42 protein-coding genes, 4 tRNA genes and 1 pseudogene are annotated in these 48351 nt (G+C 45.2%); 35 read left to right on the top strand and 12 right to left on the bottom strand.

The window, feature by feature from the left end; genetic code table 11:
* From OH461_RS19365 to rpoC, 9 genes and pseudogenes are all read left to right on the top strand, one after another.
* Nucleotides 1-112: pseudogene (locus tag OH461_RS19365) on the top strand (elongation factor Tu); the annotation flags it as partial.
* Nucleotides 113-388: 276 nt separating this feature from the next.
* Complete coding sequence (gene secE, locus OH461_RS19360; protein ID WP_260261283.1) at nucleotides 389-769, top strand: preprotein translocase subunit SecE; 381 nt, start codon at nucleotides 389-391, stop codon at nucleotides 767-769.
* A 13-nt stretch (nucleotides 770-782) separates the two neighbouring features.
* Entirely contained in the window at nucleotides 783-1331 is a 549-nt protein-coding gene (gene nusG / locus OH461_RS19355; protein WP_260261284.1) for a transcription termination/antitermination protein NusG, read from the top strand.
* Nucleotides 1332-1495: 164 nt separating this feature from the next.
* Nucleotides 1496-1924, top strand: a complete 429-nt coding sequence (gene rplK, locus OH461_RS19350) for a 50S ribosomal protein L11 (RefSeq protein ID WP_006957115.1) — start codon at nucleotides 1496-1498, stop codon at nucleotides 1922-1924.
* Nucleotides 1925-1928: 4 nt separating this feature from the next.
* On the top strand, nucleotides 1929-2630 hold the full coding sequence (gene rplA / locus OH461_RS19345) for a 50S ribosomal protein L1 (RefSeq protein ID WP_237319038.1): 702 nt from the start codon (nucleotides 1929-1931) through the stop codon (nucleotides 2628-2630).
* 295 nt (nucleotides 2631-2925) lie between these two features.
* On the top strand, nucleotides 2926-3420 hold the full coding sequence (gene rplJ, locus OH461_RS19340; protein ID WP_270022176.1) for a 50S ribosomal protein L10: 495 nt from the start codon (nucleotides 2926-2928) through the stop codon (nucleotides 3418-3420).
* 57 nt (nucleotides 3421-3477) lie between these two features.
* Nucleotides 3478-3846: a 50S ribosomal protein L7/L12 gene (gene rplL, locus OH461_RS19335; RefSeq protein WP_270022175.1), complete on the top strand. Its 369-nt coding sequence runs from the start codon at nucleotides 3478-3480 to the stop codon at nucleotides 3844-3846.
* Nucleotides 3847-4085: 239 nt separating this feature from the next.
* On the top strand, nucleotides 4086-8114 hold the full coding sequence (rpoB, locus tag OH461_RS19330; RefSeq protein ID WP_270022174.1) for a DNA-directed RNA polymerase subunit beta: 4029 nt from the start codon (nucleotides 4086-4088) through the stop codon (nucleotides 8112-8114).
* Between the two features lie 90 nt (nucleotides 8115-8204).
* Nucleotides 8205-12407: a DNA-directed RNA polymerase subunit beta' gene (gene rpoC / locus OH461_RS19325; protein WP_270022173.1), complete on the top strand. Its 4203-nt coding sequence runs from the start codon at nucleotides 8205-8207 to the stop codon at nucleotides 12405-12407.
* Between the two features lie 179 nt (nucleotides 12408-12586).
* On the opposite strand, the gene rsd is transcribed toward rpoC, so the two are convergent.
* Nucleotides 12587-13081 (bottom strand): sigma D regulator, encoded by a 495-nt coding sequence (gene rsd, locus OH461_RS19320; RefSeq protein ID WP_270022172.1) that lies wholly within the window; start codon nucleotides 13079-13081, stop codon nucleotides 12587-12589.
* Nucleotides 13082-13259: 178 nt separating this feature from the next.
* Between rsd and nudC the strand changes: the two genes are divergently transcribed.
* From nudC to OH461_RS19300, 4 genes are all read left to right on the top strand, one after another.
* A complete protein-coding gene (gene nudC / locus OH461_RS19315) occupies nucleotides 13260-14030 on the top strand; it encodes an NAD(+) diphosphatase (protein WP_270022171.1) in 771 nt (256 codons plus the stop codon).
* 274 nt (nucleotides 14031-14304) lie between these two features.
* A complete protein-coding gene (gene hemE, locus OH461_RS19310) occupies nucleotides 14305-15372 on the top strand; it encodes a uroporphyrinogen decarboxylase (RefSeq protein WP_270022170.1) in 1068 nt (355 codons plus the stop codon).
* Between the two features lie 174 nt (nucleotides 15373-15546).
* Nucleotides 15547-16182: a TetR/AcrR family transcriptional regulator gene (locus OH461_RS19305; RefSeq protein ID WP_270022169.1), complete on the top strand. Its 636-nt coding sequence runs from the start codon at nucleotides 15547-15549 to the stop codon at nucleotides 16180-16182.
* A gap of 127 nt (nucleotides 16183-16309) precedes the next feature.
* Nucleotides 16310-17266 carry a DHH family phosphoesterase gene (locus OH461_RS19300; protein WP_270022168.1) on the top strand — a complete coding sequence of 319 codons (957 nt, stop codon included), beginning with the start codon at nucleotides 16310-16312 and terminating at the stop codon, nucleotides 17264-17266.
* 17 nt (nucleotides 17267-17283) lie between these two features.
* On the opposite strand, the gene OH461_RS19295 is transcribed toward OH461_RS19300, so the two are convergent.
* The 7 genes from OH461_RS19295 to rsgA all read right to left on the bottom strand — a co-directional run bounded on the left by OH461_RS19295 (nucleotide 17284) and on the right by rsgA (nucleotide 27165).
* Nucleotides 17284-18420: a murein hydrolase activator EnvC family protein gene (locus OH461_RS19295; RefSeq protein ID WP_270022167.1), complete on the bottom strand. Its 1137-nt coding sequence runs from the start codon at nucleotides 18418-18420 to the stop codon at nucleotides 17284-17286.
* A 176-nt stretch (nucleotides 18421-18596) separates the two neighbouring features.
* Nucleotides 18597-20129, bottom strand: a complete 1533-nt coding sequence (gene gpmM / locus OH461_RS19290) for a 2,3-bisphosphoglycerate-independent phosphoglycerate mutase (RefSeq protein ID WP_270022166.1) — start codon at nucleotides 20127-20129, stop codon at nucleotides 18597-18599.
* A gap of 273 nt (nucleotides 20130-20402) precedes the next feature.
* On the bottom strand, nucleotides 20403-21290 hold the full coding sequence (locus OH461_RS19285; protein WP_270022165.1) for a DMT family transporter: 888 nt from the start codon (nucleotides 21288-21290) through the stop codon (nucleotides 20403-20405).
* A 92-nt stretch (nucleotides 21291-21382) separates the two neighbouring features.
* Complete coding sequence (locus OH461_RS19280; RefSeq protein WP_270022164.1) at nucleotides 21383-23263, bottom strand: methyl-accepting chemotaxis protein; 1881 nt, start codon at nucleotides 23261-23263, stop codon at nucleotides 21383-21385.
* Nucleotides 23264-23552: 289 nt separating this feature from the next.
* On the bottom strand, nucleotides 23553-24968 hold the full coding sequence (locus tag OH461_RS19275) for an SLC13 family permease (RefSeq protein WP_270022163.1): 1416 nt from the start codon (nucleotides 24966-24968) through the stop codon (nucleotides 23553-23555).
* 175 nt (nucleotides 24969-25143) lie between these two features.
* Nucleotides 25144-26010 carry an archaetidylserine decarboxylase gene (gene asd, locus OH461_RS19270; RefSeq protein ID WP_270022162.1) on the bottom strand — a complete coding sequence of 289 codons (867 nt, stop codon included), beginning with the start codon at nucleotides 26008-26010 and terminating at the stop codon, nucleotides 25144-25146.
* Nucleotides 26011-26109: 99 nt separating this feature from the next.
* Nucleotides 26110-27165 carry a small ribosomal subunit biogenesis GTPase RsgA gene (gene rsgA, locus OH461_RS19265; protein WP_270022161.1) on the bottom strand — a complete coding sequence of 352 codons (1056 nt, stop codon included), beginning with the start codon at nucleotides 27163-27165 and terminating at the stop codon, nucleotides 26110-26112.
* Between the two features lie 111 nt (nucleotides 27166-27276).
* Here rsgA and orn point away from each other — a divergent pair, with 111 nt between their 5' ends.
* Nucleotides 27277-27822: an oligoribonuclease gene (orn, locus tag OH461_RS19260; RefSeq protein WP_270022159.1), complete on the top strand. Its 546-nt coding sequence runs from the start codon at nucleotides 27277-27279 to the stop codon at nucleotides 27820-27822.
* 51 nt (nucleotides 27823-27873) lie between these two features.
* On the opposite strand, the gene OH461_RS19255 is transcribed toward orn, so the two are convergent.
* Complete coding sequence (locus tag OH461_RS19255) at nucleotides 27874-28593, bottom strand: hypothetical protein (RefSeq protein ID WP_270022158.1); 720 nt, start codon at nucleotides 28591-28593, stop codon at nucleotides 27874-27876.
* Nucleotides 28594-28957: 364 nt separating this feature from the next.
* On the opposite strand from OH461_RS19255, the gene OH461_RS19250 reads away from it, so the two are divergent.
* The 4 genes from OH461_RS19250 to OH461_RS19235 all read left to right on the top strand — a co-directional run bounded on the left by OH461_RS19250 (nucleotide 28958) and on the right by OH461_RS19235 (nucleotide 29390).
* Nucleotides 28958-29033: transfer RNA gene (locus tag OH461_RS19250), tRNA-Gly, on the top strand.
* Between the two features lie 42 nt (nucleotides 29034-29075).
* Nucleotides 29076-29152: transfer RNA gene (locus tag OH461_RS19245), tRNA-Met, on the top strand.
* Between the two features lie 32 nt (nucleotides 29153-29184).
* Nucleotides 29185-29260, top strand: a tRNA-Gly gene (locus OH461_RS19240).
* A 54-nt stretch (nucleotides 29261-29314) separates the two neighbouring features.
* Nucleotides 29315-29390: transfer RNA gene (locus OH461_RS19235), tRNA-Gly, on the top strand.
* Between the two features lie 537 nt (nucleotides 29391-29927).
* Here the strand turns inward: OH461_RS19235 and queG are convergent.
* On the bottom strand, nucleotides 29928-31049 hold the full coding sequence (gene queG, locus OH461_RS19230) for a tRNA epoxyqueuosine(34) reductase QueG (protein ID WP_270022157.1): 1122 nt from the start codon (nucleotides 31047-31049) through the stop codon (nucleotides 29928-29930).
* A 200-nt stretch (nucleotides 31050-31249) separates the two neighbouring features.
* Here queG and tsaE point away from each other — a divergent pair, with 200 nt between their 5' ends.
* The 9 genes from tsaE (at nucleotide 31250) to OH461_RS19185 (ending at nucleotide 40631) form a co-directional block, all read left to right on the top strand.
* The gene (gene tsaE, locus OH461_RS19225) at nucleotides 31250-31714 is read left to right on the top strand and encodes a tRNA (adenosine(37)-N6)-threonylcarbamoyltransferase complex ATPase subunit type 1 TsaE (protein WP_260261304.1); all 465 of its coding nucleotides are present in this window, start codon (nucleotides 31250-31252) and stop codon (nucleotides 31712-31714) included.
* Nucleotides 31708-33426, top strand: coding sequence for a LysM peptidoglycan-binding domain-containing protein (locus OH461_RS19220; RefSeq protein ID WP_270022156.1), 1719 nt, complete (start codon nucleotides 31708-31710; stop codon nucleotides 33424-33426). Before tsaE ends, OH461_RS19220 begins: the two co-directional genes overlap by 7 nt.
* A gap of 13 nt (nucleotides 33427-33439) precedes the next feature.
* A complete protein-coding gene (mutL, locus tag OH461_RS19215) occupies nucleotides 33440-35425 on the top strand; it encodes a DNA mismatch repair endonuclease MutL (RefSeq protein WP_270022155.1) in 1986 nt (661 codons plus the stop codon).
* Nucleotides 35422-36369 carry a tRNA (adenosine(37)-N6)-dimethylallyltransferase MiaA gene (gene miaA, locus OH461_RS19210; protein ID WP_270022154.1) on the top strand — a complete coding sequence of 316 codons (948 nt, stop codon included), beginning with the start codon at nucleotides 35422-35424 and terminating at the stop codon, nucleotides 36367-36369. Before mutL ends, miaA begins: the two co-directional genes overlap by 4 nt.
* A gap of 186 nt (nucleotides 36370-36555) precedes the next feature.
* Complete coding sequence (gene hfq / locus OH461_RS19205) at nucleotides 36556-36822, top strand: RNA chaperone Hfq (protein WP_260261308.1); 267 nt, start codon at nucleotides 36556-36558, stop codon at nucleotides 36820-36822.
* 44 nt (nucleotides 36823-36866) lie between these two features.
* Nucleotides 36867-38156 carry a ribosome rescue GTPase HflX gene (hflX, locus tag OH461_RS19200; protein WP_270022153.1) on the top strand — a complete coding sequence of 430 codons (1290 nt, stop codon included), beginning with the start codon at nucleotides 36867-36869 and terminating at the stop codon, nucleotides 38154-38156.
* 45 nt (nucleotides 38157-38201) lie between these two features.
* The gene (gene hflK, locus OH461_RS19195; RefSeq protein WP_270022152.1) at nucleotides 38202-39398 is read left to right on the top strand and encodes an FtsH protease activity modulator HflK; all 1197 of its coding nucleotides are present in this window, start codon (nucleotides 38202-38204) and stop codon (nucleotides 39396-39398) included.
* 2 nt (nucleotides 39399-39400) lie between these two features.
* Nucleotides 39401-40372, top strand: coding sequence for a protease modulator HflC (gene hflC, locus OH461_RS19190; protein WP_270022151.1), 972 nt, complete (start codon nucleotides 39401-39403; stop codon nucleotides 40370-40372).
* A gap of 73 nt (nucleotides 40373-40445) precedes the next feature.
* Nucleotides 40446-40631: a DUF2065 domain-containing protein gene (locus tag OH461_RS19185; protein WP_270022150.1), complete on the top strand. Its 186-nt coding sequence runs from the start codon at nucleotides 40446-40448 to the stop codon at nucleotides 40629-40631.
* A gap of 30 nt (nucleotides 40632-40661) precedes the next feature.
* Here the strand turns inward: OH461_RS19185 and OH461_RS19180 are convergent, their stop codons facing one another.
* Nucleotides 40662-40889: a SlyX family protein gene (locus OH461_RS19180; RefSeq protein ID WP_270022149.1), complete on the bottom strand. Its 228-nt coding sequence runs from the start codon at nucleotides 40887-40889 to the stop codon at nucleotides 40662-40664.
* A 4-nt stretch (nucleotides 40890-40893) separates the two neighbouring features.
* Complete coding sequence (locus OH461_RS19175) at nucleotides 40894-41871, bottom strand: WD40 repeat domain-containing protein (RefSeq protein ID WP_270022148.1); 978 nt, start codon at nucleotides 41869-41871, stop codon at nucleotides 40894-40896.
* 135 nt (nucleotides 41872-42006) lie between these two features.
* Between OH461_RS19175 and fkpA the strand changes: the two genes are divergently transcribed.
* From fkpA to fusA, 8 genes are all read left to right on the top strand, one after another.
* The gene (gene fkpA, locus OH461_RS19170) at nucleotides 42007-42798 is read left to right on the top strand and encodes an FKBP-type peptidyl-prolyl cis-trans isomerase (RefSeq protein ID WP_270022147.1); all 792 of its coding nucleotides are present in this window, start codon (nucleotides 42007-42009) and stop codon (nucleotides 42796-42798) included.
* A gap of 223 nt (nucleotides 42799-43021) precedes the next feature.
* Nucleotides 43022-43741 carry a helix-turn-helix transcriptional regulator gene (locus OH461_RS19165; protein ID WP_270022146.1) on the top strand — a complete coding sequence of 240 codons (720 nt, stop codon included), beginning with the start codon at nucleotides 43022-43024 and terminating at the stop codon, nucleotides 43739-43741.
* A complete protein-coding gene (gene tusD, locus OH461_RS19160) occupies nucleotides 43741-44148 on the top strand; it encodes a sulfurtransferase complex subunit TusD (protein WP_270022145.1) in 408 nt (135 codons plus the stop codon). Before OH461_RS19165 ends, tusD begins: the two co-directional genes overlap by 1 nt.
* Complete coding sequence (gene tusC, locus OH461_RS19155; RefSeq protein ID WP_270022144.1) at nucleotides 44145-44501, top strand: sulfurtransferase complex subunit TusC; 357 nt, start codon at nucleotides 44145-44147, stop codon at nucleotides 44499-44501. The genes tusD and tusC overlap by 4 nt, the downstream gene beginning before the upstream one ends.
* A 21-nt stretch (nucleotides 44502-44522) precedes the next feature.
* Complete coding sequence (gene tusB / locus OH461_RS19150) at nucleotides 44523-44798, top strand: sulfurtransferase complex subunit TusB (protein WP_270022143.1); 276 nt, start codon at nucleotides 44523-44525, stop codon at nucleotides 44796-44798.
* Between the two features lie 181 nt (nucleotides 44799-44979).
* Complete coding sequence (rpsL, locus tag OH461_RS19145) at nucleotides 44980-45354, top strand: 30S ribosomal protein S12 (RefSeq protein ID WP_004399892.1); 375 nt, start codon at nucleotides 44980-44982, stop codon at nucleotides 45352-45354.
* A gap of 97 nt (nucleotides 45355-45451) precedes the next feature.
* On the top strand, nucleotides 45452-45922 hold the full coding sequence (rpsG, locus tag OH461_RS19140; protein WP_004737195.1) for a 30S ribosomal protein S7: 471 nt from the start codon (nucleotides 45452-45454) through the stop codon (nucleotides 45920-45922).
* 137 nt (nucleotides 45923-46059) lie between these two features.
* Nucleotides 46060-48159, top strand: a complete 2100-nt coding sequence (gene fusA / locus OH461_RS19135) for an elongation factor G (RefSeq protein WP_270022142.1) — start codon at nucleotides 46060-46062, stop codon at nucleotides 48157-48159.
* Nucleotides 48160-48351 lie beyond the last annotated feature (192 nt).

Raw genomic sequence — 48351 nt, 5'->3', positions numbered from 1 at the left:
GATGACTGTAGAGCTAATCGCACCAATCGCAATGGACGAAGGTCTTCGTTTCGCGATCCGTGAAGGTGGCCGTACAGTAGGTGCTGGTGTTGTTGCTAAGATCTTCGCTTAATTCTTAGGGATTAACGGAAGTCTTCGTAAAATCTTTGAATAAGATTTGACGAACCAGTAGCAAAAAGGGCATCATTTGATGCCCTTTTTCTTAGCTAAGCATAATGTTTGCTGATTTCTTGTCCAAGCAGATGTGAAGCAGGATTAATTGGTGGATTTTTGTTCGCTGATTAATAAAAAAGAGTACGTCGATTCGTAAGAATTGCCGTTTCATGGATTTGCCCTGCAACAGCGGGGTTGTTGTCGTCTATATTAAGACTTGTGACAGGTTGGTTTTATGAAAGCAAATAATGCTGAAACTCCTGATAGCTCAAATGGCGCAGACATTTTTAAGTGGATTATCACTTTTGCTCTAGCCGCTGCCGCTGTTGTGGGTAATTACCTGTATGGTGAAATGTCTGTAGTGATTCGCGCTGCAGGTGTAGTTGTAGCCATTGCCGCGGCACTTGGTGTTGCAGCTACGACTACGAAAGGTAAAGCAGCAATCAGTTTTGCGAAAGAATCTCGCATGGAAGTTCGTAAAGTGGTTTGGCCAACGCGTCAAGAAACTCTACAAACGACACTGATTGTTTTAGCTGTAAGTATTGTAATGGCTCTAGCACTTTGGGGCATTGACGGCATTATGGTTCGTCTTGTCGCACTAGTGACTGGGGTATAGAGGGTTTTTATTCATGAGTGAAGCTCCAAAAAAACGCTGGTATGTAGTTCAAGCCTTCTCTGGATTTGAAGGTCGTGTAGCTCAATCTCTTCGCGAGCATATCAAAATGCACAGCATGGAAGAGCTATTCGGTGAAGTACTAGTCCCTACTGAAGAAGTAGTGGAGATCCGCGCTGGGCAACGTCGTAAGTCTGAGCGTAAGTTCTTCCCTGGTTACGTCCTAGTTCAGATGATCATGAACGATGAATCATGGCACTTAGTGCGCAGTGTTCCGCGTGTCATGGGCTTCATTGGTGGTACCTCTGATCGTCCTGCTCCTATCTCTGATAAAGAAGCAGATGCGATCCTTAACCGTCTTGAGAAAGCAAGTGAAGCTCCTCGTCCTCGTACTATGTACGAAGCGGGTGAAGTGGTTCGTGTTACTGACGGCCCATTTGCTGACTTTAACGGTACCGTTGAAGAAGTGGATTACGAGAAGAGCCGCATGAAGGTGTCTGTATCGATCTTTGGTCGTGCAACACCAGTTGAGCTTGAATTTGGTCAGGTTGAAAAACTGGACTAAGACTCTTAGTTAAAGAGTATAAAAAATCACCTTTTTAGGGTTGTACAAGGCGCGAATTATGACTATAATTTCGCGCCTTTTTACTTCTTCCGAAGTAAAAAGATTTTAATCAACGGGGAGCTGATCAGTCGATTAGCGCTACTACCCAAAATTTAGGAATTATCATGGCTAAGAAAGTTGAAGCTTACATCAAGCTACAAGTTGCTGCTGGTATGGCGAACCCAAGTCCACCAGTTGGTCCTGCACTAGGTCAACACGGTGTTAACATCATGGAATTCTGTAAAGCGTTCAACGCGAAAACAGAATCTATCGAAAAAGGTCTACCTACTCCAGTTGTTATCACTGTTTACAACGACCGTTCTTTCACGTTCATCACTAAGACTCCACCTGCTGCTGTTCTTCTTAAGAAAGCTGCTGGCGTTAAGTCTGGTTCAGGTCGTCCAAACACTGAAAAAGTTGGTACTGTAACTGACGCTCAAATCCAAGAAATCGCAGAAACTAAAGCTGCTGATATGACTGGTGCTGACATCGAAGCAATGAAGCGTTCTATCGCTGGTACTGCTCGTTCAATGGGCCTAGTGGTAGAGGGTTAATAAGATGGCTAAACTAACTAAGCGCATGCGCGTAATCCGCGAAAAAGTTGACGTAACTAAAGAATACGAAATCAACGAAGCTGTTGCTCTTCTTCAAGAACTAGCGACTGCTAAATTTGTTGAGTCTGTTGACGTTGCAGTTAACCTAGGCATTGATGCTCGTAAATCTGACCAGAACGTACGTGGTGCAACTGTACTACCTCACGGTACTGGCCGCGAAATCCGCGTTGCAGTGTTCACTCAAGGTGCAAACGCTGAAGCAGCTAAAGAAGCTGGCGCAGACATCGTAGGTATGGAAGATCTTGCTGAGCAAGTTAAGAAAGGCGAAATGAACTTCGACGTAGTTGTTGCTTCTCCAGATGCAATGCGCGTTGTAGGTCAACTAGGTACTATCCTAGGTCCTCGCGGTCTAATGCCAAACCCTAAAGTTGGTACTGTAACTCCTAACGTTGCTGAAGCAGTTAAGAACGCTAAAGCTGGTCAGGTTCGTTACCGTAACGACAAAAACGGCATCATCCACACTACTATCGGTAAAGCAAACTTCTCTGCTGAGCAGATCAAAGAGAACCTAGAAGCACTTCTAGTTGCTCTGAAGAAAGCTAAGCCATCTTCAGCGAAAGGTACTTTCCTGAAGAAAGTAAGCATCTCTACTACTATGGGTGCTGGTGTTGCTGTTGATCAGGCTAGCCTGAACACAGTTGCGTAATTAATTTTACGACACACTTATTTACTTAGGCGCAAAGTTCTCGTATAATTTTGCGCCTAATATTTGTGGTTGGGGCTGAACTTTGGTTCTATGAACTATGACCCAGTCTCCGTCCAAGACCGTAGGTGTTTGAGTTTGTTTATCAAACGATAACTTAATAATCCTACGTAGATGGTGCCCGAACTGACAGAAAGCTCTATATTTTATAGTTACCTTTCTTCTGGGAAGCACCTCAATAACTCTCACTGTTGTGATAATAGTGAGTGGTGTAACTACAACCAGGAGTAAATCCAAGATGGCTTTAAACCTTCAAGACAAAAAAGCAATTGTTGCTGAAGTCAACGAAGCAGCCAGTGGTGCACTTTCTGCAGTAATTGCTGACTCTCGTGGCGTTGAAGTGGGCGCGATGACATCACTACGTAAACAGGCTCGTGAAGCTGGTGTTTACATGCGTGTTGTTCGTAACACTCTAGCGCGTCGTGCGGTTGAAGGTACAGACTACGAGTGTCTAACTGACACTTTCACTGGTCCTACTCTAATCGCTTTCTCTAACGAGCACCCAGGTGCTGCAGCGCGTCTTTTCAAAGACTTCGCTAAAGAGAACGACAAATTCGAGATCAAAGCTGCTGCATTCGAAGGCGCAGTTACTGATGCTGACGTACTAGCGACTCTACCAACTTACGACGAAGCAATCGCACGCCTAATGATGTGCATGAAAGAAGCTTCTGCTGGCAAGCTGGTACGTACTTTCGCTGCTATCCGCGATCAAAAAGAAGAAGCTGCGGCGTAAGCCTTGCTTTTTACTTGTTGCAAAATAAACTTATTGTTGACTTAAAAGAGAATTGTTATGTCTATTACTAACGAGCAAATCCTAGACGCAGTTGCAGAAATGTCTGTAATGCAAGTTGTTGAACTAATCGAAGCAATGGAAGAGAAATTCGGTGTTTCTGCTGCTGCTGCTGTTGTAGCTGGCGGCGCTGCTGCAGGCGAAGCTGCTGCTGAGCAAACTGAATTCGACGTAATCCTAACTGCTGCTGGCGGTAACAAAGTTGCTGTAATCAAAGCAGTACGTGGCGCAACTGGCCTAGGTCTTAAAGAAGCTAAAGCTCTTGTAGACGGCGCACCTGCACCTCTAAAAGAAGGCGTTGAGAAAGAAGAAGCTGAAGCTCTTAAAGCTCAACTAGAAGAAGCAGGCGCTTCTGTTGAAGTTAAGTAATTATTACTTAATTTCTTAGCCGAACGGCTAATGGCTGGTGGTTTTATGACCACCGGCCTTTTTGCGCTGTAGGGTCTTGGTGAATTTTCCCGCTGTTTAAGCACCACTACCCGAGCAAAAATCATTAAGTTCTGACGAATTTAATGTCACCACCTTAAACAGTCGTTAGTCACTGTCCCCCCATCTCACATGGCGAAGTCGGACAGTTTGGGTCACTTATCAGCGAGCTGAGGAACCCCATGGTTTACTCTTATACCGAGAAAAAGCGCATCCGTAAGGACTTTGGTACTCGTCCACAAGTTTTGGACATTCCATACCTGCTATCGATCCAGCTCGATTCGTTCGAAAAATTTATCGAACAGGATCCTGAAGGGCAGTACGGTCTAGAGGCTGCTTTCCGTTCTGTATTCCCTATCCAGAGCTACAACGGCAACTCTGAGCTGCAATACGTTAGCTACCGTCTTGGTGAGCCAGTATTTGATGTTAAAGAATGTCAAATCCGTGGCGTAACGTACTCAAAACCACTACGCGTAAAACTACGTCTAGTTATTTTTGATAAAGACGCGCCAGCAGGCACCGTTAAAGACATCAAAGAACAAGAAGTCTACATGGGCGAAATTCCGCTTATGACAGACAATGGTACCTTCGTAATTAATGGTACCGAGAGGGTTATCGTATCCCAGCTGCACAGAAGCCCTGGCGTTTTCTTCGACAGCGATAAAGGTAAGACCCACTCATCAGGTAAAGTTCTATACAACGCACGTATCATTCCTTACCGTGGCTCATGGTTAGACTTTGAGTTCGATCCTAAGGACAACCTGTACGTACGTATCGACCGTCGTCGTAAGCTACCTGCTTCAATCATCCTTCGTGCACTAGGTAAATCGACTGAAGAGATCTTGGATCTGTTCTTCGAGAAAGTGAACTTCGAAGTGAAAGATCAAACTCTACTTATGGAGCTTGTTCCTGATCGTCTACGTGGTGAAACTGCGTCATTCGACATCGAAGCAAATGGCAAGACTTACGTTGAGACTGGTCGTCGTGTAACTGCGCGTCATATTCGTCAACTTGAAAAAGATGGCGTTGAGCACATCGAAGTACCAGTAGAGTACATCGTTGGTAAAGTTGCATCGAAAGATTACATCAATGAAGACACTGGCGAGATCATCGTTGGCGCTAACCAAGAAATTAGCTTGGAAGCTCTAGCGAACCTTTCTCAAGCAGGTCATAAAGCTCTACAGACGTTATTCACTAACGATCTAGACCACGGCCCATTCATGTCAGAAACTGTACGCATCGACAGCACTGTTGATCGTATTTCTGCACTGGTAGAAATCTACCGCATGATGCGTCCTGGCGAGCCACCAACGAAAGAAGCTGCGGAAGCTCTATTCGAAAGCCTATTCTTCTCTGAAGAGCGTTACGATCTATCAACTGTTGGCCGTATGAAGTTCAACAGCTCAATCGGTCGTGAAGATGCACAAGAGCAAGGCACACTAGATGAGCTAGATATCATCGAAGTGATGAAGAAGCTTATCGCTATCCGTAACGGCATCGGTGAAGTGGACGATATCGACCACCTAGGTAACCGTCGTATCCGTTCTGTTGGTGAAATGGCTGAAAACCAATTCCGCGTTGGTCTTGTACGTGTTGAACGTGCAGTGAAAGAGCGCCTAAGCCTTGGTGACCTTGATGCAATCATGCCTCAAGACCTAATCAACGCTAAGCCTATTTCAGCAGCGGTTAAAGAATTCTTTGGCTCTTCACAGCTTTCACAGTTCATGGACCAAAACAACCCTCTATCAGAAGTGACGCACAAGCGTCGTATCTCTGCATTGGGTCCAGGTGGTCTAACTCGTGAACGCGCAGGCTTCGAAGTACGTGACGTACACGTAACTCACTACGGTCGTCTATGTCCAATCGAAACGCCTGAAGGTCCAAACATCGGTCTGATCAACTCACTATCTGCATTTGCACGTTGTAACGAGTACGGTTTCCTTGAGACTCCATACCGTCGTGTAGTAGATGGCGTAGTAACAGACGAAGTAGATTACCTATCTGCGATCGAAGAAGGTCAATACGTTATCGCTCAGGCGAACACGGTTCTGACTGAAGAAGGCACATTTGCTGAAGAGCTAATCACAGCTCGTCAGAAAGGTGAATCTGGTCTTCACCCACGCGAACATGTTAACTACATGGACGTTGCAACAAACCAAGTAGTATCTATCGCTGCATCGCTTATCCCGTTCCTAGAACACGATGATGCGAACCGTGCATTGATGGGTGCGAACATGCAACGTCAGGCCGTTCCAACACTTAAGGCTGACAAGCCTCTAGTTGGTACTGGTATCGAGCGTAACATCGCAGTTGACTCTGGTGTTACAGCAGTAGCTAAACGTGGTGGTACAGTCCAGTCTGTAGATGCTTCTCGTATCGTTGTTAAAGTGAACGAAGAAGAGTTGATCCCTGGTGAAGCAGGTATCGATATCTACAACCTAACTAAATACACTCGTTCGAACCAAAACACGTGTATCAACCAGCGTCCATGTGTGATGCCGGGTGAACCAGTAGCACGTGGCGACGTTCTTGCTGATGGTCCTTCAACAGACCTTGGTGAGCTAGCGCTTGGTCAGAACATGCGTATCGCGTTCATGCCTTGGAACGGTTACAACTTCGAAGACTCGATCTTAGTATCTGAGCGCGTAGTTCAAGAAGACCGCTTCACGACTATCCACATTCAAGAGCTTTCTTGTGTGGCGCGTGATACCAAGCTTGGTGCTGAAGAGATCACAGCTGATATTCCAAACGTAGGTGAGTCTGCTCTATCTAAACTAGATGAGTCAGGTATCGTTTACATTGGTGCAGAAGTGAAAGGCGGTGACATCCTTGTAGGTAAAGTAACGCCTAAAGGTGAAACTCAGCTAACTCCTGAAGAGAAGCTACTACGTGCTATCTTCGGTGAAAAAGCATCAGACGTTAAAGATACGTCTCTACGCGTACCTAACTCTGTTTCAGGTACTATCATCGACGTTCAAGTATTTACTCGTGACGGTGTTGAAAAAGACAAACGTGCACTTGAAATTGAACAGATGCAGCTAAAAGAAGCGAAGAAAGACCTAACTGAAGAATTCCAGATTCTTGAGGGTGGCCTTCTAAACCGTGTTCGCGCTGTACTAATCGAAGGTGGTTACTCTGAAGCGAAACTAGACACTACTGATCGTAAGAAGTGGCTAGAGCTAACGCTAGAAGACGACGCACTACAAACTCAGCTAGAGCAACTTGCTGAGCAGTACGACGAGCTTAAAGCTGACTTCGATAAGAAGTTCGAAACTAAGCGTCGCAAGATCACACAAGGTGATGATCTAGCACCGGGCGTACTGAAGATCGTTAAGGTTTACCTAGCGGTTAAACGTCGCATCCAACCTGGTGATAAGATGGCCGGTCGTCACGGTAACAAGGGTGTAATCTCTAAGATCAACCCTGTTGAAGACATGCCATACGATGAGAAAGGTCAGCCTGTAGACATCGTACTTAACCCACTGGGTGTACCATCGCGTATGAACATCGGTCAGATCCTAGAAGTACACTTAGGTCTGGCAGCGAAAGGTATCGGTGACAAGATCAACCAGATGGTGAAAGAGCAGCAAGAGCTTGCGAAATTCCGTGACTTCCTGCAGAAAGTTTACTCTCTAGGCGACACTCGTCAGAAAGTAGATGTTGCAGCACTAACGGATGATGAAGTTCGTACACTGATCAAGAACCTACGTGGCGGTCTACCAATTGCGACTCCAGTATTTGACGGTGCTCCTGAATCATCAATCAAAGCGCTTCTTGAGCTAGCAGACCTACCAACGTCTGGTCAGCTAACGCTATTTGATGGTCGCACAGGTGATGCGTTTGAGCGTCCTGTAACTGTAGGTTACATGTACATGCTGAAACTGAACCACCTTGTTGATGACAAGATGCACGCTCGTTCAACTGGTTCGTACAGCCTAGTAACTCAGCAACCACTAGGTGGTAAAGCTCAGTTCGGTGGTCAGCGTTTCGGTGAGATGGAAGTATGGGCACTAGAAGCATACGGTGCTGCTTACACGCTTCAAGAAATGCTAACTGTTAAGTCGGATGACGTTAACGGCCGTACTAAGATGTACAAGAACATCGTAGACGGAAACCACAGCATGGAACCTGGTATGCCAGAATCGTTCAACGTACTGTTGAAAGAGATTCGCTCGCTAGGTATCAACATCGAGCTAGAAGACGAAGAGTAATCCCTTTTTCTTATAGAGAAAGCTGATTATTTGGTTGAAGGTGCTCACTTTTGCGGGTGAGCCCCTTTTAACTCCTTACAGGAGCTGATTGTGAAAGACTTATTAAACTTTCTAAAAGCGCAGCATAAGACCGAAGAATTTGATGCAATCAAAATCGGTCTATCTTCACCAGACATGATCCGTTCATGGTCTTTCGGTGAAGTTAAAAAACCTGAAACGATCAACTACCGTACGTTCAAACCTGAGCGTGATGGTCTGTTCTGTGCGCGTATCTTTGGTCCAGTAAAAGACTACGAATGTCTTTGTGGCAAATACAAGCGCCTGAAACACCGTGGTGTTATCTGTGAGAAGTGTGGCGTTGAAGTTACACAAACTAAAGTTCGTCGTGACCGCATGGGCCACATCGAGCTTGCATCACCAGTAGCTCACATCTGGTTCCTAAAATCACTACCGTCTCGTATCGGTCTACTAATGGATATCCCTCTACGTGATATCGAACGTGTTCTTTACTTCGAAATGTACGTAGTAACAGAACCGGGTATGACTGATCTAGAGAAGAAACAGATGCTTACTGAAGAAGAGTATCTGGATCGTCTAGAAGAGTGGGGTGATGAATTCACCGCTAAGATGGGTGCTGAAGCGATCAAAGATCTGCTTGGTACTATGGATCTACCTGCTGAAATCGAAGAGATGCGTGAAGAGCTTGGCTCTACCAACTCAGAGACTAAGCGTAAGAAGATCACTAAGCGTCTTAAGCTGGTTGAAGCGTTCGTTCAATCTGGTAACAACCCAGAGTGGATGATCCTAACTGTACTTCCAGTACTACCGCCAGATCTACGTCCTCTAGTTCCACTAGATGGCGGTCGTTTTGCCACTTCTGATCTGAACGACCTATACCGTCGTGTGATCAACCGTAACAACCGTTTGAAGCGTCTTCTAGAGCTAGCTGCTCCGGACATCATCGTACGTAACGAAAAACGTATGCTGCAAGAGTCTGTTGATGCGCTACTAGATAACGGTCGTCGTGGTCGTGCGATCACAGGTTCAAACAAGCGTCCTCTGAAATCTCTTGCTGATATGATCAAGGGTAAACAAGGTCGTTTCCGTCAGAACCTTCTAGGTAAACGTGTAGACTACTCTGGCCGTTCTGTAATCACAGTTGGTCCATACCTACGTCTGCACCAGTGTGGTCTTCCTAAGAAGATGGCACTTGAGCTATTCAAACCATTTATCTACAGCAAGCTAGAGACTCGTGGTCTTGCGACTACAATCAAAGCTGCTAAGAAGATGGTAGAGCGCGAAGAAGCTGTTGTTTGGGATATCCTAGACGAAGTTATCCGCGAACACCCAGTACTATTGAACCGTGCACCTACACTTCACCGTCTAGGTATCCAGGCGTTCGAACCAGTACTAATCGAAGGTAAAGCGATTCAGCTACACCCACTTGTGTGTGCGGCGTACAACGCGGACTTCGATGGTGACCAAATGGCGGTTCACGTACCTCTAACTCTAGAGGCACAGCTTGAAGCTCGTACTCTGATGATGTCGACAAACAACATTCTGTCGCCAGCGTCAGGTGATCCGATCATCGTACCTTCTCAGGACGTTGTATTGGGTCTGTACTACATGACACGTGACAAGATCAACGTGAAAGGTGAAGGCATGTACCTTGCTGGCCCAGAAGAGGCTGAGAAGGCATACCGCACTAAGAGCGCTGAACTACACGCACGCGTTAAAGTACGTATTACTGAAACAGTTAAAGACGAAGATGGCAACAGCACTACTGAGACTAAGATGGTTGATACAACTATCGGTCGTGCAATGCTATGGCAAATCGTTCCTGAAGGCCTACCGTTCAGCATCGTTAACCAAAAACTTGGTAAGAAGCAGATCTCTAACCTTCTAAACGAGGCGTACCGTAAGCTAGGTCTTAAAGACACAGTAATCTTCGCTGACCAAATCATGTACACAGGTTTCGCTTACGCGGCACTTTCTGGTGTATCTGTAGGTATCAACGACATGGTTGTTCCACCTGCGAAATACACTGAAATCGCTGAAGCGGAAGAAGAAGTACGCGAAATCCAAGAGCAGTACCAATCTGGTCTTGTAACAGCGGGCGAACGCTACAACAAAGTGATCGATATTTGGGCATCGACCAACGATCGCGTAGCGAAAGCGATGATGGAGAACCTATCTTCTGAAACGGTTATCAACCGTGACGGTGAAGAAGAGCAACAAGAGTCATTCAACAGCATCTACATGATGGCTGACTCGGGCGCTCGTGGTTCTGCAGCTCAGATTCGTCAGCTAGCTGGTATGCGTGGTCTGATGGCTCGTCCAGATGGTTCGATCATCGAAACGCCGATCACTGCGAACTTTAAAGAAGGTCTAAACGTACTACAGTACTTTATCTCTACCCACGGTGCTCGTAAGGGTCTAGCGGATACAGCACTTAAGACAGCGAACTCGGGTTACCTAACTCGTCGTCTAGTAGACGTAGCACAAGACGTTGTAGTAACTGAACATGACTGTGGCACTCATGAGGGTGTTGACATGATGCCTCACATCGAGGGTGGTGATGTTAAAGTTCCTCTAGCTGAGCTTGCTCTAGGTCGTGTAGTTGCTGAAGACGTTCTTAAGCCAGGTACTGAAGATGTTCTGATCCCACGTAACACTCTAATCGATGAGAAGTGGTGTCAGATCATGGAAGAGAACTCTGTAGACAGCATGAAAGTGCGCTCAGTAGTTACTTGTGATTCAGACTTCGGTTGTTGTGCACAGTGTTACGGTCGTGACCTAGCACGTGGTCACCTAGTGAACCAAGGTGAAGCAGTGGGCGTTATCGCTGCTCAGTCTATCGGTGAGCCGGGTACACAGCTAACGATGCGTACGTTCCACATCGGTGGTGCGGCATCTACTGCAGCAGCAGAGAACAGCATCCAAGCTAAGACAACGGGTACAGTTAAGCTACACAACGCTAAGTTTGTAACGAACAAAGATGGCAAGCTAGTAATCACTTCTCGTGCATCTGAACTTACTATCATTGATGAGTTCGGTCGTACGAAAGAGAAGCACAAACTTCCTTACGGTTCGATGCTAAGCAAAGGCGATAGCGACGCAGTAACTGCTGGTGAAACAGTAGCGAACTGGGAAGCGCACACAATGCCAATCATCACTGAAGTAGCTGGTCGTATCCAGTTCGTAGATATGATTGATGGTGTGACTGTTTCTCGTCAAACTGATGATCTAACAGGTCTATCTTCTTCAGAAGTTACAGATGCTGCGGCTCGTCCATCTGCAGGTAAAGATATGCGTCCAGCTATCAAACTTGTTGATGAACAAGGTAACGACGTAATGATCCCTGGTACTGAAATGCCAGCTCACTACTTCCTACCTGGTAAGGCGATCGTTAACATCGAAGACGGCGCAGAAGTAGGCGTGGGTGATACTCTATCTCGTATCCCTCAGAAATCTGGCGGTAACAAAGATATCACCGGTGGTCTACCACGCGTAGCTGACCTATTCGAAGCTCGTAAGCCGAAAGAGCCTGCGATCCTTGCTGAGCACACAGGTACTGTGAGCTTCGGTAAAGAAACGAAAGGTAAGCGTCGTCTAGTGATCACTCGCGAAGGCAACGAAACTTACGAAGAAATGATTCCTAAGCATCGTCAGCTGAACGTGTTTGAAGGTGAGCGTATCGAACGTGGTGACGTTATTGCAGATGGCCCAGAGTCTCCGCATGACATCCTACGTCTACGTGGCATCCACGCTGTGACACAATACATCGCGAACGAAGTTCAAGAAGTATACCGTCTGCAAGGCGTTAAGATTAACGATAAGCACATCGAGACTATCGTTCGTCAAATGCTACGTAAGTGTACTATTACTCACGCTGGTGACTCTGAGTTCCTACCAGGTGAGCAAGTAGAATACTCACAAGTTAAGATTGCTAACCGTGAACTTGTAGCTGAAGGCAAAGAGCCTGCACGTTTCGAGCGTGAGCTACTAGGTATCACTAAAGCGTCTCTAGCAACTGAGTCGTTCATCTCTGCGGCATCGTTCCAAGAGACAACTCGCGTACTAACAGAAGCTGCGGTTTCTGGTAAGCGTGATGAGCTACGTGGTCTGAAAGAAAACGTAATCGTTGGTCGTCTAATTCCAGCGGGTACAGGTTTCGCTTACCACCAAGATCGTCAAGCTAAGCGTGTTGAAGAGCAAGAAGGTCCATCAGCTGAACAAGCGACAGACAACCTTGCAGCACTGCTTAATGCAGGCTTCTCTTCTGACGAGTAATCGTAAAGAGCAATAGCTTAAAATGATAAAAGGCACCATAGGGTGCCTTTTTTGTTGCCGATAAAATAGGGGAGTGCAAAGAATTCATATCTCTACTGATATTTTTAGCAGCGTTAAAACGCAAAAAGGCTGGCACCACAGTACCAACCTTTTTATATACATCAGCAATGAAAGCTTACTTATGCACCAGGAGGTACGGCTAAGCTATCTGCTATAAGCTGAATGAGGTGATCTTCTACTTCAAATCGAACTTCAATGATTTCACCAATCGCAGATAAGTCATTATCGAAGTCATCTAAGGTGTCGTCTTTGTCGACCGCTGCATATTTGTCAGTAAAATTGAGTAATGGGTCGGTAGTGAGAACGATTTTAGCGTAAGTGCTATTGATGTCGTCTGTCGCTTCAAAGCCTGTAGCGCGCCATTGATCCATCACCATATCGTAAATCTTGAAATGGCCTTCAGAGATGTAGTCGACAAGTTGTTGGCAGAAATTTTGAAGTTCAAGTGGCGTTGGAAGCGAAGAAAGAGTGGCTTTTTGAGTTGCGGGTTGAAGTGCGGCAAGCTGGCAATATTCAACAATCAACTTCTGTCTGGTTTCTAACCAATGATCGATGACTTCACTCGAGCCACCCCATTGTTGCTGTGTCTGTTTGAATTTATTTAGCATGACCATGCCCTCATGATCGGATCACGTACATGTGATCATTAAACTTTGTTTAGCAAAGCGAATATAGATAAACAACCTATTGTCCTTACAAGAATTTGTAGTTTATTACTCGTTCTTCTACAAACTCTGGTATGAAATTAGATTGCCAGTAAAATGGATGAACTGCAAGCAATGAGGGGTGGTAATGTTAAAGAAAGGTGACATAATCCGTACGCAGGATGCTTATTGGTGTGTTGTGTCAGGAAGTGACATTTGGCTAGAGAATGGCGCTTTGCCATTTGGCTCAGCCGAGGTTTTTGGTTTACCCGAGCAGCAAGCAATCTGTGTGGGATACTATCAAGACAAGCCAGTGATGTGGCTGAATGATGAACAAGTCGAACAGACGCTTTCTATGGGTTCTCTCAGGGACTGTCTAGAGTATCCAGAGTCATTATTCCTATTAATGAGCAAAGCCATCCAGTATGGCCACATGACGCAGACGATACGCTTCTGCCCGCAATGTGGTGGCCGTAATCATTTGAACCATAATCAATTGGCTATGCAATGCGGTGAGTGCCGTACTTTGCATTATCCTCGCATCTTTCCTTGTATTATCGTCGCCGTGCGCAAGCAAGGTGAAATCCTACTGGCTCAACACCCTCGTCATCGCAACGGTATGTACACAGTGATTGCTGGTTTTTTGGAAGTCGGTGAAACACTAGAGCAGTGTGTTGCCCGAGAAGTCAAAGAAGAAACGGGTATAGAGGTGAAAAATGTTGAATATTTTGGCAGTCAACCTTGGGCATTTCCATCTAGCATGATGATGGCTTTCACCGCTGAATATGCCAGTGGTGAGTTGATGCCTGATTATCGCGAGTTGACCGATGCGCAGTGGTTTGCATTTGATCAACTGCCACCTGTCGCGCCAAAAGGCACGATTGCACGATCATTAATTGATCTTACGGTATCAGAATAAGCGACTAAATTTATTGAATAAACGGCAAAAAAAACCCTCCGAGAGGGAGGGGGTAAGTAAGATGTCGTTATGAGATGCTGAACACTGAGTGTTCAGTTTATAATTGTAGTTTTCGCTAGCGATGAATTTGTAACACTGTTAGAAGATAGGCGCAAACTAACTATTTAATAAAAAGTTGATAACTTGATCTGGGTTGCAAAGCACCCGGATTTTGCGACTGAAACAGTGTTAGAATAACGCCTCAAAAATAAGGCCTAACGATTGGAAAAGCATAATGACCGAACTTAAAAATGATCGTTATCTGCGTGCGCTGTTAAAGCAACCAGTAGATTACACCCCAGTATGGATGATGCGCCAAGCTGGCCGATACTTACCTGAATACAAAGCAACTCGTGCTGAAGCGGGTGACTTCATGTCATTGTGCCGTAACGCTGAGCTTGCTTCTGAAGTGACACTTCAACCATTACGTCGCTTCCCTCTAGATGCTGCGATTTTATTTTCTGACATCCTGACTATTCCTGATGCGATGGGACTAGGTCTACGTTTTGAAACGGGTGAAGGCCCTGTATTTGATAAGCCGATCACTTGTAAAGCTGACGTAGAAAAGATCGGTATCCCTGATCCAGAAGGTGAATTGCAGTATGTGATGAACGCTGTGCGTCAGATCCGCAAAGATCTTAACGGTGATGTACCGCTGATCGGTTTCTCTGGTAGCCCGTGGACACTAGCGACTTACATGGTTGAAGGTGGTAGCTCAAAAGCATTCACCAAGATCAAAAAGATGATGTATGCAGAGCCACAAACGTTGCACCTTCTACTTGATAAGCTGGCAGACAGCGTGATTGAGTACCTCAATGCACAAATTAAAGCTGGTGCGCAATCTGTCATGGTCTTTGATACTTGGGGTGGTGTGTTAACGCCACGAGACTACAACCTATTCTCGCTACAGTACATGCACAAAATTGTTGATGGCTTGATTCGTGAAAACGATGGTCGTCGTGTGCCTGTGACGCTCTTTACTAAGAATGGCGGCATGTGGCTAGAGCAAATCGCCGCAACGGGCTGTGATGCGGTAGGTCTAGACTGGACGATTAATATTGCCGACGCGAAAGCACGTATTGGCGACAAAGTCGCATTACAAGGCAACATGGATCCATCCATGCTTTATGCGTCACCGGAACGTATTCGTGAAGAAGTGGCGACTATTCTTGAAGGTTACGGAGATGAAGGAACTGGTCATGTATTTAACTTAGGCCATGGTATTCATCTTGATGTGCCGCCAGAAAATGCTGGTGTGTTTGTAGAAGCGGTTCATGATTTGTCGAAACCGTATCACAAATAAGACATAGAAAACTCAAAGCGCCTGATAAGACCAGGCGCTTTTTGTTATCCGGTACACTGTATAACTTCAATGAAAGTTTGACTCAATCAGACAACTTTTATGGAAATTTTGTTCGAAAGGTCAACAGAGCCTCGTTATACTCGTTAGTAAACAGTAAGGGATACCAATTAAACAATGAAGACACGCGATAAAATTGTCCTAGCCGCATTAGAGCTATTTAACGAGCATGGTGAGCGAAACATCACAACCAATCATATCGCGGCACATATTGATATAAGCCCTGGTAACCTTTACTACCACTTTGCCAATAAGCAAGAGATTGTGCGCGAGATCTTTGCGCTTTATTCCAATGAGTTGCTCGAGCGTTTCTCACCAATTCAAGGCCAACAAGAAAGCCTCGTATTATTGAAGCTTTACCTGAATTCTATTTTTACGTTGATGTGGAAGTACCGCTTCTTTTACGCTAATTTGCCGGAGATTTTGCAGCGCGATGAAAAGCTGCATGAGGACTACATCAGCGTTCAAGAAAAGCTGCAAACCAACTTAGTTAATATTATGGCTTCTTTCATAAGTCTTGGCTTGTTAAACGTGACTAAGGCGGAAATGAAGCCATTAGTAAGCACGTTACATCTCATTGCCACTAGCTGGTTGGGCTACCAATCGGCAATGTCGCCAAAAACGCATATTACTGAAGAAGTCATCCATCAAGGCATGCTACAAATGATAGCCGTAGTGAAGCCGCGTGCGACGGCCATGGGTGCTGAGCAGCTTCAACTACTAGAAGATGGCGTTAAAGCCATGCACGCCTAGCTAACGGACCTTTGCTGACCAATATAATGGTTGGCAAGGGTTTATAACCTTTCGCTCTTTGTTTGTTTGATAACAACAGGTTACTTTATCTGTATCACACAAATGGCGAAGGGATTAAAGTAATAGTATGCATTATGATGTTTTTAACGGTGATGCCGATGGTATTATCGCTCTGCTTCAACTTCGATTAGCTTTCCCTAAGTCCACCACCCTTATCACCGGGGTTAAGCGTGATATTCAATTGCTTCAATCCCTTACGATTACCGCTGATGACTCTTTAACTGTGCTGGATATTTCGATGAACCGGAATCGTGAAGCATTGGATAAGGCTTTAGGTGTCGGTGCTGCGGTTTTTTATGCGGATCACCATAAAGCGGATGATATTCCTCAGCATGACAAGTTAGACGCGCATATTGATTTGGACGCCAACACTTGCACCGCACTGATCATTGATCAACTGCTTAATAGCCGCTTTCATTATTGGGCCATCGCGGCAGCTTATGGGGATAATTTGATCGCAAAGGCAGACAAATTAGCGCTAGAGGCTGGATTAACGCGGGAGCAAAGTGAACAGTTGAAACAGCTAGGTACTTTGATCAACTACAACGGCTATGGCAGTCAACTCGAAGATTTACATTTTCATCCTGCGGAATTGTTTAAAAAGCTTTTAGCCTATGATGATCCTTTTGCTGTGATAGCTGATCAAGCGTCGCCGTTTAATCATCTGAAGTTAGCGTATCAAGCGGATATGAACAGCGCTCTATCGACTGAGCCAACTCATCAAACCGAGCAATTTGCTTTATACCAATTGATAGATAGCGCGGCTTCGCGTCGGATATCAGGTGTGTTGGGCAATGAGCTTGCGAACCAAACGCCAAGTCGAGCTCATGCCGTACTGACTGAAAATCGTGATGGTACTTTTATGGTTTCTTTACGAGCCCCACTTGAGAATAAACAGGGAGCAGGGGATATCTGTGCTCAGTTTGAAACGGGCGGAGGGCGAGCGGCGGCTGGTGGGATTAACCGCTTACCTGCGCAGCAAGTAGATGCGTTGATTCAAAAAGTAGAAGCGTATTATCGATGATGGCTTAAGCAGTAAGCCTACTTGAGCCATCGTTTCGGGTTTTGAGTCTTACTGTTGCGGCGAATTTCGAAGTAGAGCGAAGCTTGATCTTGGCCTCCAGTATCACCTGCTAATGCTATCGATTCTCCGGCGATAACCTTGTCGCCTTCCTTCTTAAGCAAGCTTTGGTTAAAGCCATATAACGTCATATCGCCTTTACCGTGATCAAGCAGTACCACCAACCCGTAGCCACGTAAGTAATCAGCAAACACCACAGTTCCGGAATACACCGCTTTTACCGATTGGCCATAATTCGCTTTAATGACCATACCTTTCCAGTTAATTTGCCCGGTTTGGCTGGTGCCATAATTGTGTAAGACGCGTCCTTTAATTGGCCACGGCAGTTTACCTTTTTGGCGGCTTAGACCATCCATCGGTACTGCATTACGTTTTGCGGCTTTGGCTATCTCTGCTTTCAGACGAGCCTCATTGCGCTGCAGTTCAGATAAATAGACCTTGTCACTAGAGATACTCTTCTTAATTTTACTGACCGTTCCTTTACGCTGAGACTGGGTCTTGCTTAGTTGGTTGCGTTTATTGGTCTGTTGAGTCAGCAGCTTTTTGATTTGCTGTTGTTCCAAAGTGAGCTGTTGTTCACTTTGTTCTAATTCTGAAACGGTTTTTTCCAGTTCAGCGATAGTTGCGGCGCGCTGTTTAGCCAAATGTTGGAAGTATTGACTCATGCGGTCTTCTTCAACCCCTTGATTAAGGATATTGGCCGAAGACTTCGCTCGTTGGGTCACATAGTAGGTTTGCAATAACTGTTCAAGCTTATCGCTTTGTTTGGCTTTATCTTGCTCTAACGAATCAATCTTTTTGGTTAAGGCTTTAATGTTGGCATCGGTTTTTTTCAGCGAGGCTTTGGTCTGCTTAATGTCGCGCTCAAGCTGGTTGATAGATAGCTCTTGGTTTTTAAGTGACTTTTGCAGTTGATCGAGTTTGTTTTTCTGCGAGTTTAGCGCTTGTTTCTGGCGAGATATCTCACTGGATACCCCTTTAAGCTCGTTGTTAGAAGTCGCATGAACGGGAGTAGGAGAGAATGCAGCAAGGCAAATGATGAGCGCAAGTGGCTGTACAAGTTTGCGTATAAGTAGAGGATTTGCTCTTAGCGTCATTCGACCGTTCTGTCCTAACTGGTTGATTGGGTGTCAGTATACATAAAGAATTTCTAAGGGAGAAAGGACAAAGTCAAAACTTGTCGCAGGATTCCTATTAATAACCCATATAGATGAAATGCATGGATACAAAAACGCCCAAGCATTGCTCGGGCGTTTTAAGCTGAACGATAAAGTTACTTAACGATAACTTGACCAGACATTTCAGCTGGGATTTCTAGACCAGCAAGGCTTAGCATAGTTGGTGCTAGGTCTGACAGTTTACCGCCTTCAACAAACTCAACTTGTTTGCTACCTACGTACGCTAGAGGTACAGGTAGGTTAGTGTGAGCTGTGTGGATGCCGCCAGTTTCAGGGTCAACCATCATCTCTGCGTTACCGTGGTCAGCTGTTACCAGTAGTTGACCATCAACTTCGTTGATCGCTTCGATAACACGGCCCATGCACTCGTCGATAGCTTCAATTGCTTTCTTCGCTGCTTCGTAAACGCCAGTGTGACCAACCATATCTGGGTTAGGGTAGTTACAGATAATAGTGTCGTACTTACCTGACTTGATCGCTTCAACCAGTTTGTCTGTTAGCTCTGGAGAGCTCATTTCTGGCTGTAGGTCGTAGGTTGCCACTTTTGGAGAAGCAACGATTTGGCGATCTTCACCTTCAAACTCACTCTCAACACCGCCGTTGAAGAAGAAGGTTACGTGCGCGTATTTCTCTGTTTCAGAGATACGGAGCTGAGTTTTACCTTGTTTAGATAACCACTCACCGTAAGTGTTTTCTAGAGAAGCTGGTGGGAATGCGATTGCTAGAGGAATATCCGCTGCGTATTGCGTTAGCATAACGAAGTTGATTGCAGGGAATACTGCGCGCTCGAAGCCGTCAAATGCAGGTACGAAAGTACGAGTGATTTGACGTGCGCGGTCAGCACGGTAGTTCATGAAGATAACTGCGTCGCCGTCTTCAACGATAGCGTCTTCTTGGTCAGCTGTTTTGATTGCTGTTGCTTTAACAAACTCATCGTTTTCGTCACGAGAGTAAGCGGCTTCAAGGCCAGCAACGGCTGAATCGAAAGTGAATTCAGCTTTTGCTTGAGTGATTAGGTCGTAAGCAACTTGAACGCGGTCCCAGTTGTTGTCACGGTCCATAGCGTAGTAACGACCTACTAGAGAGGCGATACGGCCTTTACCTAGTTTAGCGAATAGCTCATCGAAGCGTTTTAGTGAGTTTTCAGCGCTACGTGGTGGCGTGTCACGACCATCTAGGAAACAGTGTAGGTAGATTTTCTCTGCGCCACGTGCCGCTGCCATTTCAACTGCTGCGTAGATGTGGTCTTCGTGAGAGTGAACACCGCCTGGAGACATTAGGCCCATTAGGTGAACAGCTTTACCTGCTTTAACAGCAGAGTCGATAGCTTCAACTAGTGCCGCTGTTTCTCCGAACTCGCCGTCAGCAATAGACTTAGTGATGCGAGTAAGGTCTTGGTATACAACGCGACCTGCACCGATGTTAGTGTGACCAACTTCAGAGTTACCCATTTGACCATCAGGTAGACCTACGTCCATGCCTGAAGCTGCGATTAGAGTGTTTGGGTTGTTGCTAAATAGCTTATCCAAGTTTGGAGTTTCCGCATTTGCAACCGCGTTATTTGCTGTATCTTCACGGTGTCCGTAACCGTCAAGAATTACTAGAGCCAATGGCTTCTTAGCAGACATAGATAAAACCTCGTCAAATTTAAGTAACTTTTTGGTATTGGGCATATTTACCCAATCGCCTTGAAACAAAACTAGCGTAATTTTACTACACTTTTTAACCAAAACTGTAGGTTAAGATCAAATATTGTTTGTGATTTCGCGTAGCTATCTTTCAGCTCGCAGCCTCATGTACCGCAAGACTGCATTGATAATGGGTATTATTCTCACCCAAAAAGTAAGAATGTAAAGATGAAATTACCGATTGAATTGATAGCAATTTGCGTAATTTATCATCTACTGGACCAATATTCCTGTGCCACATACGGCTAAAATCGCCCCTAACCACGCGTAGCGATTCGGTCGACGTTTGGTGTAAATCCAAAGTATAGGCAAAAGCATAATAGGGGTAGTGGACGAAAGTAATGCGACCATACCCACATCGCCTTCTTGTAAAGCGTACAAGATCAGTGTCATCCCAACGGCCATCGCAAGAAAACCATTCAGTGCGGTAATCGCAAATATTCTGATTGTCATTGGGTTGTGCGATCGCGCAAGCTTAGATCCGGTAAAGAAAAAGAGACAATGAGCGCTAAACGCAGTCATCATTCGCAGAGCGGAGGCGGCGACTGGATCAATATCTGTTTGCATCACGGGCTTAGCAATAATCCCGCCTAAAGCTTGGCATAGTGCGGCTAATAGCCCAAGCCCTACACCAATACTTACTTTGCCTTTGATGGTTTCAAGTTGGTTACTATCTTGGCCTCTACGACCAAAAAATATTGCGGTAACCACACCGACGAAGACTAAACTCGCGCCAACGAACTCCCACTGCGTCATACGTTCAGTGAAAAGGAAATAGCCTAATACCGCAGAAAACACCGCATGGCATGAAAAGAGTAGACCAGCTTGTCTTGGCCCCATGCGGTTAAGGCACGCGAACAGTGCAGTATCACCAATAAAGATACCAATTAGGCCAGAGAGTAGCATGGCAGATAAAGCGGACACAGTGACGCTGTCCCAGCCTCCGGTATACCAAGCCATAGAAGCGAGAATTAGGCTAGTGCATCCCATACGCCAGCGGCTATAGGAAAAAGTACCTAAATGTTGAGCGGGGGCGACCGAAAGTAAACTGGCGATAGCCCAAAGAAATGCAGCAGCAAGTGCCAGCCATTCGTATCCCATTAATTGACTCATCCATGTTTGGGATGCCCATGTAACGGGGTGTTACATGGGCGAGGCTGACAATATGCCTTAATTTAGATTGGATAGATAGATCAGACTTTAAAGCGGCCGACCGCTTGGCTCATCTCTTGTGCTGAGTGGTACATGTCGGTTGCACTTTCACTGCTTGAAACCGCTTGTTGCGATAGCACATCAGAGGCATCTTTAATGCCTTGGGTGTTACGGCTGATGTCTTCACTGACGGCACGCTGCTCTTCTGCTGCACTTGCGATTTGCAGTGCCATGTCGTTGATTTGGCTAATTGCGGCAGTGATTTCACTCAAGCTTTCAAATGCTTGTTGTGCATAATCGACGCTGGTATCAGCCAAAGAAGTACTGCTTTGCATGCTTGTCACCGCTTGCTTGGTATTACTTTGCAAGGTTTCAATCATAGTGCGAATTTCTTCAGTTGAACCGTGAGTACGTTGGCTCAATACGCGAACTTCATCAGCAACAACGGCAAAGCCGCGGCCTTGGTCACCAGCACGCGCTGCTTCAATCGCCGCATTCAGTGCAAGCAAGTTGGTTTGCTCAGCGATCTCTTGGATAGTCGATAGAATCTGATTGATGCTTTGCGTGTTGTTTTCTAGTTCAGAAATCACCCCTGCTGCTGCGGTGACTTGCTCAGCAAGATCAACGATCGCTTCACGGTTTTTCTGAATCACTTGTTGGCCAGCTTCACATGCGGTTGAAGAGCTCTGTGATGCACTTGCAGTCAGCTCGGCATGGTTTGCAACTTCTGCGGCAGTTGCTGACATCTCATGGATAGCCGTCGCAATCTGGTTAACATCGTTTTGTTGGTTTTCGACTTGCTGATTCGATTGCTGCGACAATTGGTTAGCTTGATCGGCCAAGTTCGCCAGATTGTCACTGCGGCTAATGATGCTCTTAATCATTTGCTGCATCTGTTCTAAGAAGTGGTTAACGTGCTCAGCCAGTTCTCCAATCTCATCCATGCGTTCAATCTTAATACGCTGGGTTAAGTCACCTTCACCTTGGGATAGCTCTTTTAGTGCGCTTGAAAGTACTTGTAATGGTGCAAGCAGCTTAGTAATGACGTAGGTACTGATTGAAGCGATGATCACATAAAGAATTAGCGACGCTATCGTGGTAAAGCGAACCTGCTCAGAAACAGAAGCGAACGCCATGCCTTCATCGACAACAATACCAAGTGACCATTGAGTGTTAGGCACGCGATCCATGTAAATGAGCTTGTCGCCTTGGTTTGGCCAACCAATAGTAGAAAGCGCAGAGTTATCAATCAGCTGAGCAACTTTATCATTGGTTAACGAAGGGTTGAGTTCGGTAATCGCCTTTTGCGTAAGGCTTTCATCTTGATAAGCCACAATGTTGTTGTTGCCATCAATCAGGAAGGCAAAGCCATCGTTGTCTAGGCTGACGTTTAATACTTCATCGATGATATTAGTCACGGTTAAATCTGCGGCTAACACGCCGTTACGTGCGCCACTAAATGCTTTCGCGAAGCTGACAACAATACTGCCATCAAAATCTTGATAAGGTTCGGTCAGTACTAAACCGTTTGACGATTTCGCATCTTGATACCAAGGGCGAGTACGAGGATCGTAATCTGCTGGCCAATCTTCGGTTTTATCGCCGTAAGAGATGGTGCCATCTTCAAACCCGGCATAAACAGAGAGGAAGTTACCTGCTCGTTTGGTAATGAGCATTTCACGTTCATGATCTTCAGAATCGAGGATGGTTTTTTCGTTCGCCAACATCATGTTACTGCGAATCGCTAACCAATCACTGATATAGCGAGTTGTCGCTACACTGACGTTAGACATTTCGCTATGAATAGCCGAAGAGGTTTCTTGCTTTAACTGGCTAATTGAAATATAGGCTTGAACGCCACTAACTATGGCAATGATGATTGCAATGGCTATTTGAATCTTAAGTTTAATGGTACGTCTCATTGTGTTACCCCGTAAAAGAGACAATGGTAAGAGTATCGATTGTCATTGTTATTATTGAAGGCTGATTGAGTGTAAATGTTTGATTTGTAAGTCGCCTTTTTTGTAGCACGATGCTATATAAAAAACGTATGCAATAACTTGAACTGCTCGATCATTCCCGAAATCGGTCGCAAAAAAGCCTATTTTATATAAAGCTATTTATCAAAAGCGTGATCTTTAGCCAAAATGTAACCAGTGGTAACTGAGTCGCCATTCCATTCAACTGAATGGAATGGCGGGATTGTGGGGGTTAGGTGAAGAGCCATGCAGCAAGGTAGACGATCAATAAGCCAATCACGCCAATGATCACACCTGTTTTGGCCATGTCTTTGCTTTCTACTAGCCCTGTTGAATAAGCCAGTGAATTGGGTGGTGTTGATACTGGTAAAATCATACCGAGTGAGGCGGAGAAGGCGACGACTACGAGCAGCCCTTGTAGTCCACCGACGCTTTCTAAACTCTGCATTGAAACGCCAATTGCGGCGGCGATCGGCATAAGTAGGTTGGCAGTAGCGGTATTCGACATGAAGTTCGCCATTAACCAACAAACAATAGAAAGAGTGACGATTACTGCGGCAGGAGAGAGGGACTCGTAATCAATTGCATGAGCTAACGCTTCCGCTAAGCCCGTTTTATCTAGACCAATACCAATCGCGATACCACCGGCTACAAGCCACAAAACATCCCAGTTTATCTGCTTAAGTTCCGCTTTACCCATGATGCCCGTTAAGGTGAATACTGCCAGTGGAATGATGGATACCACGTAAGTGTTCATACCATGCACTTTAGTGGTCATCCACAGCAAGATGGTGACAGCAAAAGTAATGTAGACCACAATCGCACGCCAGTTTTTTTGGAACTGACCATCGAGCTTCAACACCATTTTGTCTTGTTGAGAAGGGAACAGTTTCTGTAGCAAAAACCACGCGATGGTTAATTGGATGATGACAAAAGGCAGACCCATCATCATCCAAGAAAGAAAGTCGATGGCGTTTTCGCCGGTCAGATATTGCAAGGCAATAGCGTTAGGCGGAGTACCAATTGGCGTAGCGATACCCCCTGTATTTGCCGCGATAGGAATACAGAGTACCAGCGCTTTAATACCAATATCCCCTTTCGGTGCAGAGGCTACAATGGGCCCAAGTAGTGCAAGCATCATTACCGTGGTCGCCGTATTGGACATAAACATCGAGAACACGGCGGTAATCAGCATGAGCCCAAGCATGATGAACTTGGGTTGAGTGCCAAAAGGTTTGAGTAACACCCGCGCAAGGTTATTGTCGAGTTCATATTTTGACGCAGCAATCGCGAGCGCGAACCCACCCATAAAAAGGATGATGATCGGAGAAGAAAAGGCACTGAATATATCGGTGTAGATCATCAGCTCCCCAAGATCATGACCTGCTGGTGGATTACGAAATAGATGTAAGCCTTTATCCGAGATCATGATCAGCTCAAGCGCGATGATCAGTATTGAGGTGGCAAAAACAGGGACAGGTTCCAACACCCACAAAAGGGCTGCGAGTAAAAAAATGGCGAGTAATCGATGTTGGATTAATGTCAGGTCATCTATCGGGATCAAATCGATGGGCATAAATAGCACACCAATCGGAAGCCCAAAGCAGACCAGTAGTTTAATTATCATGCCGGGATGAATCTTGGTCATAGGCAATTATACCCTCACACTTGTGCTTTCAGATACGACAAAGGTGTAGAGTAAAAGATAACCAAATTAGGGTCTTAGACTAAGGTTATAGTTTTGAAAAAGTGGTTAAAAATGTTGCAGATGATTTGTCTTTGGTCAAAAAAATCCCCGAATAATTCGGGGATTTTTAAGCATACTATTCAGCGTCTACTTGGTGAGCGTAAGGGGTGCCCATCACCGTTGGCTGATTGTGTTGCATAGAATCATCAAAACGGATTTTATCTTTAGCAAACAAGTTGATAACGGTTGAGCCTAATTTAAAGCGGCCCATCTCTTCGCCTTTCTTTAGAAGAATCGCTTTGTCACCCTCTGCTGGGTAGTCCCAACGGTAAACTGTGTTGCCACGCGGTGGTGTGACGGTTCCTGCCCAGATAAGTTCGATGCTGCCTACAATGGTTGCACCAACCAACACTTGTGCCATCGGGCCAAACTCAGTATCAAAGATACATACTACGCGCTCGTTACGTGCAAATAGGTTCGGTACATTTTCTGCTGTTAGCGGGTTTACTGAGAACAGATCGCCAGGTACATAAATCATCTGACGTAATACACCATCACATGGCATGTGTACGCGGTGGTAGTCACTTGGTGATAGATAAAGCGTCGCAAATTCACCATCGGTAAATTCTGCTGCTAGCTCAGCATCACCGCCCAGTAGTTCTTGGGCTGTAAAATCGTGGCCTTTTGCTTGAATTAGCTTGCCATCAGTAATTGGGCCAAATTGGCTTACGCAGGCATCAGCAGGGTGCGTAATGACTGATTCACCTTCAGTAATAGGGCGCGCGCCTTCTTTTAGCTCACGTACAAAAAACTCATTGAAGGTTTTAAAGTGCTTTGGATCTGAATGAAGCGCTTCATCCATGTTCACTTTGTATTGTTTGATAAACCAGCGGATGATCGCCGTGGTTAGACCGCCCGCTTTCGCTGAGGCAAGTTTTCCTACTAATCGGGTTAAGCCGTGTTGTGGAATCCAGTATTGCAGTCCAACTTTAATCTTATCCATTGTGTTCAATTCCAATGTTAACTGTCTGTTTCAAACTTTAGGGCGCGAGATGTTACTCAAAAAATCAGCAAAAGTCAGCAGTTGCCGATGGTCGCTGCGTTAAAGATCCGCTTTCTTGTTACGAGAGTACTGACGGTTTGCTTTGTTCTCGAGCATGCTTTCCAGAATACGGTGGTAGTTTTCGAAGCGGACTTCGCTTATCTCACCCTCTTCGACCGCTTCTCGTAGCACACAGCCAGGATCGTCAAGGTGCTTACAGTCTCTAAATTTGCATCCACCAAGGTATGGGCGGAACTCAATAAAGGCTTCTGTAATTTCTTCTGGTTCTAAATGCCATAAACCAAATTCACGAACTCCTGGAGAGTCTATTAGGTCACCACCAGTAGGGATGTGATACAAGCGCGCTGCTGTCGTCGTATGTTGACCAAGGCCGGAGTTTTCTGAAACCGCACCCTCTTCAATATCCAGCTCAGGCATCAGCGCATTGACTAAACTGGATTTACCTACACCAGATTGACCAACAAAAATATTGATGCGGCCATGCAGCTCTTGCTCTAATTCCGCAATGCCTTCTTTGCTCTCTTTACTAACAAAAAGAACTTTGTAGCCAATATGCTCGTATTCACTCATCCAGTCTTGGAACAGCTCACGTTGCTCTTGGTCTAATAAATCAATTTTGTTTAGCACCAACAGTGGGGCGATTTTTAATGTTTCAGCTGCCACTAAGTAACGGTCAATAATGTTCAGAGACAGTTCAGGAAGTACAGAAGAAACAATTACCATTTGATCGATGTTAGCAGCAACGGGTTTTAGACCATCATAGTAATCAGGGCGTGTAAGTACTGAGTGACGCGGCTCAACAGCTTCAACGACACCAGAAATGCCTTCCATTGCTTCGTGGCCCGGACGCCAAATGACGTTATCGCCCGAAACAAGGGTTTCAATACCGCGACGCAAATTGCAGCGCTGAATCTCGCCGGTTTCAGTATCTTCAATATCAGCATGTTGGCCAAAGCGAGTTATGACTAGGCCTTTTTTGGCTGCGCCTAGCATTGACTCATCCCACTGGATGCTTTCGTCTTTTGTCAGCTTCCTTTTTTGGTTGCTGCGTACTCGTCTTACCTGACCTTTAGTTAGCTTTTTCTTTTTTGCCACGATGATCTACTTAATCTGTTTCTCTTAGGTTCGATACCGTAGATTGCTATCTTGGGTATCCGAATTTGGGTATAGTACCTTTTTTAGCGAAAAACCAATAGGCAACGATTTATGTCCTTTAACGATCAGAACTTAATTTGGGTTGATCTTGAGATGACTGGGCTTGATCCAGAAACCCATAAAATTATCGAAATTGCCACTATTGTTACCGATAGTGAACTGAATATTCTGGCAGAAGGGCCGGTGCTTGCTATTCATCAGCCAGAAGAAGAACTGGCGAAGATGGATGATTGGTGTACCAACACACACACCAATAGCGGCTTGGTTGAACGCGTTCGTAACAGCAAAGTAGATGAACAAGAAGCCATTCGCCAAACGGTCGAGTTTTTAGAGAAATGGGTACCAAAAGGTAAATCGCCAATCTGTGGTAACAGTATTGGTCAAGACCGTCGCTTCTTATACAAACACATGGCTGAGTTGGAAGAGTATTTCCACTATCGCTATTTAGATGTCAGTACGTTAAAAGAGTTAACTCGTCGTTGGAAGCCTGAAGTATTGGATGGTTTCTTAAAATCAGGCAGTCACTTAGCGTTAGATGACATTCGTGAGTCTATTGCTGAGTTAAAATACTATCGCCAAACGATCTTTAGTATTTAACGGTAAATTGAGTTCTAAAACGCTGTCTAATGACAGCGTTTTTTTTAGCCGTTAAGGGATAGGTAAGAAGACGAACTGAGCAACACCATGAGCCACTTTGGTGATACTGCGATTGGTTTTGTCTGCGACAATATAAGCCATCATTTCTTGCACCATCACCATCTTAGAGAAAATACGATCAAAGCTCGTATCAAATTGGCCATCAGAAACATCATTGGTTAGTAAGAACAGTTCACCATTTTCATCTTTACGGTGATATAAGCGCCAGACAAACACTTCAATATTTCGAGCACTGTTATATAGCGCCTGTTCGTCTAATGAATCGATAATGAAAAATTCTTGCTGGTGGTTGTAAGAGCGTCGCAACATCTCTGATAAACCGACAATTGCTGCAAATACTCTATCGCCGGCAAAATTATCATCGAAAGAGAGCAAGATTGCTTCGATCCCAGTTTTGCCTTCGAGTTCATCAAAGACTAATGGTGGCAAATCAACTGCATCAGCCTCGCCGAATATTTGCTTCATTCGTTGCTCTACACTTACCCCTTCGGCTTTTTGTAGTTCATCGGGGTTACGGACGTAGAGTTTTCGGGTTAGCTCCATTAACAGAACTTTCTGCTGTTTTGCATGAACGTCCATGACAAAGTCGACGTCGGTTTTGCCTAAATTGCGTACAGGCTTAGGCATAGAGCCACAACCGGACAAAGAAAACATCAGCAAAATGCTCAAAGTGCTGATTAGAAATCGCGGCGAAAAATGAAAAAGTGCCATTGCTTGCTCCATCAAATGCAATTGCAAATGGACAAATAAGAACAATGTCCGAAAATTAAGCAATCTGTTATATATAAAACACAGGCTTTTCACCAGTTAAGATAAGTTTTGAGAATCTATTTACAGCTCCATATCTCATTTGGTGCTGAATTTTTGGTTGGTGAATGTTAGAAAGTATCTGGATTCAAATATGTTTTTGTAATAATAAGCCGTTTATGAATTGCTCAGAATGTATAAGGCTTGTTCGCTTTTGTGTGCTTTTTCATCAAACGAGAAAAAAACACAGATTTTTTGCAGGAAGGACTTGCATCACAAAAAAATGCTCTTATAATTCGCAGCCCTGAACGACGGAAACGTTGTTGATGCGACACTAGCTCAGTTGGTAGAGCGCAACCTTGCCAAGGTTGAGGTCACGAGTTCGAACCTCGTGTGTCGCTCCAAATTAATAAGCTATCATCATGCTTTGAATGGTGAAATACGGACGCGGGGTGGAGCAGCTTGGTAGCTCGTCGGGCTCATAACCCGAAGGTCGTCGGTTCAAATCCGGCCCCCGCAACCAAATTTAGATGAATTGCTGATGCGATTTATCATGCGACACTAGCTCAGTTGGTAGAGCGCAACCTTGCCAAGGTTGAGGTCACGAGTTCGAACCTCGTGTGTCGCTCCACTTTTTTCTTAAGTGGTTAAAATTGCTCTCATTGTGCTTTAACAGTGACAAAATGCGACACTAGCTCAGTTGGTAGAGCGCAACCTTGCCAAGGTTGAGGTCACGAGTTCGAACCTCGTGTGTCGCTCCAACTTCCTTCAAATGAAGACCTCATTTGAACTGGCGGATATATCGCCACGCTCTTTCTAATGCTGAGAAGCATCAATCCCCAAAAAATTGAAGTCCTCCTATTCTTAGGTGGGCGTTTTTATGTCTGTCAGTGATAGGTTTACTGCTTGTCAAACAGCTACAAACGCCTAGTCTTTGGGCTTTCTGCTATCTGTCAACAGACTTATCCACAAAATATACTCTGTGGATAACTTGGTGGGTAACCTGATTTATTGCTTTTGATAACGTTCCGCGAGAAAGATCTTTTTGCTGTAAAGAGAAAGGTTTGTCGTTTGGTGTTTATGGTAAGTCATTGTTTTTGTTGTGTTTAGTGTCGTTTTCTGGCTATCCCTTTACTCCTGAGTTTGATCATTAACTCGCAATTCTTTGATCCTAGTCATTTATTACTATTGTGGTTAACTTTCAAATAAATCCACAAAAGTTCGTTAGGTATGTTGTTTTTCCACATTCGGAATTTTTAGACCAAAATCAAACTATTTAGCTAGAATTGCTGCAATTGTTATGCATCTCGAGGCATTCCTTTTTGAACGATTCGAATCAATCGGGCGTGTTTGTTGTTCGTTGTGTACTTTTCTGACAACTGCGCCATTTGTTGCTCCAATGCCCATTCAATATGTTCATCCAATACATCGCTTAGGCCTCTGCGGCTTTCTAGTGCTTCTACAAGACTGAGAGAATATGGCGCATTACCAATTGCGACCGATAAGTTTCTCAACCATTGTAGGTGTCCAATTCGCCGAATAGCTGAGCCTTCCATGTTTTTTAGAAAGGTGTTTTCATCCCAAAGAAATAGGTTTAGCAAGTCTGGACTTTTGAGGGCATTCCTACGATGGAAGTCATCTTGTTCTGTTAGTGTGGAAAAGCGATTCCATGGGCATACTAGCTGGCAGTCATCACAGCCATAAATTCGATTCCCCATGGGGCGACGAAACTCTTCTGGAATCACGCCGTCAAATTCGATGGTGAGGTAAGAGATACAACGGCGCGCATCAACGATACCCTCTTCGATAATGGCATTCGTCGGGCAAGATGTTATACAAGCGGTGCATTTACCACATTGATCTTCACTTGGTTCATCTACGGGTAGCGGCAAGTCGATCAGCAACTCACCTAAAAAGAACCATGACCCACACTCTTTATCAAGAATCAGTGAGTGCTTACCGCTCCAGCCTAATCCGGCTTTTTGTGCCAGTGGCCTTTCTAGGATAGGGGCTGAGTCAACAAAGGGGCGATAGCCATATTGCCCCACTTCTTGTTCGATTTTTTGGCCAAGCTTTTTCAGTTGATTACGAATCAGCTTGTGGTAGTCGCGCCCCAGTGCATAGCGGCTCACATAAGCTTGAGTAGGGTCGGATAGGTTGGAAGCAAACTCAGCTTCTGGCGGTAGGTAATCCATACGAACACTGATCACACGTACGGTGCCGGGCAGTAACTCATCGGGACGCGCGCGCATCATACCGTGTCTTGCCATCCAATCCATGTCACCGTGATAGCCGTTATCTAGCCATTTTTGTAGCGCCGCTTCATGCTGTTTTAAATCGACATCACAGATCCCAACTTTCTGGAAACCCAGCTCTTTGGCCCAAAGTTTGATCTGATCTGCGAGTTGTTGATAGTTCATGCTAGCGACACTCAATGAAAGGGGGCAGGATCTTACAAGATCTTATAGTTTGAATCTAGCAACGAAATTCGCAAAAAAGTGGCGTTATTTACGATTATTTTCCTTTTACTTGCACAAGAGATCTTGTCTCTCAATTCCAACCCAGTTTACTATTCCTGTTCTTTTGATTTTTATATAGTCATTTATCGAGAAATTTATTCATGAGCACAAAACAATTCGCCCTTAAAGATGAGCAAGCAACGATTCAACTAGGGACGGCTCTAGCCAATCTTTGTTCTCAACAAACCACCATTTATTTGCATGGCGATTTGGGAGCTGGCAAAACGACATTTAGTCGTGGTTTTGTGCGTGCATTAGGCCACCAAGGCAATGTGAAAAGCCCAACTTACACATTGGTAGAACCTTACCAGTTAGATCAATGGCAGGTGTATCACTTTGACTTGTATCGTTTAGCGGATCCTGAAGAACTAGAATTTATGGGAATTCGCGACTATTTCACTCCAGATGCGATTTGTTTAGTTGAGTGGCCAGAAAAAGGGGAAGGCTTGCTGCCGGGCGCTGATTTAGATATTGAACTGCGTTACCAAGGCGAATCTCGAATTGTCTCCCTGTCTGCCAATAATGAATATGGATGTCGTTTGTTAGATCAGTTGGAGCTATGTTGATTCTTAAATCTTTTCGCGCTGTCTGTGTCTCTTTTGCATTTGCTCTTTGTCTTCTTCCAACTTCTGTGTGGGCAAATGCGTTAGAAGGCTTGCGTGTCTGGCCCTCGCCAGATGAAACTCGAGTTGTTATCGATCTGAAAAATGAGGCGGAGTTTAGTTACTTCACCCTCTCTAGCCCAGATCGCTTGGTCGTGGACTTAAAAAAGACCACTCTTAGTACCAAGCTTCCTGTTACGGTGAAAGATAGCCCAGTACTGAAGAAAGTCCGTAAAAGCTCACCTCCAGAAAGTAGTACTTACCGTTTGGTGTTTGAGTTGAAAAAGAAAATACCGGTTCAAATCTTCAAGTTGGCGCCAACACCTGGTGGTCAATATGGCCATCGCTTGGTCGTGGATATTGCCCATGGCAAAGCCAAAGCAACGGCTCCTATTAGTTCTTCAAGTACATCACAAGTAAGCCGAGATGCCTCTCAACTGCATGGCACTGCGGATATCGTCGTGGCGATTGATGCCGGACACGGTGGTGAAGATCCGGGTTCAATCGGTCCATCAAGAAAATACGAGAAACATGCGACATTAGCGATATCGAAAAAAGTCGCGAGCCAAATTAATGCCGTGCCGGGTATGAAAGCGGTGTTAACTCGTCGTGGTGATTATTTTGTGAATCTCAATAAACGTTCTGAGATAGCGCGAAAAAACAAAGCACACTTTTTGGTTTCGATTCACGCCGATGGATTTAGAACCTCAAAGCCTCGCGGTGGTTCGGTGTTTGTATTGAACACTCGCCGTGCAAACACTGAAATCGCACGTTGGGTAGAAAACCACGAGCAACAATCGCAGCTATTGGGCGGTGCGGGCGATTTATTGTCTAAAAATACTAACGACAAAAATGTCAGCCAAACCTTGCTTGATTTGCAATTTAGCCATTCACAGAAAGAGGGCTACAAAGTTGCGACTAAAATACTGCGAGAGATGACTCGTGCCGGTATTCACTTACACAAGAAAGAGCCTGTTAATGCGAGCTTGGCAGTATTAAAGTCGCCTGATATTCCTTCAGTATTGGTTGAGACTGGCTTTATTACTAACCCGACAGAAGAAAGGTTACTGTTCCAACGCAGCCACCAAGACAAACTTGCCAGAGCGCTGACGAAGGCGATCGTGCAATATTTCGAAGCTAATCCACCAGAGGGCACTCTGTTTGCTAACCGTGGCAAAACCATCAAACACAAGGTAGCAAAAGGTGAGTCTCTATCTTTGATTGCGAAGAAATACGGCACGAGCACCAAAGCCATAATGCAATCGAACAAGCTTAAAAGCACCAGCTTAGCAATTGGCCAAGTGCTTACCATCCCGGGAGCGAAAGGCTCTGTTTCAGTACCTGTGGTGAAAAATCCAGTTGAAACGAAGACCATTACTCATGTGGTTCAAAAAGGTGAGTACTTAGGTAAGATTGCAAGCAAATATAAAGTGTCGGTCGCGGCAATCAAGCGCGAGAATAAGCTTAAATCAGATACATTGAAGCTAGGACAAAAACTAAAAATTACCGTGAGTTTGAAAGACCAACCGCTGCGAAAGCATAAAGTTCAACGTGGTGAGTTCTTAGGTAAGATCGCTAAAAAATACGGCGTAAGCGTGAGTAGTCTGCGTAAAGCGAACAACCTTAAATCGGATCAATTGGCCGTTGGGCAGATATTGATCATTCCACACAGTTAGTGAGCGTACAGTAATGACGATCAAAATCTTACCGGCTCGACTTGCCAACCAAATTGCGGCTGGTGAGGTAGTGGAAAGGCCCGCATCGGTCGTGAAGGAGCTGGTTGAAAACAGCTTAGACTCCGGTGCGACTCGTATCGATATCGACATCGAAAAAGGTGGTGCCAAGCTAATCCGTGTTCGTGATAATGGCAAAGGCATCATCAAAGACGAGCTTGGTCTTGCGCTAAGTCGTCATGCGACGTCTAAGATCCATACCCTTGATGATCTTGAAGCCATTATGAGCTTAGGTTTTCGTGGGGAAGCGCTTGCGAGTATCTCTTCAGTCTCACGCTTAACCATGACCTCTCGCCCTGCGACACAAGACCAAGCATGGTCGGCTTACAGTGAAGGTCGAGATATGCAGGTTCAACTTCAACCGACTGCCCACCCAATAGGTACGTCTGTTGAGGTTTTAGATCTATTCTTCAATACACCGGCACGACGTAAGTTTTTACGAACAGAGAAGACTGAGTTCGCCCATATTGACGAACTATTAAAACGCATTGCTCTGAGCCGCTTTGACGTGACGATTAACTTGCGTCATAACGGTAAGATGGTGAAACAATACCGTGCATCGAAAACTGAAGCTCAAGCAGAGAAGCGTATCGCGGCAGTGTGCGGCAATGCGTTTGTACGTAACATGCTGAAAATAGAGCTAGAGCATCAAGGGTTAAAACTTCATGGCTGGATCACCACGCCGGAAGGTGCTCGCCAGCAAAGTGATCTTCAGTACTGCTACGTCAATGGCCGAATGATGCGTGATAAGTTGATCAATCATGCGATTCGTCAAAGTTATGAAACTAGCTTACGCCCAGATCAATTTGCCACTTACGTATTGTTTATTGAGATCGATCCACATCAAGTCGACGTTAACGTGCATCCAGCGAAACATGAAGTGCGTTTTCATCAAGCTCGCCTCGTGCACGACTTCATCTATCAAGCATTGAGTGATGCTTTGGCGCAAAGCCGCCATATTGATAAGCCAGAGATAAACCAATCGGCGTTTCATGAGCCGAGTGCGCCGGTTAGCCTAGAGCCGCAAAATGTAACTTCATCAGAGAGTTCACCTGTAACCAAGCAAGTTTATCAAGCTGTAGAGCGAGAGCCGGCATATCCCGGTAAATACGTCGCTGATACGTTGCCATCTCAGACAAAAGCAGAGCCTACTCAACCGCCATCGGTACGAGAGCCAGCTCAGCGCAGCGATTGGGTCGAGTCTCGCCCGACATCACAAGGTAGCAAAGCGTCAAGTAGAGAGCGTTATTCAGCGCCGGCACCGTCTAAGCAAGAGGTCGCAGCGTATAAAGAATTGATGCAGACTCCTGAGTTTGAACCATCATTAGATGCAGAACCTTCCACTGAGCAAGCCAATAATATTCATCCGCCTATTGAAGCTCTGGGCAAAGCCATCTGCATGGCATCAGGGCGTTTTGTGATGATGGCCGATAAACAAGGTGCTCGCTTGGTCTCTATGGCTCAAGCGGAATGGTTAAAAAACTTGGGGCAGCTTATTCCATCTGCCCAAGAACCATTAAAAGCTCAACCGCTGTTGGTTCCATTGTCCTTAAAGTTGGAGTCTGAGTTAGTCGATACAGCCATGCGGTTTAATAGTACGTTCACTCAGCTTGGTATTGAGTTTAAAAGTCGAAATAACCAATCTTTGATGGTTATGGGTGTACCTCAACCATTAAGGCAACAAAACTTACAACAGTTGATTCCAGATCTGTTATCTTACGCGGCTCGCGCATCGCAAAGTGAGCAGAACTTGCCAGTCGACGCGTTGTCACAATGGTTGGCAAATCAAGTGACAAGCGTAAAAAGCGACTACACTTTGTCGGAAGCCATTCAAATTGTTGCTCAAATAGAGCAGCTGTGGCAGGACAAGTTACCGCTAAACGATCCTAAATTTGTTCGACCAATCGATTTTACTGCAACGATTTCAGCTTTTAATCTATGAAAACAGAATTACCTTTAGCTCTATTCTTAATGGGGCCAACCGCATCAGGTAAAACGGAATTAGCCATTCGCCTACGTCAGAAATATCCGGTAGAGATCATTTCAGTGGATTCAGCTTTGATTTATCAAGGGATGGATATTGGCACGGCAAAACCTGATGCCGAAGAGCAGGCTCTTGCACCACATCGATTGATCGATATCCTCGATCCTGCGCAAGCCTACTCCGCAGCAGACTTCCGTCGTGATGCGCTCAAAGAGATGAATGACATCGTGGCGCAGGGTAAGATCCCGCTGTTGGTTGGCGGCACAATGCTGTATTACAAAGCATTATTAGAGGGTTTATCGCCACTTCCTGCGGCCAACCCCGAGATTCGCCAACAAATTGAACAAGAAGCATTGACTCTCGGTTGGGACGTGCTGCACGATCAATTACGAGAGATAGATCCCGTTTCTGCGCAGCGTATCCACCCTAATGACCCACAAAGGTTATCTAGAGCGTTGGAAGTTTATCGAATTTCGGGTAAAACTCTTACTGAGTTAACGAAAACCAAGGGTGAGAGCCTGCCGTTTAACGTTAAACAATTTGCAATAGCTCCCAAGGAAAGGGCTGAGCTCCACCGTCGTATCGAACTTAGGTTTGAAAAAATGATCGATGCCGGCTTTGAAGATGAGATGAAGGCGCTATATGCGCGTGATGATCTTCACCCGGATCTTCCATCGATTCGCTGTGTTGGATATCGACAAATGTGGGACTATTTGGACGGTCAGTGCACGTTAGATGAAGCGGTTTTCCGTGGAGTGTGTGCGACTCGTCAATTGGCCAAGCGACAAATTACCTGGTTACGCAGCTGGGATAATTTAACTTGGTTAGATAGTGAAAACATTGAACAATCACTAGAAACTGTTTCAAATGCCATAGCATCGGACGCTTCTAGCTGTGTATAATGTGATCGCTTTTGCGTGAATGTGCCCTGTAAAGGATCTGTTACTTGAATTTTGTTGCATTAGGCTTCATAACAGTAACTCAGGGGTGTTTTTTTATTCGTTTAGCTCAGATGCAACGGCGCACCAAATTTGCAGCTTACCACTAGCTAAATAACTAAAACAAAATTACAAAATAAGGAAAATAAAATGGCTAAGGGGCAGTCTTTACAAGACCCATTCTTAAATGCATTACGTCGTGAACGTATCCCAGTATCAATTTACCTAGTTAACGGTATTAAACTACAAGGTCAAATTGAGTCGTTCGACCAATTCGTTATCTTGCTGAAAAACACTGTTAACCAAATGGTGTACAAGCACGCGATTTCTACTGTTGTACCTGCACGTCCAGTGAGCCACCACAGTGGTGACCGTCCTCAAGGCGGTGATCGTCAGGTAGACAAATCAGAAGAGTAATTCTCTGAAGATACCAATTAGTTTTACATTAAGGAGTTGATTGCTTGTTTGACCGTTATGAAGCCGGTGAGCGAGCCGTACTTGTTCATATCAACTTCACGCAAGAAGGGGAGTGGGAAGATCTCAGCGAGTTTGAAATGCTGGTGTCTTCGGCTGGTGTCTCATCGTTACAAGTTGTAACGGGTAGTCGTCAGTCACCACACCCTAAATACTATGTCGGAGAGGGTAAAGCACAAGAAATTGCTCAAGCTGTGCAATTGGCGAGTGCTGATATTGTGATTTTCAATCACGCCCTCTCTCCTGCCCAAGAACGTAATCTCGAAGCACTCTGTAAATGTCGCGTATTAGATCGTACTGGTTTGATCCTCGATATCTTTGCTCAACGTGCTCGTACCCACGAAGGTAAGTTACAAGTTGAGCTTGCTCAGCTTCGTCATATCTCTACCCGTCTTATTCGTGGCTGGACTCACCTAGAAAGACAAAAAGGTGGTATCGGTTTACGTGGCCCAGGTGAAACTCAGTTAGAAACTGACCGACGTTTATTGCGTGACCGTATAAAAGCTATTCTGCGCCGACTAGACAAGGTTGCAAAACAGCGTGAACAAGGTCGCCGAGCGAGAAATCGCGCAGAAATCCCAACCATCTCGTTAGTGGGTTATACCAACGCAGGTAAATCTACCCTGTTTAACCGCATTACCGAAGCTGGGGTGTACGCAGCCGATCAACTATTCGCAACGTTGGATCCAACTTTGCGGAAAATTGAATTAGACGATGTTGGACCGGCCATATTGGCCGACACCGTAGGTTTTATCCGACATCTACCTCACGATCTTGTGGCGGCATTTAAAGCTACGTTACAAGAGACGCAAGAAGCTGACATTTTGTTACATGTTGTCGATGCCAGTGATGAGCGTTTTCGTGAGAACATGCAAGCTGTTCAGGACGTGCTAGAAGAGATCGATGCCCACGAGGTGCCGAGCCTAGTTGTCATGAACAAGATTGATAATCTTGAAGGTCAGAAGCCCCGTATTGAACTGGATGAGGAAGGTGTTCCTCGCGCGGTTTGGGTTTCGGCAATGGAAGGCCAAGGTATTGAGCTTCTGTTTGAAGCATTAACCGCAAGACTAGCTAGTCAGATGGTTCAATACCAACTGTGCATTCCGCCACAAAATCAAGGGCGATTGCGTAGTACATTCTTCCAAATGAAGTGTATTCAGCAAGAAGAATATGACCAAGACGGAAACTTGTTGATTAATATCCGCATGCAACAAGTAGATTGGTCTAGACTTGAAAAAAGAGAAGGGGCAGTTTTACGTGACTTTATAGTTACTTAAATGACTGCTACAGTATAACGTCATATCAAATGATGGAGCTTTCTAATGGCGTGGAATGAGCCTGGTAATAACAACGGCAACAATGGCCGCGATAATGACCCTTGGGGTAACAATAATCGTGGTAACAAAGGTGGCCGTGAACAAGGACCGCCAGACTTAGACGAAGTCTTTAATAAACTGAGTCAGAAACTGGGTGGAAAGTTTGGTGGTAAAGGTGGCAGTGGGCCGTCTATTGGTAGCGGTGGTGGTGCACTAGGTATTGGTGTAATCGCCGCTATTGCAGTAGCGATCTGGTTCTTTGCTGGTTTTTACACTGTTGGTGAAGCCGAGCGTGGTGTTGTTCAGCGTCTAGGTAAATACGATCGCGTGGTTGATCCTGGTCTGAACTGGCGTCCTCGTTTCATCGACGAAGTCACCAAAGTTAACGTACAAGCAATTCGTTCTTTACGAGCATCGGGTCTAATGCTGACTAAAGATGAAAACGTAGTGACTATTGGCATGGACGTTCAGTACAAGGTTTCTGATCCGTACAAATACTTGTTTGTAGTAACGAATGCGGATGATAGCTTACGCCAAGCTACAGACTCGGCATTGCGTGCGGTTATTGGTGATTCTTTAATGGATAGCATCTTAACCAGTGGTCGTCAGCAGATTACTCAAAGTACAGAGGATACTCTTAACGAGATTATTCAATCTTATGATATGGGTATCGCGATTGTTGATGTGAACTTCCAGTCAGCACGTCCGCCAGAGCAAGTTAAAGATGCATTTGATGATGCCATCGCAGCTCGTGAGGATGAAGAGCGTTTTGAGCGTGAAGCTGAAGCTTACAGCAATGATATTTTGCCTAAAGCAACGGGTCGTGCAGAGCGTTTAAAGAAAGAAGCTCAAGGTTACTCTGAACGTGTTGTAAATGGTGCGACAGGTCAAGTAGCACAGTTTGAGAAACTATTACCTGAATATCAAGCTGCGCCAGAGGTTACGCGTAATCGTCTGTATCTAGATACGATGGAAAAAGTGTACACAAGTACGTCGAAAGTGCTGATTGATTCAGAATCAAGTGGCAACTTGCTTTACTTGCCAATCGATAAGTTGGCTGGCCAAGGCTCATCGTCTTCTAAGCCTCAACAAAATCAAACTAAGCAGACCTCAGTTTACGATCAAATTGAGCTGGAAACACAGCCAGAGACATCTAGTAGCTCTCAAGGTCGTGGCGACAGTTCTCGTCAAGGGAGATATTAATAATGCGTAAGTTAACGATCCCTGTATTGGTGGTTGCTCTTGTAGTTATGCTGATGTCACTATTTGTGATTCCTGAAGGCGAGCGCGGGTTTGTTATCCGTTTTGGTCGAGTACTTGACGACAATGGTGTATCTCGTATCTACGAGCCAGGATTGCATTTTAAGATGCCATTTTTCGATAACGTAAAAACGCTTGATGCGCGTATTCAGACGATGGATGGTCGTTCAGACCGTTTTGTAACGTCTGAGAAAAAAGACGTAATCATCGATTCGTACGTGAAGTGGAAGATCAAAGACTTTGGGCGTTACTACTTAGCTACAGGAGGGGGTAATGCACTCAATGCTGAGAACCTTTTAGAGCGAAAGGTTACCAACGTACTTCGTTCTGAAATCGGTTCTCGTGAGATTAAGCAGATTGTTTCAGGCCCGCGTAATGATGACGTACTACCAGATAGTGCTGACAGTGAAGAAGTAACCACTGAAGCGGCAAAAGAAGCATTAGAGATTGATGGTGAACGTGACAAGATCATGGAAAATGTGCTTTTGGGTACCCGTGAAAGTGCGATGACTGACTTGGGCGTTGAAATTGTTGATTTCCGTATGAAGAAAATCAACCTGCCAGATAACATCAGCGACTCTATCTACAAACGTATGCGCGCCGAGCGTGAATCAGTGGCTCGTAAGCACCGTTCGCAAGGTCGTGAGAAAGCGGAAGTTATCCGTGCTCAAGCTGAGCTTGAAGTGGCAAAAATTCTAGCTGAAGCAGACAGAACGGCTCGTGTGACACGTGGTGAAGCTGACGCTCAAGCTGCGAAGATTTACTCTGATGCTTACAGTAAAGACCCTGAATTCTTTAGTTTTCTTCGTTCACTAAAAGCGTACGAGAAATCGTTTAGCGAGAAGAGTGATATTCTAGTACTGGACCCGAACAGTGAGTTCTTCCAATACATGAATGATGCGAAAGGCGCGAAGTAATCGCAAACCGATAGCAGAAAGGCTCCTATAATAGGAGCCTTTCTTTTTTGCTTCAGTTTAGTAGGAATACAAGATGTCGAATTCCATTTGGCTCGCAATTGGGCTGGTATTGATCGTTGAAGGGCTAGGGCCTTTAATCGCACCTAATGGTTGGCGCAATATGGTGGCTGAGCTTAGTCGTCAGCCAGACAATCAATTACGTCGTATCGGCGGATGCTTAGTGGTAGCGGGCGTAGTGATAGCATACTGTTTTGCGTAGCCGTTTTACCGCGCGTGTTATTTATGTGTATTAGTAATGCGGCGGTGGTGTTTCTTCAGAAGAGTCTGCAAGATTAGAAGAGTCCATATTCTTCACTTTACCTACCACATACTTCATCTGGTCTTGCATTTTAGTAATCAATAACTGCTGTTGGCTCAAGGCTTCGTTAAGTGATTCGATGGTTTGCTCTTGAAATGCCAATTGACACTCTAAATCGTCAATACGCAGTTCTAACTTCTCAACTTTTGTTTCTGTCATGGTCTTAATCTAATTTCCAAGCCTGAGCGATTCCGGCAGAAGTGCCAGTCACTATTCGGTTCTGATCATCAAAGGCCGCATCATACACTACCGCACGAGGAGGACGAGCATCTTTTAATGGTTCGGCTTCAAATCCATATTCTCTTTTTCCTGTCTCAGTGTTCCACACCATAATACGGCTAGATGGCGTGCCAGTGATCAGCTGACTACCATCATCAGAAAAACGTGCGGCAGAAAAAATCAATTGGCGAGAGAAACTGCTTAATCGGCTTAGTTGCTTACCTGTTTTGAGATCCCAAACTACAGCTTGATTGCCACCATCTGAGGTGAAGGCATAAAGGCCATCTCTTTGTAGAGCAACGCGGTTGACTCTTTGCTCATGCTCGAAATCTCTTAGAATTTGGCCAGTCTCGGTGTTCCATAAGTAGGCGTGGTAATCATTACCTCCGGTCAGCGCAAACTTACCATTCGGTGAAAGTGCAACGGAATTGACTTTTTCTTGGTGAGCAAGGAACTCTAAACGGCGTCCGGTGACTAAATTGACATGGATGGCCTTGCCGTTAGAGAGGCCGAGTAGTACTTGCTCGCCATTGTTGGAGATATCGATGTCTCGAATTAGGCCATCTGAGATAGACCATAAACCTTGAGCTTGGGTCCATGCGAGATCCCATACAGCGAAGTTAATCTGGCTAGCGGTAATCGCGTATCGGCCATTATCTGAAATGCGGATTCGTGAGACTGGGTTTTCTTGTTGGTCTTGAGCGCCAAGTTTGGCCAGTTGTTTTGAGTCAACGAGATCCCAAAGTACCAGTTGGTGTTGTTTGGAGTAGATTAAAGCGAAGCGAGCATCACGACTTAATGCAAAACTTGTCGTGCCTTGCGGCTCAAGCTCCCAGCGTTGATCGTTACTTACGGAGAAAAAGCAGCCATTTAACGCTATGCTGACAAAAGCACCCAGAAGAATATTAAAAAATAATCGCATTCAAGTTCCAAATATCCACTTGGATTTCATTTATTTGCTGCCATATTGGTTATATTGGAACAACATACAGATACGCACCAGTTTTTATTTTAGATTTGTGCGCAAAGACAAAATGCCCATTAAATGGAGAATTCAATGAAATCAATGTTTAAAGTGTCGCTGCTTGCGGCCACAGTTATGCTAGCAGTAGGCTGTCAGAAAGAAGAAGAGCCTAAAGCTGAAGTAGCTCCTGCCGCTGCTGAGCAAGTCGAAGTTGCGACAACGCAGTCAGTGAATCTCCAAAATGATGACGACAAAGCGGCTTACGCGATCGGTGTTTCATTTGCGAACTACCTAAGTGCATCACTGGATAAGCCAAGTGAAATTGGCATTAACCTTGATAAGAAGTTGGTACTACAAGGCATTGAGCACGTGTTTGAAGGTAAAGCTGAGCTGACAGAAGAGCAGACTCGTGCAGCACTAGAAAGCCTAGACAAGCGCGTAGCGGATACCATGAAGAAGCTAGCTGAAGAAAAAGCGGCAGCTAACAAGCAAGCGGGTGATGATTTCCGCGCTGAGTTTGCGAAGCAAGAAGGCGTGAAAACGACAGATACGGGTCTGATGTACCAAGTTCTAACACCAACGCAAGGTGAGCAACCGAAAGAGACGGATACCGTTGAAGTACACTACAAAGGTACATTGATTGACGGTACTCAATTTGATAGCTCATACGATCGTAACCAATCGGCGTCATTCCCTCTAAATCGCGTGATCGCTGGTTGGACTGAAGGCGTTCAATTAATGCCTGTGGGTTCTAAGTTTAAGTTCGTTATTCCGCCAGAGCTAGCATACGGTCCTCAAGACACGCCAACGATTCCTGCCAACTCGACTCTAATATTTGAAGTTGAATTGCTAGGTATCGATAACAGCGAAGAAGTTGCTCAATAATCTTCACTGCTATCTCTTATTAAAAGGCTCGGTTTTCCGAGCCTTTTCCGTTTTTGCAGTACCCTAAGGGGGAGGTGCTCACAGTAAATTGCTCAAAACGTTAGCTAAAGCTTGGTAAATATTTGTTCTAAATCACTAGTTGTTCGCATTGCTAGATGTTCTATTCAAAATTTCTGATAAACTTACATCAATTTGTTGATTTTTCGTTCGAAGGCTAAATACAGTGACGACGACAGAAAACCTAAATACGGAGATGTTGCTTGAAATGGAATCCGTCAACGTGATGCCATTTAGTGACCACGATAAGATCATTCTAAAATCCTATGAAGCAGTGGTAGACGGGATAGCGAGCCTGATTGGCCCTTTCTGTGAAATCGTTCTGCACTCATTAGAAGATCTCAATACTTCAGCCATCAAAATTGCTAACGGCGAAAATACTGGCCGTCAGGTGGGCTCTCCCATTACCGATCTAGCATTAAAAATGCTCAAAGATATTGAAGGCTCTGAGCGTAACTTCTCACGTTCATACTTTACTCGCGCCAAAGGCGGCGTATTGATGAAGTCGATCACTGTTGCGATCCGCAACGGTGAGAACCGAGTGATTGGTCTATTGTGTATCAACGTCAACCTTGATGCGCCTTTCTCTCAGGTGTTGCAATCTTTTATGCCAACGCAAGAAGCGAAAGAAGCGGCTTCGTCAGTGAACTTTGCAAGTGACGTAGAAGAGCTGGTGGACCAAACCGTTGAACGCACGATTGAAGAAATCAACGCAGACAAGTCGGTATCAAACAACACTAAGAACCGTCAGATCGTTATGGAGTTGTACGACAAAGGTATCTTCGATATCAAAGACGCCATCAACCGTGTCGCGGATCGTCTCAATATTTCTAAGCACACAGTTTATCTTTACATTCGTCAGCGTAAGACTGAGGACGAAGAGTAATGGCATCTGGCTCAGAGTCACTCCGCTATAGCCTAGTTGTGAACAGCTCGGTGTACGGTAGTCAATCAGCGCGTAGTGCCTATCAATTTGCGGATGCTCTCATTGAGAAGGGGCACACTTTGGTGAGTGTGTTCTTCTATCAAGATGGCGTGACTAATGGTACTGCGCTCAGTGTACCGGCGAATGATGAGTTTGATTTGACGAAAGCTTGGCAACAGCTAGCGGAAAAGCACAATGTGCGTTTAGAAACGTGCGTAGCTGCGGCTCTGCGCCGCGGCATCGTGAGCGAAGATGAAGCTAAGCAACATGGCTTAGCACAAAGTAACCTTGCTCAAGGCTTCCATCAAGCTGGCTTAGGCAGTTTAGCTGAAGCGATGTTAACCCAAGATAGAGTGGTGCAGTTTTGAGTCAGTTAACGTATCTATTTCGCACTGCACCTCATGGCGTCAGCAATGGGCGAGAGGGCATCGATGCGCTATTAGCAGCGTCGGCCTACTGTGAGGATATTACCGTTATATTTTTCGGTGATGGTGTTTATCAGTTGCTGCAAGGTCAGCAGCCTCAGGGGATATTAAGTAAAGATTACGCGCCGATGCTTAAATTGTTCGACTTGTACGATATTGAGCAAGTGTTCGTGTGCGAACAATCTTTGGCTGAACGCGGCTTAAGCCAAGCTGACCTCGTTATAGACGCAGAGCGAGCAAGCCTCGATTCACTCAAACAAAAACTGGCGAAGGCCGGTAAGTTACTCTCTTTTTAAGCCAATATTATTACACAGACTATGCTGCATATCGTAAAAACCACCAGTGCCATCCAAGACATGATCATGCTTTGCCAAGAAGGTGACCAAGTCTTACTGATTGAAGATGCCATTTATGCTGCCAATTCACAGCATGGGCTCTTTTCACTGCTAAAATCATTGCAAGTGTATGTACTTGAAAATGATGCATTGGCTCGTGGTGTCTATAATCGTTTGAGCCCTTCTGTTACTGCGGTCGATTATGCAGGCTTTGTTGAGCTCACAGAGCATCATGCCAATTCTCTAACCTGGAATTGAGCCTCTTTAGTGGGTGTGCGTTTAGATTTACTGTTAGCACCTTCCCATTGAGCAAAAAAGATCTGTATATTTCTTGACACACATCTCACTGCTGCATAGAATTTTGCGTCCCTAATTGCCAATGGCATTTAGGGCTAGATTTTTCACAAAGCTTACTTTCAAGTAAATCAGGAGCTAGTTAATGGCAACTATTAACCAGTTGGTACGTAAGCCACGTGCAAAGCAAGTTGTTAAAAGCAACGTGCCTGCACTAGAAGCGTGCCCACAAAAACGTGGTGTATGTACTCGTGTTTACACTACTACACCTAAAAAACCTAACTCAGCACTTCGTAAAGTTTGTCGTGTACGTCTGACAAACGGCTTCGAAGTGACTTCGTACATCGGCGGTGAAGGCCACAACCTTCAAGAGCACTCAGTTGTTCTAATCCGTGGCGGTCGTGTAAAAGACCTTCCAGGTGTGCGTTACCACACAGTTCGCGGCGCACTAGACTGTGCTGGCGTTAACGACCGTAAACAAGGTCGTTCTAAGTACGGTGTTAAGCGTCCAAAATCTTAATGGTATCCGTTAAGTAAGGCCAAACACTAAATTAATTTTAATTTTTGAAGAAACTGAAAAGTTTTGGATAACCTGAAGAAGACAACGGAGAAAATCCATGCCACGTCGTCGCGTCATCGGTCAGCGTAAGATCCTTCCAGATCCAAAGTTCAAATCTGAACTGCTGGCAAAATTCGTTAACATCCTAATGGTTGACGGTAAGAAATCTACTGCAGAGAAGATTGTTTACACTGCACTAGATGCTATGGCTGAGAAATCTGGTAAAGATCACTTAGCTGTATTTGAAGAAGCTCTTGAAAATGTTCGCCCAGCGGTAGAAGTTAAATCTCGCCGTGTAGGTGGTTCAACTTACCAAGTACCTGTAGAAGTACGTCCGGTTCGCCGTAACGCACTTGCTATGCGTTGGGTAGTTGAAGCTGCGCGTAAGCGTGGTGAAAAATCTATGGCTCAACGCCTAGCTGCTGAAATGCTAGATGCGTCTGAGAACAAAGGTACTGCGGTTAAGAAACGTGAAGACGTTCACCGCATGGCTGACGCAAACAAAGCGTTCGCTCATTACCGTTGGTAATACCTTTTCAGTGCTGCAAGGTTCCTTGCAGCACTTTTTTAGTTCCTATGCGTATGCTAGGAACTATTGCTATATCTAGGGGACCACTTTTTGATATAGCAATAGTCCCTAAGTCTCTAAGTTAAGAGGATTCAATCGTGGCTCGCAAAACTCCTATTGAGCGCTACCGTAACATCGGTATCTGTGCTCACGTAGATGCAGGTAAAACTACCACTACAGAACGTATTCTGTTCTACACTGGTCTCTCTCATAAAATCGGCGAAGTTCACGATGGTGCAGCAACCATGGACTGGATGGAGCAAGAGCAAGAGCGTGGTATTACAATTACATCTGCGGCAACAACGACCTTCTGGCGCGGTATGGAAGCGCAATTCCAAGACCATCGCGTAAACATCATTGATACCCCAGGACACGTAGACTTTACGATTGAAGTAGAACGTTCTCTTCGTGTACTTGATGGTGCAGTGGTTGTGTTCTGTGGCTCATCAGGTGTTGAACCTCAGTCAGAGACAGTATGGCGTCAAGCAGATAAGTACCATGTACCGCGTCTAGTGTTCGTAAACAAAATGGACCGTGCTGGTGCAGACTTCCTACGCGTTGTTGATCAAATCAAGACTCGCCTAGGTGCGACTCCAGTGCCTATCCAGCTGAACATCGGTGCAGAAGATGAGTTCCGTGGTGTTGTTGATCTTATTAAGATGAAAGCAATCAACTGGAACGAAGCTGACCAAGGTATGACTTTCACTTACGAAGACATCCCAGCTGATATGGTTGAGCTAGCGGAAGAGTGGCGCAACAATCTTGTTGAGTCTGCTGCTGAAGCAAGCGAAGAGTTGATGGATAAGTACCTTGAAGAAGGTGAGCTGACTGAAGCTGAAATCAAACAAGCTCTACGTACTCGCACACTAAATAACGAAATCGTACTGGCTACTTGTGGTAGTGCGTTTAAGAACAAAGGTGTACAAGCGGTACTGGATGCAGTTATTGAATACTTGCCATCACCAATCGACGTTCCTGCTATTAAGGGCGTGGATGAAAAAGACAACGAAGTTGAGCGTCACGCAGACGACAACGAACCGTTCTCAGCGCTAGCATTCAAAATCGCAACAGACCCATTTGTAGGTTCGCTAACCTTCATGCGTGTTTACTCTGGTGTAGTAAACTCAGGTGATGCGGTTTACAACTCTGTTAAAGAGAAGAAAGAGCGTTTTGGCCGTATTGTACAGATGCACTCAAACAAGCGTGAAGAAGTTAAAGAAGTTCGCGCGGGTGACATTGCTGCTGCAATCGGTCTTAAAGACGTGACTACAGGTGACACTCTATGTGACCAGAACCACAAAGTGATTCTAGAGCGCATGGAATTCCCTGAGCCAGTAATTCAAATCGCAGTAGAGCCTCGCTCTGTTGCTGATCAAGAAAAAATGGGTATCGCTCTAGGTAAACTAGCAGCTGAAGATCCATCGTTCCGCGTGGAAACGGATGACGAAACGGGTCAGACTCTGATCTCAGGTATGGGTGAACTTCACCTAGATATCATCGTTGACCGTATGAAGCGTGAATTCAGCGTTGACTGTAACGTGGGTAAACCTCAAGTTGCTTACCGCGAAACTATTCGTGGCTCTGCTGAAGTTGAAGGTAAATTCGTTCGTCAGTCAGGCGGCCGTGGTCAATATGGTCATGTCTGGATTAAACTTGAGCCTTCTGAGCAAGGTGAAGGTTTTGTCTTTGTTGACGAAATCGTGGGTGGTGTTGTTCCTAAGGAATACATCAGTTCGGTAGCGAAAGGTATCGAAGAGCAGATGAACAGCGGTGTTGTAGCTGGTTACCCAGTACTAGACATTAAAGCGACTCTGTTTGATGGTTCTTACCACGATGTTGACTCAAACGAGATGGCGTTTAAAATCGCTGGCTCAATGGCATTCAAGAAAGGTTCACTTGAAGCGCAACCTGTGCTTCTAGAGCCAATGATGAATGTAGAAGTAACCACTCCAGAAGACTGGATGGGTGACGTAGTAGGTGATATCAACCGCCGTCGCGGCATGATTGAAGGTATGGATGAAGGTGTGGCTGGTCTTAAGATCATCCGTGCTCAAGTACCTCTATCTGAGATGTTTGGTTATGCCACTGACCTACGTAGTGCTACTCAAGGCCGTGCGTCTTACTCTATGGAGTTTAATGAGTACGCTGAAGTACCTAAAACCTTCGCTGACAAGATTGTCGCGGAGCGTGGTTACTAATCTGACGGATTGTTCTAATAAAGTCGCTGACTTTTTTTAAGAACAATGCGTCCAAATATTGCGCTGACGGACGTTGGCGCATAAAATAGCAATTTCTGGCGCGTCTCGATCAATAATGATCGTGGCGAATCATAACTAGGAAGGAACACGATCGTGTCTAAAGAAAAATTTGAACGTACTAAACCGCACGTT

It is taken from the genome of Vibrio sp. LaRot3, assembly GCF_027587025.1.
In the GTDB taxonomy this organism is placed as follows: Bacteria; Pseudomonadota; Gammaproteobacteria; order Enterobacterales; family Vibrionaceae; genus Vibrio.
This window is presented reverse-complemented; position numbering and strand designations above follow the sequence as displayed.

What these genes read in the sequence shown, in the direction of transcription:
- orn (WP_270022159.1), top strand. Translation starts at nt 27,277, where the DNA reads ATGTCCTTTAACGATCAGAACTTAATTTGGGTTGATCTTGAGATGACT.
- rplK (WP_006957115.1), top strand. Translation starts at nt 1,496, where the DNA reads ATGGCTAAGAAAGTTGAAGCTTACATCAAGCTACAAGTTGCTGCTGGT.
- nusG (WP_260261284.1), top strand. Translation starts at nt 783, where the DNA reads ATGAGTGAAGCTCCAAAAAAACGCTGGTATGTAGTTCAAGCCTTCTCT.
- rsd (WP_270022172.1), bottom strand. Translation starts at nt 13,081, where the DNA reads ATGGTCATGCTAAATAAATTCAAACAGACACAGCAACAATGGGGTGGC.
- hemE (WP_270022170.1), top strand. Translation starts at nt 14,305, where the DNA reads ATGACCGAACTTAAAAATGATCGTTATCTGCGTGCGCTGTTAAAGCAA.
- miaA (WP_270022154.1), top strand. Translation starts at nt 35,422, where the DNA reads ATGAAAACAGAATTACCTTTAGCTCTATTCTTAATGGGGCCAACCGCA.
- tusB (WP_270022143.1), top strand. Translation starts at nt 44,523, where the DNA reads ATGCTGCATATCGTAAAAACCACCAGTGCCATCCAAGACATGATCATG.
- nudC (WP_270022171.1), top strand. Translation starts at nt 13,260, where the DNA reads ATGTTAAAGAAAGGTGACATAATCCGTACGCAGGATGCTTATTGGTGT.
- secE (WP_260261283.1), top strand. Translation starts at nt 389, where the DNA reads ATGAAAGCAAATAATGCTGAAACTCCTGATAGCTCAAATGGCGCAGAC.
- mutL (WP_270022155.1), top strand. Translation starts at nt 33,440, where the DNA reads ATGACGATCAAAATCTTACCGGCTCGACTTGCCAACCAAATTGCGGCT.
- gpmM (WP_270022166.1), bottom strand. Translation starts at nt 20,129, where the DNA reads ATGTCTGCTAAGAAGCCATTGGCTCTAGTAATTCTTGACGGTTACGGA.
- rplL (WP_270022175.1), top strand. Translation starts at nt 3,478, where the DNA reads ATGTCTATTACTAACGAGCAAATCCTAGACGCAGTTGCAGAAATGTCT.
- rplJ (WP_270022176.1), top strand. Translation starts at nt 2,926, where the DNA reads ATGGCTTTAAACCTTCAAGACAAAAAAGCAATTGTTGCTGAAGTCAAC.
- OH461_RS19185 (WP_270022150.1), top strand. Translation starts at nt 40,446, where the DNA reads ATGTCGAATTCCATTTGGCTCGCAATTGGGCTGGTATTGATCGTTGAA.
- OH461_RS19285 (WP_270022165.1), bottom strand. Translation starts at nt 21,290, where the DNA reads ATGGGATACGAATGGCTGGCACTTGCTGCTGCATTTCTTTGGGCTATC.
- OH461_RS19175 (WP_270022148.1), bottom strand. Translation starts at nt 41,871, where the DNA reads ATGCGATTATTTTTTAATATTCTTCTGGGTGCTTTTGTCAGCATAGCG.
- tusD (WP_270022145.1), top strand. Translation starts at nt 43,741, where the DNA reads ATGGCATCTGGCTCAGAGTCACTCCGCTATAGCCTAGTTGTGAACAGC.
- hfq (WP_260261308.1), top strand. Translation starts at nt 36,556, where the DNA reads ATGGCTAAGGGGCAGTCTTTACAAGACCCATTCTTAAATGCATTACGT.
- fkpA (WP_270022147.1), top strand. Translation starts at nt 42,007, where the DNA reads ATGAAATCAATGTTTAAAGTGTCGCTGCTTGCGGCCACAGTTATGCTA.
- OH461_RS19295 (WP_270022167.1), bottom strand. Translation starts at nt 18,420, where the DNA reads ATGACGCTAAGAGCAAATCCTCTACTTATACGCAAACTTGTACAGCCA.
- OH461_RS19280 (WP_270022164.1), bottom strand. Translation starts at nt 23,263, where the DNA reads ATGAGACGTACCATTAAACTTAAGATTCAAATAGCCATTGCAATCATC.
- tsaE (WP_260261304.1), top strand. Translation starts at nt 31,250, where the DNA reads ATGAGCACAAAACAATTCGCCCTTAAAGATGAGCAAGCAACGATTCAA.
- OH461_RS19305 (WP_270022169.1), top strand. Translation starts at nt 15,547, where the DNA reads ATGAAGACACGCGATAAAATTGTCCTAGCCGCATTAGAGCTATTTAAC.
- OH461_RS19275 (WP_270022163.1), bottom strand. Translation starts at nt 24,968, where the DNA reads ATGACCAAGATTCATCCCGGCATGATAATTAAACTACTGGTCTGCTTT.
- rplA (WP_237319038.1), top strand. Translation starts at nt 1,929, where the DNA reads ATGGCTAAACTAACTAAGCGCATGCGCGTAATCCGCGAAAAAGTTGAC.
- rpoB (WP_270022174.1), top strand. Translation starts at nt 4,086, where the DNA reads ATGGTTTACTCTTATACCGAGAAAAAGCGCATCCGTAAGGACTTTGGT.
- OH461_RS19255 (WP_270022158.1), bottom strand. Translation starts at nt 28,593, where the DNA reads ATGGCACTTTTTCATTTTTCGCCGCGATTTCTAATCAGCACTTTGAGC.
- rpsL (WP_004399892.1), top strand. Translation starts at nt 44,980, where the DNA reads ATGGCAACTATTAACCAGTTGGTACGTAAGCCACGTGCAAAGCAAGTT.
- queG (WP_270022157.1), bottom strand. Translation starts at nt 31,049, where the DNA reads ATGAACTATCAACAACTCGCAGATCAGATCAAACTTTGGGCCAAAGAG.
- asd (WP_270022162.1), bottom strand. Translation starts at nt 26,010, where the DNA reads ATGGATAAGATTAAAGTTGGACTGCAATACTGGATTCCACAACACGGC.
- rpsG (WP_004737195.1), top strand. Translation starts at nt 45,452, where the DNA reads ATGCCACGTCGTCGCGTCATCGGTCAGCGTAAGATCCTTCCAGATCCA.
- hflK (WP_270022152.1), top strand. Translation starts at nt 38,202, where the DNA reads ATGGCGTGGAATGAGCCTGGTAATAACAACGGCAACAATGGCCGCGAT.
- OH461_RS19220 (WP_270022156.1), top strand. Translation starts at nt 31,708, where the DNA reads ATGTTGATTCTTAAATCTTTTCGCGCTGTCTGTGTCTCTTTTGCATTT.
- OH461_RS19300 (WP_270022168.1), top strand. Translation starts at nt 16,310, where the DNA reads ATGCATTATGATGTTTTTAACGGTGATGCCGATGGTATTATCGCTCTG.
- OH461_RS19180 (WP_270022149.1), bottom strand. Translation starts at nt 40,889, where the DNA reads ATGACAGAAACAAAAGTTGAGAAGTTAGAACTGCGTATTGACGATTTA.
- hflC (WP_270022151.1), top strand. Translation starts at nt 39,401, where the DNA reads ATGCGTAAGTTAACGATCCCTGTATTGGTGGTTGCTCTTGTAGTTATG.